We start from the raw sequence: 56,265 nt of genomic DNA on the forward strand, positions 1-56,265 counted from the left end.
GGTCGCCGAACTGTTGTCCACTTCGGGCGCAACCCGGCGCGACGGAGTGCCGGTGCCGCCGGGCCCGGAGTTCGAGCCACTGCGCGAACTGGTCGCCGAACTGTTGTCCACTTCGGGCGCAACCCGGCGCGACGGAGTGCCGGTGCCGCCGGGCCCGGAGTTCGAGCCACTGCGCGAACTGGTCGCTGATTTGCTGTCCACTTCGGACGGGAACCGGCTGCTCAGCGACCGGGTCAGCGCGCAGGGCGTGCGCTACGGCGACGGCCGCGGCCTGGCCGGTCAGTTCCTGCCGAACCTCCCGCTCGGCGAGCGGACGGTGGCCGAGCTGCTGCACACAGGCCGCCCGGTGCTGCTGCTCGGCCCCGGTGCAGTCGGCCTGGCCGACATCGCGGCGCCGTGGAAGGACGGGGTCGATGTGGTCGAGCACCGCGAAGACCTCGGGGAACCGGCGATCCTGCTGCGGCCGGACGGGTACGTCGCCTGGGCGGGCGCAGCAGGATCGCCGGAAGCGCTCACCACCTGGTTCGGCCCCCGCTGACGCCGAGGTGCCGGATCCTTGGCGGTGGCAGGTGATGCACCCCGGCCGCTCGAGCCGAGCGCGGCCCCCGCTGAACGTCAAGCCGGGCGGATCGACTGACGGTGCCGGAACACCTCGGCCGGGTCCCACTGCGCCTTCGCCCGCTGCAGCCGCCGGTAGTTGTCCTTGAAATACAGGTCGTGCCACGGAACTCCGGACGTGTTCCAGGCCGGGTCGGACAGGTCGGCGTCCGGGTAGTTGACGTAACACCCGTCGACGATCTCGCCCGGCACCGGGACGCCGCCGGTGTCCGCGTACATGGACCGGTAGAAGTCGCGCACCCAGCCGATGTTCGCCGCGTCCGCGTCCACTGTGGACCAGAACGCCTGGTACAGCAGCTTGAACGTGCTGTCGCGCTGGGCCACCGCGGTGGCGGCCGGGTCGACCGCCGAAATCGCGCCGCCGTAGGAGAACGCCACCAGCATCGTCTCCGGGTTCGTCACGTCCGGCCGGGTCAGGAACTCGTACGCCGTGCGCAGCTGCGACTCCGGCAGCGTGCTCCGGACGTACGCCGACTTGTGCTCGGCGCGCAGCGTCGGGTCGGTCAGCACCGGGGTGTTGGTGCCGAGGAACCGCGTCGCCCGCAGCCACGGCAGGCGGCGCGGTCGGGCCAGCCCCGGCATCGGGCCGAACTCACCCGCCCCCGCGAACCCGCTGGTCACGAGGTCGTCGAGGACGGCTGCCAGGTGTTCGTCGAGCACGCGGGCCGCACCCGGCGCGGCGGCGTCGATCTGCGCCACCAGGCCGACGGTCCCGTTGCAGCGGTGGTTCAGCATCAGCAGGCTCGACAGCGGCGCGCCCGGCGAGTCCGGCGCGCGGTGCTCGTGGTGCCAGCGCGCGTACCCGCCGAGCAGCCGGGCGAACCGCCGCTCGTCGAGGTCCGCCCACGGCACCGACAACGCCGCGACCAGCACCTCGGCCGGCGGGCGCACCAGCGGCGCCGGGAACAGGAACCGCGTCACCACGCCGAACGAGCCGCCACCACCGCCGGTGTGCGCCCAGAACAGGTCGGCCTCGGCGCCGGTCGAATTGCGGGTGACGACCACCGTCCGGCCGTCGGCGAGCACCACCTCGACGCCGTACAGGTGGTCGACGGTCAGGCCGTCCCGCCGCGACAGCAGGCCGTAACCACCGCCGGTGATGTGCCCGCCCGCGCCGACCGAGTAGCAGATCCCGCCGGGGATCGTCACCCCCCAGCCGCGGTACAGCTGCTCGTAGACGTCCTGCAGCCGCGCCCCGGCGCCGACGGCGAAAACACCATCCGCGTAGTCCACATCGGACAGTCCACTCAGGTCGAGGATCTCGGCCACTTCCCCGTGGTGGACGAAGTCCTCGAAGCAGTGACCGCCGCTGCGGATCGAAAGGCGGCCGGACGCCGCCGAGACGGCCGAAGCGACCTCCGCGGCGGTCCGCGGCAGGTGCACGGACGACGGTTTTGCGGTGTAGCGCTGGTTGATCCCGGCCGTGAAGTCCGCGTAGCGCGGGTCGTCCGGCCCGATGACACGTCCGGTCATGACTCCTCCAGGAAGGAAGAAGGCCGGGACGATCAGACGTCCCGGCCTTCGCTCAGTGGTCTCCGGCGAGCTTCCCGCCGAGACCCCAGTGGTCCTTTTCGACGTCGGTGATGATCACCGTGACGGCCGCTTCGGGGCACTTCGCGAGCCGCGAAACGGTGCCCGTCACCTCTTCGACGAGCTGGCGGCGTTCGGCCTCACCGGCCCCCTTCCACCAGTTCACCTGCACGACCGGCATCGTTGTCCACCTCCTCTCCGGTACGCGTGTCACCACGGCGGTCCAGCCCGACCGCGGCCAGCGCGACGACGAGCGAGGCCACGGCCAGCCCGGCGCCGATCCAGCTCGGCGAGAGCAGGCCGGCCCCGGCGCTGATGCCGATCCCGCCCAGCCACGGGCCGAGCGCGTTGCCGACGTTGAACGCCGAGATGTTGCTCGTGCTCGCCAGCGTCGGCGCACCCTCGGTCTCGTTCATCACCCGCGTCTGCAGTGCCGGGTTGATCAGGAAGCTGCCGATCCCGAACAGGAACAGCGTCACCACCATGGCCGGTTTGCTGTGCGCGGCCAGGGAAAACACACCGAGCATCACCGCGAGCAGGAGCAGCCCGGCGCACAGCGTGCCCATCAGCGACCGGTCGGCGAACCGGCCGCCGAGCACACTGCCGAGGAACGTCCCGATCCCGAACAGCGCCAGCAGCGGCGGCACCAGGCCGGTGGAGAACCCGGTGACGTCGGTCAGCAACGGCGCGATGTAGGTGTAGGCGGTGTAGAGCGCGGCCTGGCTGAGCATGGTCGTGCCCAGCGCCAGCCACACCTTGGGGTTGCGGAACGCGGCCAGTTCGTGGCGCACGCCCAGGTGGCCGGCCCGTGGCTGGTGCGGCACCAGCGCGACGACGCCGACGAGGTCGATCAGGCCGAGGACCGCGACGGCCAGGAACGTCGCGCGCCAGCCGAAGTGCTGGCCGACGAACGTGCCGAGCGGGACACCGGCGATGGTGGCGATGGTCAGGCCGCCGAACATGATCGAGATGGCCCGGGCGCGCTTGGCCGGCTCGACCAGGTTGGCCGCGACCACCGCGCCGATGCCGAAGAACGAGCCGTGCGCGACGGCGGTGACCACCCGGGCGGCCATCAGCACGCCGAACGACGGCGCGGCCGCGGCGATCACCTCGCCGACCACGAACACCACGAGCAGCACGACGAGCGCCGTCTTGCGCGGCACGCGCGTGGTCGCCGCGGTGATCAGCGGCGCGCCGAGGACAACACCGAGCGCGAACAGCGAGATGAGCAGCCCGGCCTGCGGCAGCGAAACACCGAAGGAGCCGGACAGTTCCGGCAGCAGGCCGGCGATCATGAACTCGGTCGTGCCCAGGCTGAACACCGTCAGCCCGAGCACGAACAGGGCGATGGGCATCGTTTCTCCCGGAGTTCGGTTCGGCGAGCGGTCAGGACCCGAGCACGGCCAGGCCGGCCTCGGCGATCTTGACGTCGTCGGTCCAGTGCGCGCCCGAGACGCCGATCGCGCCGACGAGCTCGCCGTCGACCACGATGGGCAGGCCGCCGCCCATGCCGACCAGGCGGTCGATCGCGGTGGGCGCGGCGGTCCGCAGCACCGGGTCCGCTTCCAGCACCTCGGACCACTTCTGCGTCGGCATCGCCGAGGACGCCGCGGTGTAGGCCTTGTCCTGCGCGACCTGGACGGCGTTGAGCTTCGCGCCGTCCTGGCGCAGGAACGCCTTCAGGTGGCCGCCTTCGTCCACCACCGCGACGGCGAACCGCTTGTCGGTCGCCTTCGCGGCCTCGTCGGCCGCGCGGACGATCTGCCAGGCCAGCTCGTCGCTGACGGACGACCGGCGCTGCACGTGAGGCATGAGGAATCTCCTTGTCTGGGGTTGGCGGTGATGAGCTCTGCCGCTGCCCGACCGTAGCAAATCTGGATCGATCGGTAAACATCAGAGCGACCGCAGGGCTACTCTCAGGCACGAACTTCCTGGTAACAGCGCCTAAAATTCGGGCAACTAGGACGTTATTGTTGATCAGTCAGTCCAGATACCGTCCCCTGTTGTTGACCGAGCGTTCCAGCATCCTTAGACTGGAGGCATGCCCCGAGTCCGCGAGTTCAACACCGACGAGGTGGTCCAGAAGGCCATGGAGGTCTTCTGGCGCCAGGGTTACGAAGCCACGTCGATCCAGGACCTCGCCGAGGCGACCGGCCTCGGGCGCGGCTCGCTCTACGCGGCGTTCGGCAGCAAGCACGGCCTCTACGAGCACGCGCTGCAGCGGTACGTCCGGCAGACCACCGACGCCACCCGCGAGTCGCTGATGCAGCGGATGCCGATCCGGCAGGTGATGCGCGACCTGCTGCTCGGCCGGATCGACGACGCACTGAAGGAACCCGGCCGGCCCGGCTGCCTGCTCGTCATGGCGATCACCGAGCGGGTCCCGCACGACGACGTGGCCAACCGGATCGTCTGCGACGCGATCGCCGCCCTGCAGGACTCCTTCCACGGAACCCTGCACCTGGCTCGCAGCATGGGAGAACTGCCGCCGGGAACCGACATCCCCGCGGTGTCGAATTTCCTGGTCACGATGATTCAGGGACTGCGCGTGATGAGCGCGGTCTGCCGCGACAAGGCACTCCTGGAACAGGTCGTCGACACCGCACTGCTCGCCATTCCGCAATAATCCCCCGTTTCCAAGATCGGGCGGCCGCCGTGAAGGTGGCCGCCTTTTTTCGTACGCCGGACGAGCCGGATCGCCGATCGTTAACATTCCGGCCGTTTTCGATTTGATCAAGCGCCATCTCGAAGTCCACGCACGACACCCAGGCAGGCGATTTCTCCTGCGCACCAACAGTTTTGCGCGTGAACCCGGTCGACCGCCCGGTAAACAATTCTCAAATGTGACGACGTTCACACCTTTCCCTCGCGTCGCCTTTTCGGGCGGCTTTGGTCGCACTGGCAGACATCATCGTTCCCTCGTTCGGCGGTATCGGAATTTTACTGAATCGATTCAGTCAATGACTGCTGCTCCATTCGAGCCGATTCACCGTGCCGGTCAACGGCTTTGCCCGGGCCGACCGGGGCTAGTACGGTCGCCACCGGAAGCGATTCGGGATGTATTGATCAATACCGCTTCCCGTCCATCGGCAAATCGTCAAGCAACTGATTGGACCTGGGGATGCTCATCGACCAGATTCAGGGAACGATCATCCGCGCGGCGGACTTCGCCTTTTCGCCGTTCGACTGGGGCCGCGTCGCCGAGCCGGTCGGCCCGGCCACGGGGGCGCGGAAGGTGACCCTCCTCGTTGTCGAAGTCGCGCCCGGCAAGGCGTGGCGGCTCGGTTGGGCCCTCGAAGAGGAAAACGTCGCGGTCGTCTTCGCCGGCTCCGGCCACGGCGACGTCACCGGGCACCGCACCGAGGTCGCGCGCGGGTCCGCCGTGCACTCCCCGACCGGGCGCACGCTCGAGCTCGAAGCCGGCGACGACGGCCTGACCGCTTATGTGTGGCGGACGCGCCTCGAAGGCAACGAACCCACGGGTTCCGCGCCACGGCTGGAAAACGAGCTGTGGAACACCGAAACGCAGCTGCACGGCTTCAGCGGCACCGGCGAAGTCGCCGGGAACGCCAACACCGCCGTGATGAACTTCCTGTTCTGGCCCGGCACCGGCAGCGCGCGGCTGTGCCTGCACTGCGGGATCCAGGAGCCCGGCCAGACCTTCAACGTCCACCAGCACCCCGAGAGCGAAGAGGCCTTCATCGCCTTCGAGGGTGCCGGCCAGATGTACCTGATCGACCGCTGGCACGACGTCTCCCCCGGCGACGTCCTGTTCGCCGCGCCCGGCGTGCCGCACGGCACGCGCAACCCGGACGCGGCCACGCAGCGGTTCGCGACCTGCGGCGGCCCGACGCCGTTCGACCCCGTCCTCTACGCCCGTGCGGGCGTCTCCGCGGAGGTGAAGTAACCGTCATGTGCCGGATCTATGGACACCTGGGCGGGAATCTCGCGCACCACCACCTGCGCGCGGTTTCGGCGTTGCAGCGGCACGGCGGCCCGGATGCCCGGTTCAGCGCGGCCGGGGACGGCTGGGCGCTGGGCAACAACCGGCTCGCCATCATGGACCTCGACGGCGGCGAGCAGCCCTACCGGCTCGGTCGCGACATCAAGGTCGTCTTCAACGGCGAGATCTACAACCACACCGAGCTGCGCCGCGACCTGCACGCGGCCGGGTACGTCTTCCACGACCACTGCGACGGCAACGTGCTCCCGGCGCTGTACCACAAGTACGGCCTGGACTTCGTCGACCACCTCGACGGGATGTACGCCGTTGCGGTGCTGGACCTGCGGGCCGAGCCCAAGCTGGTGCTGGCGACCGACGACGCGGGCATGAAACCGCTGTACTACCACTGGAACCCGGCGCAGGAAGAGCTGTACTTCTCTTCGGAGCTGCCTGCCCTGCTGAGCGTTCCGGGGGTGCAGTGGGAGCAGTGGGCCGAGGGCCTGGACAGCTACCTCACCACCAAAACGCCGTTCGGCGAGCGGACGATGTTCGACCGGATCCGGGTGCTGCCGCGGGCGGCCACCGCCGTCTACACCCGCTCGGCCGGGCTGAAGATCTCGCGGCGTGCCGAAAACCCCTTCCCGGCCGAGGACGACGGCGACCTCGACGGAGCCGGCGGCCGGGTGCGCGACACGCTGCGCGCCGAAACCCACCGGCTGGCGCTGGCCGACGTGCCGATCTCGACGATCACCAGCGGCGGCCTGGATTCCAGCCTGGTGACGGCGCTGCTGGCGGAGAAGGTGCCGCACGTGCACGCGTTCAACATCGCCTACACCGGCGACTGGCCGTTCGACGAAAAGAAGTACGCCCGTGAGGTGGCCGCGCGCAGCGGCGCGACCTACCACCAGATCGAAGCGGACCCGGCGACGTTCCCGGACCTGCTCGACGAGGTCGTCTGGCACCTGGGCCAGCCTAACGCCGACCCGATCACGCTGAGCACGTACCTGTTGTTCCAGGGGGTGCACGACGCGGGGTTCAAGGTGACGCTCTCGGGTGACGCGGCGGACGAGATCTTCGGCGGCTACGGCCGGATCCGCGACGCGCTGCTCGGCACCGAGGACTGGCCGAACGGCTACGTCGAGGCGCTGGCGGCGGTCCCGGCCGCGCTGCGTCAGCGGCTGTACACCGAGGACTACCGGGAGCTGTTGCGGCAGAACGGAACCGAGGCCGATCGCATCGAACGGCGGCTGCGCGGCGCCGGGCCCGACCGGCTCGCCGCGATCACCGAGTTCGAAGTGGACGAGCGGCTGCCCGCCTACCACCTGCGCCGCGTCGACCACCTGAGCATGGCGCACTCGGTCGAGGTGCGGCTGCCGTTCTGCCAGCGGTCGGTCACCCGGCTGGCCCGGCGGCTGCCCGTCGAACACCGCGTGCGGGGCAAGGAAGTCAAGCGTGCGCTGTACGCGGCCGCCGGCGGCCTGGTGCCGGATTCGGTGCTGAACCGGCCGAAGCAGCCGTTCACGCTGCCGATCACCGCGATGCTGGCGGCCGGGCAGCCGTTGCACGCCTACGCCCGTGACGTGCTTTCCGGACCGTCGCTCGCCCACGGCGGGCAGCTCGACCCGAAGGCCGTCACCGGGCTGTTCGACGCGCAGGCCGCCCGACCGAACGACGAATCCGCGCTGGCGATCTGGTCGCTGCTCATCCACCGGATCTGGACCGGGCAGCTCACCCGCGGCAGCGCCGGGGAAAGGAGGGCGGCCTGATGCTCGCCCACATCGCCCACGCCCACGGCAGCCCGAGCTCCACGCTGGTGCTGCCGGCCGAGCGGCTGCCGGAGTCCGAGGAAGCGCTCACCGACGCGCTTTCCGACGGGGTCGCCTGGCTCGCCGAGCACGGCCTCGCCGCGGTCACCAAGGTCGCGCTGGTGTCGGTCTCCGACCATCCGCTGTTCGACCTGGACTATCGGTTCGTGCAGGTCATCCCGGGTGACCCGGTGCGGTTCGACTTCCGCGGCAGCTGCGGGCACTCGGTGCTCTCGTCGGTGGTCGTGGCCAGCAGGCTCGGCTGGATCGGCCGGCTCGCGCCGGAGCACCGCGTCCGGGTGCGCGTGCTCAACAACAACGACCACGTGGTGTGCGAGGTCGACGAGTGCGTCCGCGACCGGACGACGTTCACCGCGCACTTCCTCAACCACCCCGCGGTGCCGCTCGGCGAGCTGCTGCCGTTCGGGGAGACCACCACGGACCTGCCCTACGAGGACGGCACGATCCGGGTCAGCGCGGTCTCGGTCGGGAACCCGTACCTGTTCCTGTCCGGCCACGACCTCGGCGTCGACACCCCGGAAGAGCTCTTCGCCGCCGGGCAGCCGCTGTTCCGCACCATGAGCGCGATCCGGCGCTCGGCCGCGCGGCAGTACGGCTACCCCGTCGAAGGCGCGTTCCCGAAGGTGGCCACGGTGCTGCCGGACGGCGAAGACGGGCTCGCGGTGCGGGCGATCTCCGTGCCGTCGTGGCACCCGACGCTCGCGCTGACCGGCGCCGTCTGCCTCGGCGCGGCCCGGCGGATCCGCGGCACCATCCCGTTCCGGCTCGCCGGCGGCGAGACCCGGCGCACCGCGCCGCTGCGGATCCGCACCGCGGGCGGCTGCACCACCTCGGCCGCCGCGGTCTCCGGCCACGACCGGGACAGCGAGCTGTCCTGGGTGAGCGTCCCGGAGAAGGCGGTGTCGTTCACCGGCGCCGTGTCCATCGACTCGTTCGGTCCCCACGTCCTGAAGGAGGACTCGTGCCTGCTCTCGACCTGACCACCCCCGCGCGCCTCGACGCCGGCGAGCTGCTCGACGTCCTGCGCGAGCACGCGGCCGCGGCCGACGAGGCCGGCCGGCCCGCGCCCGAGGTGCTGACGGCGCTCCGGAACTCACCCCTGCCCGGTCTGGTCGTCCCGAAGCGGTACGGCGGCGCCGGGGCGGACTCGCTGGAGGCGAACCGGGTGATCGCCCGGATCGCGCGGCACGACCCGTCGACGGCGATCATCGCCTTCCAGCACCTGGCGGTGTGCAGCCGGATCGCCGAATGGGGCAGCGACGCCCAGCGTGAAGAGCTGCTGCCGAAGCTCGCCTCCGGCGCTTGGCTGGCCGCCTCGGCGTGGAGCGAGTCCGGCGCGGGCGCCGCGAAGAAGAATCTCGCCACCATCGCCGACGAGCTGCCCGGCGGCGGCTGGACGGTCAGCGGCGGCAAGGCGTTCACCACCGGCGCCGGGATCACCGACGTCTACCTGGTGCTCGCGCAGAGCACCCCGGTGAGCGAGGACGACGAATCCGCGTACGGCTCCGGCGGGCAGAGCTTCTTCCTCGTGCCCGCGACCAACCCCGGCATCGAGCCCGACCTGAGCCTGGACCTGGTCGGCATGCGGGCTTCGGCGACCGGGTTCGTCGAGCTCAAGGACTGCCGGCTCGGCGCTGAGGCGCTGCTCGGGCCGCGTGACACCGCCAGCACGATCATCGCCGGCGTCCGGCAGTCCGGGGCGACGCTCGGCGCGGTGTCGGCCGGCATCGCCGAAGCCGCCTGGGACCTCGGTTTCCAAGCGGCGCAACGGAAGTCGCTGCTCGGCCTGCAGGCCGTCCGGCACCGGCTGGTGGACCTGCGCGGGCAGGTCGAGTCCGCCCGCGCGCTCGTCGAACGGGCCGGGCGGCGCGAAGCCGCCGACCCCGGTGAGGTGACGCTGCACAGCAAGATCCACGCCTCCCAGGTGGCCGAGGACGTCGTCGCCGGCATCGCGCGGCTGCTCGGCAGCGCCGGGTACGTGGTGACGCACCCGATCAACCGGATGGCCCGCGACGCCCGCGCCGTCGCGCTGATGGGCCCGACCAACGACCTGAGCCGAGAGCTGGTGAGCCTGCCATGGGCCGCGTGAAGAGCTGCGACCTCGTCGTCCGGGGCGGCCGGGTGACCGGTCCCGACGGTGTCCGGGTCGCCGACATCGCCGTCACCGGCGGGAAGATCGCCGACGTGCTCCCGGCCGGGAGCACCGTGGCCGGCGCCGAGGAGATCAACGCCGCCGGGCGGTTCGTGCTGCCCGGCCTGATCGACTCGCACGTGCATTTCCGCACGCCGGGCCTGACGCACAAGGAGGACTGGGCGCACGCGTCGCGCGCCGCGGTGGCCGGCGGGGTCACCACGGTGTTCGACATGCCCAACACGCGCCCGGCGACGTTCACCCCGGCCGACGCCCGCGCCAAGGACACGGAGGTCCGCGGCACCAGCCTGGTGGACTACCGCTTCCACGCCGGTGTGAACCCGGACGACGTCTCCTCGCTGGCGGCGTTCGAACCGGCCGAGGCGATGACCGCGAAGGCGTTCCTGACCGGGCACCACACCGCGCCGCACGTGCTGCGCGACCCGGGCCGGCTGGACGAGCTGTTCGCCGTCGCGAAACGCCGTGGCCTGCGGCTGCTCTTCCACGCCGAGGACGACGACGTCTTCGCGCTGCTCGACGAGTGGCAAGGCACGCCGTCGACGTACCGCGACTACGAACGGTTCCGGCCGCGCTCGGGCGGGATCGTCGCGGTGGCCAAGCTGATCGAGCTGGCCCGGCGGCACGGCACCGCGGCGCACGTCCTGCACGTCTCCAGCCGCGAGGAGGCCGACCTGCTCACCGCGGCCGGGGCGACCGGGCTGCCGGTGACCTGGGAGGTCACCGGGCACCACCTGTCGTTCACCGCGGCCGACACCGCGCGGTACGGCTCGCGGATCCGGCTCAGCCCGGCCATCCGCGAGCAGGCCGACCAGGACCGGCTGTGGGACGCGGTGCTCCGCGGTGAAGTGTCCACTGTGGGCAGTGATCACGCGCCGCACGCGTTCGAGGACAAGGTCCTGGACGCACCGGACGCGCCGCCCGGGCTGCCGGGGGTGCAGGAGCTGTTCCCGGCGTTGTACACGGGGCTGCGCCGCCGGGTGCCGGACGCCACGCCGGACGAGCTGCTGCCGATCGTCACCCGCGTCATGGCCGCCGAACCGGCGCGGCTGTTCGGGCTCGCCGGCCGCAAGGGCGCGATCGCGCCCGGTCGGGACGCCGACCTGGTGCTCTTCGACGCGGCGGAGAACTGGTCGCTGCGCCCCGAAGACGTCCAGGCGAAGTGCGGCTGGACGGCGTACGCGGGCTGGCTGTTCACCGGCCGCGTCGAGCGCACGATCCGGCGGGGCCGCACGGTGTTCTCGCGTTCCGGCGGCTTCGGCGCGCCCGAGGGCGAGTGGCTGACGCCGTCGGCCGTGGGGGCCGGGCGATGACCGCGGCGCTGCTCGACGAGTTCAAGGACGCGATGGCCGCGCTGGCCGGCGGGGTGTGCGTGGTGACCGCGCTCGACGGCGACGGCACGCCCCGCGGGTACGCCGCGACGTCGGTGACGTCGGTGTCGATGCGGCCGCCGCTGCTGCTCGTCTGCCAGGCGAAGACGTCGAGCTCCTACGAGGTGTTCTCGCGCTGCTCGCACTTCGGCGTCAACGTGCTGACGGCGGAGCAGGCCGAGCTCGCCGCGTTGTTCGCGACACCGGGCGCCGACCGGTTCGGCGGCACCGGCTTCGAGCCCGCCGAGCACGGCTCGCCCCTGCACCCGGGCGCGCTGGCCGGCGTCGAATGCCGGCGCCGGGACACCGTCGACGCCGGTGACCACGGCCTGCTGCTGGGTGAGGTGTGCGCGGTGCGCACCCGGCCCGGCGACCCCCTCGTCTACCACGGCCGGCGCTACCAGCGCGTCCGGCCGGTCTGACTCTTTCGTTCGGAGGAAACCATGTTCGAGATGCCCGACCGCCCCGGCCCGGCCCCGCGCACCCGCGGCCCGGTCCCGCACGGCCAGCTCAACCAGATCGCGCCGAGCACACTGCAGGAGGAGCTGTGGCAGCGGATGCGCGCGCTGGCCGGGGTCTACCTCGCGCCGACCCACGTGCCGTACCCGGAGGCCAGGGCGATCCACCTGGCGCCGGAGTTCGGCACCGGCCCGGACGACGCGTTCATCAAGCACAGCCGCGAGTTCGCGCACCTGCACCCGCAGCAGGACGGCAGCCTTCACATGACGCTGCCGGCGACCGTGAAGAAGGTCGTCACCGAGGCGGGCTGGGGTGTGCCGCACCCGATCCAGAACACCCAGCTCGTCTACGGCCCGCGTGACCGCGACGAGATCGAGTTGGTGTGGCGCGTGCTGCTGGAGTCCTACACCTACGCCCGCGGCCGGCACGCCGAGTGAGCCCGGGGGCCGTGCCGGTTCGGCTACCATCGGCCGGCATGGCCCCGGTCTGCTCGCCGACACCTCCTCGTTGCTGCGGGCGAACCTCGACCGCTTCGGCCGCGAACACGCCTACGCCGACGACTCCGTCGTGTTCCTGTCGCTGGTGCTGTTCCGGGACGTCCACCTCGACGGCCCGTCGGTGGAGCGCAACCTCGACCGGCTCTCCTGGACGCTGGACATCGACGACGGTGTCCGGATCGTCGAGCTGGACGACGCCGAGACCCGCGCGCTCTACCGGCGCGGGATCGATCTGGCGAAACACGTCGAGCCGGGTGAAGCCGGGTGGAACCGCCACCGGCCGCACGCCCAGCGGGATCTGGTCGCCGAGATCACCGACCGTCACTGGGCGCAGTCGACCTACTGGCGCGACCTCGCCCGGATCATCCCGGACGAGCTGCGGGAGATGAAGGCCGCGCTCGACACCGCGTTCGGTGGGCGGAAGCCGTTCACGGTCAACACCTTCATCGCGTTGTCGCGGCTCTTCTACTACCTGGCCCTGCAAGAGCAGCTCGGTTCGGCCCTGCTGCTTCGCGGTGGCTCGGCGGCCACGAGCCCCGGCTCAAGACGCCGATGCTGTCGCGCTACATCGCGAACCAGGCGGAGGAGAAGGGCTGGAGCTTCGGCCGGACGATCGGATGGCTGCGGGAGTCGGCCGAGGTCGCGCAGTTCCGGAAGGGCATTGACGAGCTCGTCGCCTACCGGGAGGCCGGGGACAACCAGGCCGTCGACGAGGTGCTCGTCATGCTCGACGCCGCCGCGGAGGCGTGGGCGGCTAGGCACGCCGGTGCGCGAGAAGTCGCTGAAGGTGACCGTCGCGTTGCCTTTTGTCGAGCCGGAGTTCACCGTGCCGGTGCCGCGGCTGCGTCCGAAGAAGACCGGCGAGCGGCTCCTCGTGCTGATGGGCGAACTCCTGCGGTGGAGCTGATAGAGTGGAACGCGTTCTAGTTTCCGGGGGCTTTCTGGGGGCGCGATGTCCGAGAGCAAGGCCTTCCCGGTGGTCGACGGCGTGCCGCCCGGGCGCGCACTGCTCGGCGCCCGGATCCGCGAGCTGATCGAAGCGTCGGTGTGCGTGCGCGACGACGAAGCCGACCTCCTCACCGCGGCCTCGCGGGTCGAAGCGGTCACCGCCGCCCTGCGGGCGAGCGGCGGGGCGGCTCCCCTGCTGCTCGCCGCGCTCGAAGGTGGCGGCCACCTGAGCATCAACAACCCGCTCGAAGGTCCGGGGAACCCACTGGCACCACCGCTGTTGTGGGTGGACGTCGGCCCGGAGTCGGTCCGCGCCGACGTCCTCCTCGGCGCGGCGCACGAGGGACCGCCCGGGCGGGTGCACGGCGGCTGGGTGGCGGCGGTCCTGGACCACGTCCTGGGCCGCGCCACGGCGGCGGCCGGGTACCCGGGCATGACGGCGTCCCTGACGGTCGACTACCACCGCGGCACGCCGTACGCGGTGCCGCTCACGGCGGAGGGCCGGCTGGTGCGCCGGGAGGGCCGCAAGCTGCACGCGACGGGAACGTTGCGGGCGGGCGACGTCGTCTGCGCGACGGCCACGGCGATCCTGGTGCACTTCAGCGCGGACCGCTTCCCGGTTCCTGCGAAGGACTGACCGCCGGACCGCTCGGCAACGTCAGCGGAAGTCCGCCTCTCACGAGACCGTCGTTGTGTGGCGGGGCGCCTCCGAGCTCGCCGACGCCATCAGCACCGCACAGATCGGCACCGCCATCGCCAGCGCGGCCAGCACGAAGACCGGGAACAGGAAGTTGAACACCTCGGTCCCGGACGGGTCCGGGGCCGCCGGGTCGAGGTGCAGCCGGACCGCCGCCATGCCCGTGTAGTGCATGCCGCTGACCGCCGCGGCCATCACCAGGCCCGCGGCCAGCCGCGGGAGGAGCTTGTCCAGCCCGGCCGTGAACCACAGCGCCGCCGTGGCCGCGACGACCGCGATGACCACCGAGAGCCCCACCAGGACCGGGTCGTAGCCGATCGTGCCCTTGATCTGGACCGCCCACATGCCCGTGTAGTGCATGACGTTGACCGCCAGCCCGGTCAGCAGGCCGCCGAGCAGCAGCCGCTTCCACGCGAACCGGTTGCGGACGCCGAACACCAGCAGCCCGCAGAACACCGCCACGATCGACAGGAGCGCCGACAGGGCCGTGCGGAGGATGTCGTAGCGCACCGGCAGCCCGGGGGTGGAAAAGCCGAGCATCGCGATGAAGTGCATGACCCAGATGCCGACCCCGCCGATCGACACCGCCGCGAGCGCCAGCCAGACCAGCCGGGTCCGCGGGTGGTCGGTCGAGCGCGCCTGCAGCGTGCAGGCGAGCCCGAGGGCGCAGCCCACCACCGAGGTCAGGTAGGCGAGCACGACGAGCCAGTGCCCCATCGCGAAGTCGTCGTGGTCCATGTGCATTTCCGTGCTCCTGTCAGGCTTTCTGCGCGCGCGGCGCGTGCAGTTCGGCGAGCGCGTGCTCGGCCGCCGCGATGAGCGTCCGTTTTGTCGACTCCGGCGAGCGCGCGTCGCAGGTGACGACCTGCACCGCGGCCGGGATCTTGAGGGCTTCACGCACCTGGTCGGGCGCGTGCGAGCGGGTGTCCTGGAACTGGTTGATGGCCACCAGGAACGGCAGGCCGCGCGACTCGAGGAAGTCGATCGAGGCGAAGCAGTCCGCCAAGCGGCGCGTGTCGACCAGGACGATCGCCGCCACCGCGCCGCAGACCAGGTCGTCCCACATGAACCAGAACCGGTGCTGGCCCGGCGTGCCGAACACGTAGAGCACCAGGTCGTCGGCCAGGGTGAGCCGGCCGAAGTCCATCGCGACCGTGGTCGAGAACTTCCCCGGCACGGCCTCGGTCCGGTCGACGCCGACGGCCGCCGACGTCATCAGGGCTTCGGTCCGCAACGGGTTGATTTCCGAGACGGCGCCGACGAAGGTCGTCTTGCCGGCCCCGAACCCGCCGGCCACGACGATCTTGGCCGAGGTGATCCGTCGTTCAGAGTGCGCGTAGTCCACTGAGGACCCTTTCGAGCAGGTCGTTCCGTTCGTCGAAGGAGGCGTCCGCGGGGAGCGTGTCGCGGATCGACACCTGGCCGGCGATCAGCAGATCGCCGATGAGCACCCTGGCCACGCCGAGCGGCACCCCCAGGTGGGCCCCCACTTCCGCCACGGAGCGCTGCTGCAGGCACAGCTGCGTCACCACGGCCAGGGGGTTGGTCGGGCTGTAGGGGGCGGCCCGGCCCTCCGCGGTCGTCTCGATGAGGGCTTCCACCGCCAGGTCGACCGTCGGCCGGGTGCGCCCGGCGGTCCACGCGTACGGACGGGCCAGCGATGCCGCGTGCCGGCCGCCCTCCCGCCGCCGGCCTTCGGTCACCGGGTTGCTCCCGGCGACGCCGCCGTGGGCCGCGCCGGGGTCTCGACCATCTTCCCGACCCGGTCCACCAGCAGCGTCATCTCGTAGCCCACCAGCCCGATGTCGCAGCCGGGGTTGGCCAGCACCACCAGGTTCGAGCCGTCGCCGACGTTCATCAGCATCAGGAAGCCCTGCTCCATCTCGATCACCGACTGCACGACCCGGCCCGCGGTGAACAGGTCGGCCGTGCCGAGCGCGAGGCTCGAGAGACCGGACGCGATCGCCGAGAGCTGGTCGGCCCGGTCCCGGGGCAGGGTTTCGTTCGCCGCCACGAGCAGCCCGTCGGCGGAGACGAGCGCGGCGTGCGCGACGCCGGGCACCTCCTGGGTGAACGCCGACACCAGCCAGTTCCGGGACTGGTCCACCACATCCGCTCCTTCCTGCCGGGTGTTCACTGCTCCGCCTTCGGTTCGGGCGCGACCCGGTGGCGGGCCGCGCGCATGCCGCTGTAGTGCCGGGAAAGGTTGTTGCGCACCGCGGCGGGATCGCGGAACGACGTGTCCGCCGGCCGGTCCTGGCGCTGGGCGACCGAGCCCGGGGCGAGCTGCGCGCCGGGCTGCCGCGTCGGCAGTCCCGACTCGGTGAACTCGAGGTCGTCGAGCGTGCCGACCGCGGCTTCCGCGGCCTGCCGGACCTCGTCGGCCGGGGTCGCCCAGCCGCCGGGCTGCGCCGGTTTCACCGGGGTGTCGGCGAACCAGTGCGACAGCATCTGGTCGAAGATCGGGGTCGGCATCGGGGTGTGCTCCACGGCGGCGGGGACGGGACCGGGTTCTTCGACGGGCCACCGGGGTTCGAGCTCGTGCCGGGCGGTGCCGTTGGCCGCCGGCGGCAGCGCGGCCTGACCGGGCCGCGGTGGCAGGTCGACCTGGATCAGCACCCCGGGGACGTGCACGCTGGCGGTGACACCGGCGCTTGCGGTGCGGCTGGTGGTCGGCCGCAGCCGCACGGTGATGCCGTGGGACGTGGCCAGCCTGCTCACCACGAACAGGCCCATCCGGCGGGTGGTCTCCGGGCTCACCGAGGTGCCGGCGGCCAGCCGCGCGTTCGCCGCGTCGAGGTCTTCGCGGCTCATGCCGAGCCCGACGTCGACCACCTCGATCAGCACGCCGCCGTCGAAGCCGCGGTCGGCGGTGAGCACCACCTGCTCGTCCGGCGGTGACGACCGGATCGCGTTCTCCAGCAGCTCGGCGAGGATGTGCACGACGTCGGCCGCGGCCTCGGACTGCACCGAGCCGCGGGGGGCGTTGCCGAGCGCGACCCGCTGGTAGTCCTTGACCTCCGATGTCGCCGCCCGCAGCAGCTCGACCGTCGCGACCGGACCGACGTCGCGCCGCACCGGGCGGCCACCGGCCAGGACCTGCAGGTTCTCGCCGTTGCGCCGCAGCCGGGTGGCGATGTGGTCGATCTGGAACAGCTCGGCCAGCCGTTGCGGGTCCTGCTCGTCGGCTTCGAGGTCCTCGATCACCGACAGCTGCAGCTCGACCAGCGACTGGCTGCGCCGCGAGAGCGTCATGAACATCTCGCTGACCTGGATCCGCATCTCGGCCTGCTCGCCGACGGCCAGCCGCACCGCCTGCCGGTGCATGTCGTCGAAGGCCCGGGCGAGCTGGCCGACCTCCTCCTCGGAGTCGACCGGGAGCGGCGGGGTCGCCCGCCAGTCGACCTCTTCGCCCTCGCGGATCCGTTCGATCGTCCCGGGCAGCCGGCGGCGTGCGGTGTCGAGCGCCGCCGCGTGCAGCCGCCGGATCGGGGCGACCACCGACCGCGCCACGGCGAGCGCGATGGCGAGGGCGCCGAGCAGGGCCGCGAGCACCAAGGCGGTGTCACGCAGCGCGTCGGACCGGGCGGTGTTGGTCTGCACGCCGACCGCATCCGAAAGCGCTTTCACCTGCTCGGACAGGATGTTCCCGAGCACCGTGCGCTTGGCGGCGGGGCCGCCGGCGCCGGGACTGGTCGCCGCGGCGAACCGCGCGGCGGCCGCGCCGGCGGGCAGGGCCCGGCGGATCTGCCCGGTCAGCACGGTCTCCTCGGCGGCGGCGACGCCCTCACCCGCCGCCGCCGAGGCGTCCGCGGAGCTTCCCGCCAATGCTTCCCGACCGGCCAGACTGGTCCTCAGCTGCACGAATGCTTTCGTGATGGTGGCCGACGCGTCGAGATCGGCATTCCGGGCCTGGCCGACGACGCCGGGGATCACTTCGCTGAGTGCGACGACGAAGTCGTGGTAAGCGCCGGTTTTCGCGACGGAAGAACCACTCTGCTGGCGCAGTCCGGCCAATTTTCCCAGCTGATCTTCCAGCGTGCGCGACAGCTCCGGGTTGAGCTGCGAAAATGCGGCGTCGCGCCGGATCGAGGCCGCTTTCTCGTCGACCGCGGCGGTCTGCGCGGCTCCGCCGTCGTGGATCATCTCGTCGTCGACGAGACCGCCGAGCTCGGAAATCCCTTGCACGACCGGCATTTGGTCCCGCACGGCGCTGAACGCGCCCGCCTGGGCGAGCTCGGCCTGCACGCGGCCGCCGGCCAGCAGGAGCGCGACCAGCACGGGCAGCAGCAACACGACGGAGATCTTGGTGCGCAGCCGCCAGGTGCCGGGATTCCAGGAGGCGGCACGACGGGATGGGGGTTCGTCTTCTTTCATCGGTGGCGTGGCTCGATTCGTACCGGTGGCCCGAGAACGATTTCCGGGTGCTTTTCTCGCATAATTCAGGTTCGAGACGTAACTCTGCGGGCCGTGGTGTTGTCAAGGAATGCGAGTCGTTTCCCCCGTACGCATCAGCTACACAGGGTGAACTTCGACAGCACGGCGTTTTACCCTTGCGGAGGGTGAAGAAGCACTCAAGATCGACCGGAATTCCCCCTGCGTCCGGTGAATTTCCGGCGGCGGGGCCGGGCCGGGCCGCGCCGGGCCCCCGGCTAGTCTCGGCCGGGAAAGGGGCACACACCGGCGATGTTGAAAATTCACTTCACGGACGCGGACCTGGCGAAGGTGACCATCGCCGAGGACGCCGACCCGATGTGGGAACTGCTGACGAGCAGCTACCGGATCCGGCGGCCGGAAGGGGAGCCGTTCTTCGGCCGGTGGCGCCGGGGGTCACGCGCCGCGGTCCCCGACTCCGGCCGGCTGCTGATGTCCGCCGTCCCGCCGTACGGGTACTGCCCGGACTTCCTCACCCCGGCCGGCGCCGGCACGATCGGCGACGGTGTGTCGGCCGTGCTCGGGACCCCGTCGCCGAAACTGGCCACGGACGTCGCCGAACTCGCCGCGCAGGGCACCCGCGTCCCGCCGTGGCTGCGCCGCCTCGCCGACGGCGAACCACGCGAACTGCGGCGGCTCGGCACGGCCCTGCACGACTACTACCGGCAGTGCCTCGCCCCGGACTGGGCGGCGGTGCGCGGCGCGGTCGCCCGCGACCGCGTCCGGCTGCGGTCGAACCTGGACCGCGGCGGGCCGCAGCTGCTGCTCTCCACCCTGCACCCGGACATCACCTGGTCACCGCCGGTGCTGCGGGTGCGGTTCCCGGTCGAGCAGGAGCTGCACCTGGCCGGGCGTGGGCTCCGGCTGATCCCGGCGTTCTTCGCGCACGGCATGCCGACCACGTACAAGGATCCGGACCTGCCACCGGTGCTGGTGTACTCGATCAGCCACCCCCGCTTCGACAGCGAGGCCGAGCCGGGGGCGTCGCTGTCCGCGCTGCTCGGCGCCACGCGGGCCCGGGTGCTCGTGACGGTCGCGACCACGCCGTGCAACACCAGCGAGCTCGCCGGGCTGGCAGGGATCTCCCTGGCCACGGCGAGCCAGCACGCGTCGATCCTGCGGGCGAGCGGGCTGCTCACCAGCACCCGCTCGGGCAAGTCCCAGATCCACGAGTGCACCCCGCTGGGCCTGGCGGTCATCCGGGCCGGCTGACTCCGCGCCTTGCGCCGCCCGGCCGGCGTCGTGTTAGCCTGACGCCGTGCAGCGCCTGATCAAGTCCTCGCGACTCGTAACCCGGCGCGCCGGCTGAACCAGGTCGCCGGCGCGCAGCGTCGACGACCGTGGATTTCCCGGGACCTGGCCCCGATCCTCTTCCGCACTTCCCCGTGGAGATCAGCCATGTCCAGCCCCGCTTCGTTCGCCCCCATGCTCCTGCGCCGCCGCATCGCGACCTACTTCACCGGCGGCGCGCAAGAGGTCCCCGCCCTCATCGGCGCCCTGGCCCAGGACGGCCGCCTGGCCCACGAACTCTCGATCGACATCCGCGACGGCGTCCGCGAGAGCAGTCTGGTCTGCGCCGTCCTCCTGGCCGGCGACGAGATCGAGCCCCTGCTCGACCGGCTGCGGGAGCTGCCCGCGGTTGTGTCGTCCGAACTCGCCTGACCCCGTTTGTCCGTGCCCCGGCTGGGTGTGCTCGGGTTCGTGCCGGGCATCACCGCCGGGTCCTGCTGTTCGTGTTCGGCCTCGCGATGAACCACGACAGCCCGGCCAACTTCACCCCGGTCGACGACGCCGGAGAAACAGGGACACTAGAGCCGTCCTCAGGTCGGGTTTCCCCGACGGCCACCGCTTCTGCGTGGTGGACCTCAGCAAGGCCTCATCGACCGGCCAGGTGTTATCGTCGAAGGGAAGATCCTTTCGACAGGAGTGCAGTCGTGGCAGGTGACGTCGACATCTCCGGATAACTCCGGAGTGTGCAGGCCCCCGGGTCATCCCGGCGTGGCCGCCGTTGTCGACCACCTTTCCCTCCACACCTCCGAGGTCTTCACCCGTGCCCGAAAACTGCGTCGTCCTGTCCGGCCTGTCCTTCTCCTGGCCCGACGACACCCCCGTCTTCGACCACCTTTCCGCCACCTTCCCCGGCGGCCGCACCGGTCTCGTCGCGCCCAACGGGTCCGGCAAGACGACCCTGCTGAAGCTCGTCGCCGGAGTGCTGAAGCCGTCGACGGGCAGCGTCACCGTCGACGGTCTGCTCGGCTACCTCCCGCAGGACCTGCCGCTGAGCGGGGAGCTGTCCGTCGCCGAAGTCCTCGGTGTCGCCCCGATCCTGCACGCGATCGCCGCCGTCGAGTCCGGTGACGTCGGCGAAGAACACTTCACCACCATCGGAACCGACTGGGACGTCGAGGAACGCACTCGCGCCCAGCTCGACCGGCTCGGCCTCGCCGACGTCGGACTGGACCGCTTGCTGAGCACCCTCAGCGGCGGCCAGATCGTGTCGCTGGGCCTGGCCGCGCAGCTGCTCAAGCGCCCGGACGTGCTGCTGCTGGACGAACCCACCAACAACCTCGACCTCGAGGCCCGGCACCAGCTCTACAGCGTGCTCGACGACTGGTCCGGCTGCCTGCTCGTGGTCAGCCACGACCGCGCGCTGCTCGACCGGATGGACCGGATCGCCGAGCTCGACCGCGGCGAAATCCGGTTCCACGGCGGGAACTTCACCGAGTACGAGCAAGCCGTCGAGGCCGCGCGTGAAGTCGCGGAGAAGAACATCCGCAGCGCCGAACAGGAGGTCAAGCGCGAGAAGCGGGAGATGCAGCAGGCCCGGGAGCGCGCCGCCCGCCGCGCGAGCACGGCGTCGCGCAACCTCGGCAGCGCCGGGCTGCCGAAGATCTTCGCCGGGACGATGAAGCGCAGCGCACAGGAGTCGGCCGGCAAGGCGGACGGCACGCACGCGGCCCGCGTCGGCGCAGCCAAGGCCAAGCTCGACCAGGCCGAACGCTCCCTGCGCACCGAGCAGAAGATCAGCCTGGAGCTGCCGCAAACCGAGGTCCCGGCGGGCCGCACGCTCTTCGCCGGCGAGCAGCTGCGGGTGCGGGACCTGTTCCCCGACGGTGTCGACCTCACGATCCGCGGCCCGGAGCGGATCGCGCTCACCGGCCCCAACGGCGCCGGGAAGTCGACCCTGCTCCGGCTCTTGCACGGCGACCTCGCGCCCGAAGGCGGTTCGGTGTCCCGCGCCGACGGCCGGATCGCGTTCCTGTCCCAGCGGTTGGATCTCCTCGACGACAACCGCACGGTGGCCGAGAACCTCGCGGCGGCCGCCCCGGCGATGCCGCCCGCGCAACGGATGAACCTGCTGGCCCGCTTCCTGTTCCGCGGCGCGCGGGTGCACCTGCCGGTCGGCGTCCTCTCCGGCGGCGAACGGCTGCGGGCGACGCTCGCCTGCGTCCTGTTCGCCGAACCGGCGCCGCAGCTGCTGTTGCTGGACGAGCCCACGAACAACCTCGACCTGGTCAGCACCGCGCAGCTGGAGAGCGCGCTGACCGCGTTCCGCGGGGCGTTCGTGGTTGTCAGCCACGACGAACGCTTCCTCGCGGAGATCGGGGTCGAGCGCCGGCTCCGCCTGGAAGACGGGCGGCTGCGGTGACGTACACCGATGACGTCGCACGACGGTCGCCGCGGGCACCCCCGGATTCCTAGCGTGGTGGCATCATCCGCTGAAAGGAAGACCATGTCCGAAGTGACCTACACCGCCGTCGCCACCTCCACCGAGGAGGGCCGCAACGGCGGCCGCGCGACCTCCGACGACGGCGCGCTCGCCGTCACGCTCGCCGTGCCCAAGGCCTTCGGCGGCGCGGGCGACGGGACGAACCCGGAGCAGCTGTTCGCGGCGGGCTGGGCGTCCTGCTTCGTCGGCGCCGTGCGCCGGGTCGCGGGTGCGAAGAAGGTGCCGCTGAACGACCTCGCCGTGGTCGCGGAGGTCACGCTGCACCACGACGTCGACGCGGGCGAGTTCGAGCTGAGCGCGGTGCTGCACCTGGAGGCGTCGGGCATCGACCAGGCCACGGCCGACGACCTGGTCGCCGGCGCGCACCAGGTCTGCCCGTACTCGAAGGCGACGCGCGGCAACATCGAGGTCACCCTCGACGCCACGGTCGCCTGACCCCAAGCCGTGAATGGCCCATCGAGGGACGCTGAGTCCTCGATGGGCCATTCACGGCTCGGTCACATCCGGTCGGCGTCGATGATCGCCTGGGCGAACGGCCTCGGCGCTTCCTGCGGCACGTTGTGGCCGATGCCGTCGAGGATCCGGTGCTCGTACTTGCCGGTGAACTTCGCGCGGTACGGCTTGCCGTCCTTCGCCGCGGCGTCGAAGTCGCTGCCGATCGTGATGGCCGGGACGGTGATCGCCGGGCCGGCGGCCAGTTTTTGTTCGTACGCCTCGTAGTGTGGCTCGCCCGGGGCGAGGCTGAGCCGCCAGCGGTAGTTGTGGACGACGATGTCGACGTGGTCGGGGTTGTCGAACGCCGCCGCGCTGCGGTTGTACGTGGCGTCGTCGAAGTGCCACGCCGGGGAGGCGGTCTTCCAGATCAGCTTGTTGAAGTCGTGGCGGTTCGCCGCGTACCCGGCGCGGCCGCGCTCGGTCGCGAAGTAGTACTGGTACCACCAGCCGAGTTCGGCCTGCGGGGCCAGCGGTTTCTGGTTCGCCACCAGGTTCGTGACGATGTACCCGCTCACCGCGACGACCGCCTTGCAGCGTTCGGGGAAGAGCGCGGCGATGATGTCGACGGTCCGCGCGCCCCAGTCGTAGCCGCCGAGCACCGCCTTGCCGATCTTGAGCGCGTCCATCAGGGCGACGACGTCGAGCGCCACCGCGGCCTGCTGTCCGTTTCGGACGGTCTGGGCGGACTTGAACGTCGTCGGGCCGTACCCGCGCAGGAAGGGGACGATCACCCGGTACCCGGCGGCGGCCAGGATCGGCGCGACGTCGACGTAGCTGTACGGGTCGTACGGCCAGCCGTGCAGCAGCACCACCGGCTGCCCGGTGGCCGGCCCGAACTCGGCGTAGGCCATGTTCAGCACCCCGGCGTCGACGTGCTTGAGCTCGCCGAGCGAGGTGTGCTCGCCGGACCCGGCCCGCAGGTCCGGCCCGGGCGACGGCGGGGCCGGCGGGGCCGCGGCACCGGGAGCGTCCGCCGAGCAGGCCGCCAGTGAAGTTGCCGCCAGTCCCGCCGCGAACGCCTGCCCGAACCTTCTCCTGCTGATCATCTGAGCTCCTGTGCGAAAGACCGTGGGACTTTCACGACGTTAGGGAGCTTCGGGTGATCTTCGCGCCCGTCGGATGACGCAGCCGGTGTAAGTCACCCGTCCAGGGTCTTCAGCTTCCCGGCGAGGTCGGCGCGGGAGCTCACGCCCAGCTTGGGGAAGATCCGGTGCAGGTGGGTGCCGACGGTCCGGTGCGAAAGGTACAGCCGCTGCCCGATCTCCCGGTTCGTCAGCCCGTCGGCCGCCAGCTGGGCGATGCTCAGCTCGTGCGGAGTCAGCTTCTCCCCCGCGTCCGGGTCCCGGTTCGGGCTCGACTCGCCCGCGCTGCGCAGCTCCCGCCGCGCCCGCTCGGCCCACGCCGTCATGCCCAGCGCGTCGAAGGTCTCGCGGGCCGTGCGCAGGTGCGTCCGCGATTCGACAACCCGCCGCTGCCGCCGCAGCCACTCGCCGAACGCCAGGTGGACGCGCCCGCGTTCGGCGGGCCAGCCGGCCAGGTCGGCTTGCAGCGCTTCCGCAAACCGCTCGTCGGTCGGGTCGAGCACGGCGCGCGCGTACCGAAGGCCGATGTGCAGGGCGGGTGACGGCGTCCGCCCGGCGAGGGGTTCCAGCTCGGTGAGGATGTCGCGCATGGCGTCGGTCTGCCCGGCCCGCACCGCGGCCTCGGTCAGCTCGGCGACGCAGTAGGTGCGCAGGGCCAGCTGGTAGGCGGGGTCGGCCGGGTCGTGGAGCCGGCGCAGGTCGGCGAAGGCGTCCTCGAACCGGCCCTCGCTGAGGTGGGTGAGCCCGCGCGTGAGCTGCACGGTGGCGAGCACGGGCCGGGCGCCGGCCGCGAGCCCGGTGCGTTCGGCCTCGTCGGCCAGCGTTTTTGCCTGTTTGTGGTCCCCGCGCAGGGCGGCGATCTCGGCCTGGACCGCGGTGGCCAGACCGTCCATGAAGGGCTGGCCGGTCTCCCGGGCGAACCGGGCGGCTTCCGCCGCGACCGGCACCGCGGCCGCCAGGTCACCGAGCCGGACCCGGCTCCAAGCCTGGACGGCGAGCGCCCGCGGCAGCAGCCCGAGCCGCCCCTGGGCGCGCAGGCCCGGCGCGGCGGCCGCGGAGAACCGCGCGGCCAGGTCGAAGGCGCCGACCTGCAGCGCGGCGCTGCCGAGGTAGCGGTCGACCTCGGGATCGGCGCCGGTCGCGCCGACCAGCTCCCGCAGCCGTTTCAGCACGACGTCGCCGCGTTCGAACGGCGCGACGTAAGCGGTGATCGCCACGATGCGCGGATCGTCGTCCGGCACCGGCAGCCGATCGGCGACGTCCAGAAGAGCCTGCCGGGCTTGCTGACCGGGCTCGATCCAGAAGCAGCGCATGGCGGCGCTCCAGAGGATCCTGGTCGCGGCGCCGATTTCGCCGTCTTGCGCGACCTTCGCAGCGAGCGCGGCGAGTTCGGCGACGCGGGCGGGATCCTCCCGGACGCCGTCCTCGAACTCACTGAGCAGCCGGCTCGCGGTGGCGTTCTGCCGCGAACCGGCGGGCTTCGCGGCGAACACCAGCTGTTCGGCGGTCTCCCGGCGCCCGGATTCGACGGCCAGCTCGGCCGCCCGCAGCAGCCGATCGGCCCGGCAGCCGGGCTCACAGCTCAGCCGCGCCGCCTGCTCCAGCGCAGCAATCGCGGCGGCCGCACCACCTCGGTAGCGGGCCCGATCGGCGGTCCGCTCCAGCTCGGCGGCGATGTGTTCATCGGGCCCGGCGGCCGCGGCGGCCTGGTGCCAGGCCCGGCGGTCGGGCTGGTCGTGCAGGGCTTCGACAAGGGCGAGGTGAGCGCGGCGCCGGTCGGCGGGTGAAGCAGCGGCGGGGATGGCCGAGCGCATCAGCGGGTGGCGGAAGGTCACGGCCCCGGCCGAGAGGGTGACGAGCCGAGCTTCGACGGCAGGCGCAAGGACGTCCGGTTCGAGCGCGCCGGGCTGCAGTTGAGCGCCGGAGTGACCATCATCGGAACAAAAGGATCCATCGCCGGGAGCCTCGGCCGCGAGGAGCGCGCCCGCCGCGGTGAGCGTCTCGGCCAGCGAAGTCGCCTCGTTCAGCGCCGCGACCAGCAACGCCGTCCGAGCCGCGGCCGGAAGCCCGGCGACCCGGGCGGTGAACGTGCGTTCCAGCCGCTCCGTCAACGGCAGCACCGGATCGAGCCCGTCAAGATCGGCCACGGCCGACGGCAGCTCCGTCAGCGCCAGCGGGTGACCCGCGGCCTCCGCCAGCAAGCGGGTCCGGACCGCCGGCGCGAGCCGGGGCGCGACCGCGTCCAGCAGGTTCGCGGCCGCGTCGGCCGGCAGGCGGTCGAGCACCATCGGCGCCAGGCCGGCGTCGCGCAGCGAGGTCTCCGCGCCGTCCCGGACCGTCGCGACCAGGATGATCGGCTCGGTCTCGATGCGCCGCGCGACAAACGCGAGGACGTCCGCACTCGCGCGGTCGAGCCAGTGCACGTCCTCGGCGACGAGCAGCAACGGCTTGGCCGCCGCCTCCTCGGCCAGCAGCGTCAGCGCTGCGAGCCCCACCAGGTAGGCGCTCGGCTCGGCACCGCCGGCCAGGCCCAGCGCCGTCCGCAGGGCGTCCCGCTGCGGCGCGGGCAGGTCCGCCACCCCCGCCCGGACGGGGTGGAGCAGCTGGTGCAGCCCGGCGTAGGCGAGGTGGAGCTCGGCCTCGGCCCCGGTCGTCCGCAGCACGCGCAGCCCGGCGACCGACGCCGCGGCAGCCGTCTCGGTCACGAGCGCGGACTTGCCGATGCCGGCTTCACCGCGGATGAGGACGCCACTGCGGTCTTCGGGACCGTCGACGAGCTCGCGCAGCTCCTTCAGCTCGGTTTCCCGTCCGTGCAGCACCATGGAAACGACCTTACCCAAAGCACGTTTCCGCAGCTCAGCGCGGAGTGACGTACGGCGACAGCGTCATCCGACAGGCGCGGGCGCCCCCACCGCGGCCCTAGCTTCACCACACGTCCACATCGGACGGAAACCAGCACAGAGGAAAGCGATGAGACGCATCCCCAAGTTCCTGGCGGCCGCCGTGCCGCTCCTGCTGACCGGCCTGGTCCCGCTCGCCCCGACGGCGGCGGCCGCGGCACCGGCCTGCGCCGCGGTGTCGGTGCCCGCGCCGGCCGGCGCGAAGATCGAGTCGGTGCAGGCCGAGCGCAAGACCGACGCCGGCACGCCGGCCTACTGCCGGATCACCGTGACGCTGACCCACTCCGGAAGCGACCACGTGAAGGTCGTCGTCGCCCTCCCGGAGACCGGCTGGACCGGACGGCTCCAGGCCGTCGGCGGCAGCGCCTACGCCGCCGGCAACTTCGGCGAGCCGCTCCTCCAGGCGGTCAGGGACGGCTACAGCGGCGTGACGACCGACGCCGGCGTGTCCTCGGACGCGCTCGACACGTCGTGGGCGGTGACCGCCGACGGCAAGGTCGACAAAACGCTTCTGACCAACTTCGCCACCCGATCGGTGCACGAAGAAGCCCAGATCGGCAAGGACGTCACGCAGCGGCACTACCACCGGCCGATCACGTACTCCTACTGGAACGGCTGCTCGACCGGCGGCCGTCAGGGTTACTCCGAGGCGCAGAACTTCGCCGACGACTTCGACGGCATCCTCGCCAACGCGCCGGCGGTCCAGTGGACGCAGTTCGCCGTCGCGACGCTGTGGCCGCAGATCGTGATGAACCAGGATCACGACATCCTGAGCAACTGCGTGCTGACCGCGTTCCGGCAGGCGGCGATCCAAGCATGTGACGCACGCGACGGCGTCACCAACGGCATCGTCGACCGGCCGGACGAGTGCAGTTACGACCCGCGCAGCCTGGTCGGCACGAAGATCCTCTGCGAAGGCAAGGAAGTCACCGTCACGGCGACGGACGCCGAAGTCATGCGCAAGATCTGGGCCGGCCCGACCGACGAGCGCGGGCGCAAGCTGTGGGACGGCCTCCCGAAGGGCGCGGACTTCGCTTACCTGGCCGGCACCGAGCCGAACCCCGCCGACGGCACGCTGACCGCGCCGGGCTTCAAGGTGGCCGTTCTCTGGGTGCAGTCGTTCCTGGAGAAGCAGCCCGGTTTCGACACCTCGAAGCTCACGTACGGCCAGTTCGCCGACCTGTTCCGGCAGTCGGTCCGGGAGTACGACAACGTCATCGGCACGGCCGACCCCGACCTGTCGGCGTTCCGCCGGTCCGGCGGCAAGCTGCTCACCTTCGTCGGCGCGGACGACCAGCTGATCCCGCCCGGCGGCACGCTGCAGTACCGCGAGCGGGTGGAGCGCACGATGGGCGGTTCGCAGCGGGTGAACGACTTCTACCGGCTGTTCCTCGCCCCGGGGGTCGAGCACTGCGGCGGCGGCGCCGGTGCGCAGCCTGCGAACGCGCTCGGCGCGCTGGTCGACTGGGTCGAGCACGGCAAGGCGCCGGCCACGCTCGCAGCGGCGACGCTCGACGGGAAGGCGACCCGCGACCTGTGCGCGTACCCGAAGGTGTCGCGCTACACCGGTCACGGTGACCCCGCGGTGGCGTCGAGCTACCGCTGCCGCTGAGGTGACGCCGTGTGGGCCGGAGCCGCTTCCGGCCCCACGGCTCACCTCGACTGGACTTGCGGGTCCAAAATTCGGCAGGCACGCTGAGAGGGTCCGCTGCTTTTCCGTTCCCCAGGAGCACTTTCCATGTCTCTCGACCAGTACTACCTGCTCGGCCGCTCCGGGCTGCGCGTCAGCCGGCTCGCGCTCGGCACCATGAACTTCGGCACCGGCGGGTTCCACGCCGCCTACGGGAAGACCGAGGACGAGGTCCGCCCGATCTTCCGCCGTTACCTCGACGAAGGCGGCAACTTCGTCGACACCGCGGACTTCTACACCGTGGGCGAGAGCGAGACGATCCTCGGCAAGCTGATCACCGAGGCCGGCGTCCGCGACCGCGTGGTGCTGACCACCAAGTTCACCAACAGCGTCGACCCGGCCGACCCCAACGCGGGCGGCAACGGGCGCAAGCACATGATCCGCGCCCTCGAAGCCTCCCTGCGCCGGCTCGGCACCGACTACGTCGACCTGTTCCTGCTGCACACGTGGGACCGGCTCACCCCGGTGGAGGAGGTCGTGCGCACGCTCGACGACCTCGTCCGCGCGGGCAAGATCCGTTACGCGGGCCTGTCCGACGTGCCCGCCTGGTACGCCGCCAAGGCGCAGACGTACGCCGAAGCGCACTCCCTCACGCCGATGATCAACCTGCAGCTGCCGTATTCCCTGGTACAGCGCGAAATCGAGACCGAACACGTCCCGATGGGACAGCACCTCGGCCTCGGCATCACGGCCTGGAGCCCCCTGGCGGGCGGCTTCCTCACGGGCAAGTACCGCAACGGCGGTTCAGGCCGCCTCAGCGCGGCCGACACGTGGTCCGAGCGCGAATGGCAGCTGCTCAAGCCCCTGGAGGAGGTGGCGGGCAAGCTCGGCGTCTCGATGGCCCAGGTGGCGATCAACTGGGTCGCAACCCAGCCAGGCATCGCATCGGCGATCGTAGGGGCGAGCAGCGCCGACCAGCTCGGCAAGAGCATGGCCGCACTGGACTTCGAGATCCCCGCGGAGCTGCGGGTACTGCTCGACGAGGCGAGCGCGGTGGCGCCGGCTTCGGTGTACCGGATGTTTACTCCGGAGTACCAGAACTGGATCGTGGCGCCGGGTCTCAAGGTCGGGGACAAGCCGGAGGGTTACGCACCCGCGGTGCGGAACTGGTAGCCGGAGCGGGTTCGCGGAGCGACTCTCGCCGCGAACCCGCTCACCCGTTGGGGTTTCCGAAGTCCCGACTGTCCAGTGAATGACAAGAATCACGTTGTGGGATTCCCAGACCGAGGTAAGGACAAGCCGACTTCGCCGGCTCGAATACCGCGCCGACCATGCGAATCATGTCCGCCGAACGAGATCCCGCACCACAACCCGATCCAGGGCTTTTGTCGTCCGGCAAGAACGGCAAAACTGGGACGCATGCACTTGGAGCGTGCAGATGCACACGAAGTTCACCATCTTCGATTTCACCTGACCGGCATCCTCTGGTCCGCCCGGCGCGATGAGACAATCAACAGCCGACCACGCCGCCAGCGACCGCCTCGGGAGCACGCGCATGGACATGCCGGAACACGGTGATCCGGAAGCCGCCCGGCGCACCGACCGTAATCGCCGCATGGTGCAGGACTGGCAGAACGGTGCCAGCATCACCCAAATCGCGCAAAAGTACGGCTTGTCGCTCAACTGGACCGGAGCCTTGCTCCGGCAGAACGGCGCCGACCTTCCCACCATCGGACGCGGCATCAAACGTGACCTCGACAGCGAAGAAGTCGTGGATTCCTACCTCGACGGCGCCACAGTCCGAGAAATCGCCGACGCTCACGAAGTGTCGTACGGGAAGATCTATCGCTTACTGCAACAGCACCGCGTTCCCATGCGCCCACGTGGGGGAAGGCAAACGCGCTGAGTCAGCAATCCCGCCAATCCCGGTCGACGCACAGTGATAGTCTACAATGGACTCTTCCGGTCAGGTGTGCAAATTTTCACATTGATGCCCCAACGCACGCGACAAACCGGTAGACCGGAGGGTCGGGGTTGCCGCGGGAGGGGGACTCATGACGCACCCTCAGCCGGGGCAGCACGCCGCACGGACAGCACGGCCGGGTCCGGTTCAGCTGCCGCCGCCGGCACCCGGAATCGTCGGCCGGGAGCCGGAGCTCGAACAGCTCGACACCCTGCGCGAACATCTGCGAGAACACCCCCGGATCGTCGTGCTGACCGGCGTCGGAGGGGTCGGGAAGACCGCGCTCGCCGTGCACTGGCTCACCACGCGCCGGGACGCATTTCCCGACGGTGTGCTCTACACGAGCTTCGCTTCGGGAGCCGACGACGACGGTCCCGATTCGCCCGGCATCGCGCTCCACGGCTTCCTCGCCGCGCTCGGCATCCCGGCGTCCGACATCCCGGCCCGGACGGCCGAACGCGTCGCGTTGTTCCGCGCCCACACCACCGGCTACACGTTTGCTTTGCTGCTCGACAACGCCGCTTTCGCCGCTCAGGTCCGCACCCTGCTACCGGCCGCGTCCACCGCGTTCGTCCTCGTCACCAGCCGCTCCCAGCTCAGCGGGCTCGGCCTGGACGGCGCCGACATCGTTCCGGTCGACCCGCTCGGGGAGGACGCTGCGCGCACCCTGCTGGCTTCGCGCGTCGGCGCCGGACGGCTCGACGCGGATCCCGCCGCCGCCCGGCGGCTCCTCCGCGCGTGCGGTGGCCTTCCCTTGACGATCGCGGTCGTCGGCGCCCGCCTGCGAGCCCGTCCCGAGCGGAACATCGCCAGGGAGGTCCGCGGCCGCGGGGCGCCCGCCGGAGGACCGCACAAGGCGGTGTTCGACGCGTCGTACGACGCACTCACCCCGGCCGCGGCGCAGATCTACCGCCTCTGCGGGGTGCTCCCCGGGACCCACATCGCGCTCGACGCGCTGGCCCACGTCCTCGCCACGCCGGTCGACAGCATCGACGACCAGATCGACGAGCTGGTCGAGGCCAACTTGCTGAGCGATCACGGAGAGGTCGTCAGCCGGCACGACGTGGTCCGCGACGATGCCCGGACCCGGTACGAGCGCGAGATGACGCCGGAAGAGCACTCGGCGACGCTCCTGGCGTTCACCCGCTGGCACCTCGACCGGGTCCTGGCCGCGGACGAGCTCATCCACCCGTTCCGGCCACGCTTCGCCATCCTCGGCGAGCCGGCCACGCGGATCTTCGCCGACCGGGATCTCGCGATCCGGTGGTGGCGCCGGGACCACCAGGTCATCCGAGCCGTCACGCGGGAAGCGGCCGCGCAGGGCTGGGATTCCGAGGTGTGGCAACTGTGCGAAGGGTCTTGGGGCTTCTTCCTCCACAACCGCGACTACGAACCCTTCCTCGCCCTCACCACCCTGGGCATCGGCTCCGCTCGACGATGCAGCCTGCCACTCGTCGAGGCGCGGTTGCGCAGTCAGCTCGGTTTTGCGCTGGACCAGCTGGGCAGGCTCGAGGAGGCCGATGCCCAGCACGCCGTCGCGTTGGAGATCGGCGAGCGCGAGAACGACGGACCCACACGCGCGACCGCCGTTTCCCGGCTGGCCAGAGCGGCCCGCCGGCGGGGCGACCTCGAGCAGGCGCTCCAGCTGTACCGGCGCAGCGCCGAACTGCACGCCGAGATCGACCGCCCCCGCGGTGTCGCGCTCGCTCGCCGTCGCCGGGGCGAGCTCCTGATCGAGCTGAACCGGGATCAGGAGGCCGAGGCCGAGCTCACCGCGGCCGCCGACATCATGGCCGAGGCCGGCGACGCCAACCAGCACGCCCGGGCGGTCACGGCCCTGGCCCGGCTGCACGACCGCCACGGCCGGTACGACCACGCGAGAAGCCGGCTAATCGATGCGCTGCGTGTTGTCCGGGCACTCGACTCGCCGTACTACACCGCCGAGATCCTCGCCGTCCTGGCCGACCTCGAGACCCGTCACGACGACCTCGATCAGGCGCATGAGCACCGCGCGGAAGCTCGGCTCCTGTACGCCGAGCTCGGGGATCCGCGGGCAGCCGAACTCGCTGCCCAGGAAGACTGACCGAGAGGCCGCCCGGCACGTCCGCCTCCGGTTACGCCAAGCGAAGACCGACGCCGTTTCCCGGTGCCAGGCCAGGACCGCCACCGCACCGGGACGCTCGCCGGACACCCGGCGAGCCGCGGCCGACGCGGCGCACGGTGACCCGTGACCGCCCGCCAGGACGACGTCAGCACACTCCGGCCAGGTTCCGGCCGCGAGGTCCGCGTCGACCACGACGAGCGTGGCGCCCTTGCCCGGCGCGCACCGGATCCGTATCCGCCACACTCCCGGGGCCAGTTCGGTGGCGAGCGGCCCGGTCACGCCGCCCACCCCGGCAACGGCCGCGGAACGGGCAGCAGTGGCAGGACTGCCGGCGCAGCCGGGGCCGAGAGCTCCAGCAACCGGTACATCTGGGCCCGCAGGAGCTCCGCCGAGCGGTCCGGACGGGACGTGATCGCCTCCGTCACCGCGACCGCGAGCCCACCCACCCGGCTCCAGGCCGCTTCGGCCTGTCCGGGCAGCGGACGCGCCCAGTCCAGCGGCAGCGTGTGGGCGCGGACGACGCCGGCGACACTCCCCTCCTGCGGCTGCCCGCACAGGGACGCGAGCGTCACCGGACATCCCGTCGCGGCCGCGTAGCCGGTGGTCGAACCGTGGTCGCCGATCACCCAGTCCGCGGCGAGCATCGTCGCCTGCCACCCGGACCCGGGCGGGATGAGCAGCAGGCCGTCGGCCACCGCGCCGGCCAGCCAGGCGGTGATCTGCCGGCGTCCGTGCACCGCCCAGACGTTCGGGTGCAGCACGGCCGCGACGGCAAAGCGCTGGGCGGGCAACGCGTTGACGACCGCCCGGTGGAGCTCGGGCAGCCGGCCGAACGCGGAATCGGTGAACCACGTCGTGCTGACCACGACCAGCCGCCGCTCCGGTGTCACCCCCAGCGCCCGCCGGTACACCTCGCGCAGGTGCCGGCTCGCCCGCATCCGGTCGAGACAGATGTCGCCGGCCACCACAGCGTTCGGGACCGCCTCGGGACACCGCTCCCGCAGCAGGTCCACCTCGCCCTCCGTGGCGAGCCCGAGCACCGCGGGCAGCACGCGCCCGCGGAAGGTCAGCAGTTCCCGGTCGACGCCGGTCGTGCGCTCGCTCGCCCCACCGGCTTTCCGGCTGTGCCGGCGCGGCTTGACCCGCCCGGCGCCGTGCCCGACGAGGAGGATGGGGCCGTGCACCTCGGCGAGGTGGCGGTGGCTCGCCGCGAGCACGAGGTCGAACCGGTGCGAGACCGCCTGGTGCCACGGCATGACCAGACCGTGCAGGCCACGCACGAACTCCTCGACACCGTGCCACTGTTCCGTCGTGTGCGGCACCGTGAACACCAGCTGGACCCGCAGATCGGTTTCCAGGAGGGAAATCACGTCGAGCAACCGGGTCCCCGCGGTCACGGTGGGGACCACCACCAGCACGGCGCGACACCGCGGCCGGGTGACCCGGGTGCCGGCGTCGAGCCCGACCGGACCTCGTACCCACAAATCCGTCGTCATTTTCCGTCCCCCTCGACGTGGTTCCTGACATCAGCGGACGGAGCATGCGGGGCGCGACTGCCGAACGCCTTCCCGGCGGCCGGACAAACCTCGGACATCTCGTGGCCTGTTCGTGGACACAAACGATCGTTACCGCGCCGTCGTCGTCGTTTCACCAAAACGATGCGAAGCTGGCGATATGGGAGAGGGGAAGGAACCGCGAAATGGAGATCGCGTACGGAATTCTCGGGCAGACAACAGTGCGGATGCACGGGAAGATGACCGAGGAGTGGGGGTCCCGGCAAGCCCGTCACCTTCTGGCGGCCTTGCTGACCCGCCCCGGAAAGCGTTTCTCCCAGGACAGCCTGATCGCCTGGGCGTGGACCGAGTCAGCTCCCCCTGGTAACCCGAAAGACGCGCTCTACAAAGCGATGACCCGGCTGCGCCAAGCGCTGGAGGCCGCCGACCACACCCCGGTCATCCGCACCGTCAACGGCGGCTACCAGCTCGACATCCGTCCCGATCTCGTGGATATCCACGTCTTCGACGACGAAATGCGCAAGGCTCGGCAATTGAGCGCTTCCGGAGACCATGAAAGCGCATGCGAGGTCGCGCGTGCCGCTCTGGCGCTCTGGCGGGACGAACCACTCGCCGGAATGACCAGTGAACCGGCCCGGAATTGGCGACGTGCCAGTTCGGCCGCGGACTGGGCACCTGCGCACAGTTTCTTCGCGACCGAATTGCTGGCCGCCGGCCGCCCCGAAGAGGCGCTCAGGCACCTGACCGCCGTTCCCCACCAGTACGCCACCGAACCCACGTTCGTGAAACTCCGCATCACCGCCCTCTATGCGCTGAGGCAGTCACACGAAGCCCACGCTTGCTTCCTGACGGCGCTCAAGTCCTACGAGCAGGACGGCGACGCCGAGGCGGCTGCCGATCTGCAGGCGCACCACGCCCGGGTGCGGGCGCGGCATCCGGAGTCCGGTGCGAAGCCGGAAGTGGCACCGCGACCTAAACCGGCCTCGCCGGTCGGCCCGATCCGCGTCGGCCTGCCTCGCAACCTTCGCGGGTTCCTCGGCCGTGCCGACGCGCTGCGCAGGCTCGACGAAGACCTGCTCGCCCCCGGCGCCGGGCACGCCCCCGCGGCCATCGTGTGCGGTCCGCCCGGCATCGGGAAGACGAGCCTCGCCGTCCACTGGGCGCACCGTGCCGCGGACCGGTTCCCCGGCGGCATCGTCTGCGTCGACATGCAGGGATTCGGGCCGGCCCCGGCGCGGACGACCGGCGAAGTGGTCGACCTCGTCCTCACTGCACTCGACTACCCGATCGACCACCTGGTCAGCGCCCCGGCCCGGGCCGCGCGGCTGCGTTCCCTGCTCGAGCGCGGCCGGCCGCTGCTCGTCATCTTCGACAACGTCGGCAGCTCCGAGCAGATCGACGAGGTCATCGACATCGTCGAATCGTGCACGGTGCTGCTCACCTCGCGAAGTTCCCTTCACGCGCTGTCCCGCCGCCACGACATACCCGCGATCAAACTCGGGCACCTCGACGAGCAGAGCTCGCTCGCGCTCCTGAGCAAGCGGATGCGAGGACGGGCCGAAGAAGAACCCGAAGCAGCGCGCGCTCTCGCCGTGCTCGGCGACGGCCTTCCGCTCGCCCTCACCTTGCTGGCCCAGCGAGCCGCCAGCCGTCCCGGGATCAGCCTCGACACCATGCTCGGGGAGCTACGGGATCCCGAGACGCTGCTGAGCATCGGCGACGACGGGGACGACAACGGCCTGCGCACCACGTTCTCCGGCTCCTACCAGGCGCTCGACTCCACGGCGCAGGACGTCTTCCGGCTCTTCGGCCACCACCCCGGCGCGGAGATCCAGGCCGAGACGCTGCTTTCGGCGAGCGGTCACCCCCGGGAAGCCACCCGTCGCGCCCTCGAGAACCTCGTCGCCTGGCACCTCATCGACCAGCCCGGCGAGCCCGACCGCTACCGCATTCCCGACATCTTTCACCGCTACTCACGCACGTTGACCGCGGACGACGACCCGCTGCCCCTGCGCCGGCTGCTGTCGCACTACCTGCAGACCGCCCTCCGCGCCCACCTGATCGCGCACCCGTACCGCAACCGGCCTCCGATGATCCCGGCCGAGCCCGGCATCGTCCCCCTCACGTTCGACTCGGCCACGTCCGCCGCGAACTGGGCTCTCGTGGAGCGGGACAACCTCTCGGCCCTGATCGGCGAAGCCGAACACCGGCAGCTGTTTTCCTACGCCATCGGACTGCCGCACCTGCTCAACGACAGCTGGGAACGCCACGGCTGCCACTCGGCCATGACACACGGGCTCGTGGTCGCCGTCCGGGCGGCCCGGGAAGCGAAGGACATCATCGCCGAGGCGTCCTCCCTCAACGACCTCGGCGAACTCCACCTGATCCTCGGCGACGACACGAAGGCGCGCCACTACCTCCACCGAGCGCTGGAGCTGGCCACCGAGCACGAGGAGACCGTCGGGATCCTCACCGTGAAGATCAACCTCGCCCGCCTCCACCGGCACAGCGGCGACCACACCGCGGCGATCGGCCTCTACCTGCGGTGCATCGACCAGGCCCGGCAGGCTCCCGACCCGATCAGGGAAGGCCTCGCCGAGCACTACCTGGCGGACACTTTCGCCGACCTCGACCAGCACGCCCAGGCCCTGCCGCACTATCACCGCGCCCTCCACCTCCGCACGGTCCTCGGCGACACGATGGGGCAGATCGCGACCCAGACGGCCCTGGCCGCGCTGCACACGCACGAGCAACGGCTGGAACTCGCCCACATGCACTGCCGGCAGGCGCTGGCCAATCTCGAGGGCCGCGACGACCTCACGGCGACCATGAAGCTCTGCACCGTCCGTGCCCGGCTCGCGTACGCCGATGGCAACGCCCGCGAAGCACTCAGGCTGGCTTGGGACGCGGTGGAAATCTCGCGGCAGGCCCACAACGCCACCGGACAGGCGCGCGCGCTCGAAGCACTCGGCGACATCCTGCGCAGACTGCACAACCCCGGCGGCGCGATCGAGGCGTGGACCGAGGCCGTCGCGTTCTACCGCGGTCGCGGCCGGGACGCCAAAGCTGACCGGCTGCTGGCACGTCTCGACGAGATCTCTGTCCACGTCGACGGGCTCATTCCGGACGCGCGCCGAGGCGACGACACGGTTGCAATGCCGAGCCCGCCTCGGCAACATCGGACGCGCCAACACTAACGGGTGACATTGGTGTCGCATGCTTGCGACACCAACCCGGACGTGGGCAAGATCTGCCCCGCCAGGTGAACACATATCAGCATGCTCTTACTCAGCGTAGAACCGGAGCTGTCTCCGCCAGGGCCTTGTGCCCGCCTTTGAAGCCCCTTAATCTCCCCGCAGTATCTTGATCCATGTTCTGCCTCCAAGCGAGCACGGATCGAATCCGCCACGATTCAGGAGTTGAAAGTTGCACTACCCCCTGTCCCTCTCCGATCTCGCCGACGAACTCCTCGCGGAGAGCAACTGGTGGCGCTGCTGACGCAGCCACGACGGTGATGCTCCGGGACGCACATCCCGGGGCACACCACCCTCGTCCAGCTGTCAGATCAAATCGCCACCCTGGATGATGTGCCGGAAGTGCTTCGGCTCGGCCAAAACCCCGATGTCCGCCAACGGATCCCCGTCCACCACCAGAAGGTCCGCATACGCGCCCACGCTCAAAGTGCCGATCTCACCAGGCAAGTTCAGCAACTCCGCGGCCGTCGACGTAGCCGAGCGAATCACCTCCAGCGGAGACTGGACTTCGGCGCGCAGACGGAACTCGTGGTTCTGATGGCGGTGCATCCCGCCCAGCAGGTCCGTCCCGTAAACCAGCTTCACGCCGCCGCGGGCTGCTCGCTCCAATGCCGTCAGGCCCGCGCCTAGCACGTCGTCGACCTTGCGCCAGCTCGACTCCGGCAGGCCGTGTTCGCGGCCTTCCTCCTTCAACGCCCAGTACGTCACCAGCGTCGGCACCAGGAACGCCTCTTGCGAGAGGAACAGCGAAACGCTCCGGTCGTCGAGGAGGTTGCCGTGCTCGATCGAACGGACGCCCAGCTCCAGGGCCCGGTTCACCGCGCGGGCCGTGTAAGCGTGCGCCGCCACGTAGCGGTTGGCCGCCGATGCCTCCTCGACGATTGCGCATAGTTCGTCGGCCGAGTACTGGGTCGAGTCGATGCGGTCGGTCGGGGATGCGACGCCGCCGGAGGCCATCACCTTGATGTGGTGGGCGCCCTTGCGCAGCTCGTCGCGGGCGGCGGCGCGGACCGCGTCGACACCGTCGGCCACGCGCCCCAGGCCCGCGCAGCACGGGTGGTCGTCACGGGCGTTGGCGCCGCGGGTGCGGCTGTCGCCGTGGCCGCCGGTCTGGCTCAGCGCGCGCCCGCAGAACAACAGGCGCGGGCCGCGGAACAGCCCCTCCGCCTGCGCGTCGGCGAGGCCGAAGTCGGCGCCCGAGGCGTCGCGGACCGTGGTGAACCCGCGGTCGAGCATCCGGCTCATCGTGCGGGCGCTGTGGGCGGCCACATAGGACGGTGACGACGACGGCAGCGACCCCAGGTCCGCCGTCGACGCCGTGACGTGCACGTGCGCGTCGACCAGCCCGGGCATGACCACCGCGCCCCGGACGTCCACCGAACGCACTTCAGCCGCCACGAGGTTCGGCCCCACCTCCACGATGCGGCCGTCAGCAGTCCGCAGGTCGCCTTCGGTGTACTCCCCGGACAGCGGGTCGAGCAGGCGGGCGTTGCGCAGCAGCAGGGATCCGGTCACCGGTTCTCCTTCTCGAGGTCGAGCAGTGCGGACACCGCCAGCGGCGCGAGGGATTCGGCCACCACGACCGAATCCTCGTCGTAGTTGCCTTCCGCGTCGAGGATGTTGAGCACCCCGAGCGTCCGGCCGTCGACGACCACCGGCACGTTGATCACCGCGCCGCAGCCGAGGCCCTCGATCAGCTCGTGGTCGGCGAAGATCTCCCGCACGGCCGCGCGGTCCGGCCCGAGGTAGGGCTCCTGCCGTGTGATGCACTTCGCGAGCCAGCCCGCGGCGACCTCGACGGTCTTCTCCCCGCCCACCGGGTACTGCTCGGGGTGACTGCTGTGCACCCGCCGCAGCGCCTGCCGCTCCGGCACCCAGGCGAGCACCGTGAACAGCCGCACGCCGATGGTGTCGCGCATCCGTTCTTCCACAGTGGACAGACTCACTTCGTCATCTCCTTCGCGGCGGCCTTCGGCGCACCGTGTTCGGTCAGTTCTTCCAGCGAACGGCCGGCGGTCGACAGGCCGAACACGAGCACGCAGAGCACCCCGGCCGCCAGGACCGCCGTCGTCAGGCCGAACACGCCGGCAAACCCGAGGCTCGCCGCGGACAGGCCGATGATCGTCGGCGCGAGGATGCTGCCGACCCGGCCGAACGCGCTGGACAGGCCGGTGCCGCTGGCGCGGATCCAGGTCGGGAACACTTCGGGTGTGTAGGAGTACACCCCGGCGTAGGTGCCGTTGAGGAAGAACGAAAGCACCGCGCCGGCGAGCGTGATCGACCACGGTGCGCTCGTCTGGCTCAGCCAGAACGCGCTCACCGCCGAACCGGCCAGGTACAGCGCGATCGTGTGCTTGCGGTCCAGCCGCTCGGACAGCCACGCGGCGGAGAAGTACCCGGGCACCTGGGCCAGGTAGATGATGATCGAGAACTCGAAGCTCTTCGTCACCGTGATGCCGCGTTCGACCAGCAGCGTCGGGATCCACGAGAAGAAGCCGTAGTAGGAGAACGTGATCACGAACCAGACGGTCCAGATCACCGCCGTCCGGCGCCGCATCGCGGGACTCCACAGGAACTTCAGCGCGCTCAGCAGGTTGACCTTCGGCGTCTCCGTCGCGGGCCGGGCGTCGGCCGGGGGCACCGGCGGGAGCGCGGTTGCGGTGGCCTTCTCGACGTCGCGCTCCAGCTTGACCACGACGGCTTCGGCCTCGGCGGCCCGGCCCTGGGCGAGCAGGAACCGCGGTGACTCGGGCAGGGATCGCCGCCACCACAGCAGCATGACGATCGGGAGCGCGGTGACGAGCTGCGCGATCCGCCAGCCTTCGTCGAACGACGGCACGATGAACCGCCCGATCAGCGCCGCCGCGACGAAGCCGAAGGAGAAGAACCCGGCGAGCGCGCCGACGAACCAGCCGCGCCGCTTGGCCGGGACGAACTCGGACAGGAACGGCGCGATGATCGCGCTTTCGGCGCCGGCGCCCGCCCCGGCCAGCACCCGGGCGCCGAGGAAGATCTCGTAGTTGGGCGAGAAGGACGCGATGACGGAGAACAGCGCGTAGAAGGCCAGCGCGTACATCATGACCTTCTTGCGGCCGATGCGGTCGCCGAGCAGGCCGGCGGCGACGGCGCCGAAGAGGAAGCCGAACGGGGTTGCGGAGCCGATCAGCCCGAGCTGGCCGTTGTCGAGCCCCCACGCCGCCTTCGCGCTGGGCAGCAGGAACGCGACGACCGCGGAGTCCATGCCGTCGAAGGTGTAACCGAGCCCGCCGATGAGCAGCAGTTTGTAGTGGGGCCGGCTCAGCGGGAGCCGATCCAGTCGAGCCAGCAGCGTCATGGGGAACGCCTTCCGTGTCCGGGCATCGAGGGGGTCGAAGAGTGCGGACAACGTATACTGCACTTTCCCAGTTTTGCAACGTTCATTGCAGGACGACACCACTGCGTTACGGTCTACGCGATCGAGGGAGGGGCCGAGGTGGCGGAGACCGACGACGGTTTCGAAGGCTGGCTGCGGGACCGGCTGCCGGAGCGCGGGCTGCGGCCGAAGTCGGCCGCGGTGCTGGAAGTGCTGGTCTCCCAGCCCAGGCGGGCGTCCTTCGGCTCGACGGCCGAGCTGGCGCAGCTCGCCGGTGTCAACGTCGCGACGGTGACCCGCACGGCGCAGGCGCTCGGTTTTGCCGGCTGGCCGGCGTTGCAGCAGGAGTTGCGGGCGCGCTACATGTCGTCACTGAGCGCGCCGCAGGTCGCTGAAGAACACCGTGGGGTCGACTCGCCGGGTTCGGCGTCACTGCGCCGTGACCTCGACAGTCTCGCCCTGCTGAACCGGCGGTTCGACGAAGGGGTGCTTCGCGAGGTCGCCCGCGCGATCGCCGCGGCCCGCCGCACGCTGGTGATCGCCGACGGCAGTTACGCGGCGGTCGGCATCGCGCTGGCGCACAACGCGCGGCTCGCGGGCTACGACGTCCACGCGGTGACGGCGGGCGACGCCGAACTCGCCAACCAGACGGCGAAGCTCACGGCCGACGACGCGCTGGTGGCGATCAGTTTCTGGCGCCTGTACGAGAGCACGGTCCAGGCGGCGAACGAGGCGAAGAGCCGCGGCGCGCGGGTCTTCGCCATCACGGACGCGGCCAGCCCGGCGCTGGCGAGCGCGGCGGAGCACGTGCTGATGGTGCCGGCGGAGGGCGTGACGTTCTTCCCGTCCCTAACCGCAGGCATGGCACTGGCGCAGGCGATCGTCGCTCAGCTGGCCGCGGTCGACCCGGCGCGCACGAGCGAATCGATCGAGGCGGCGGAGGCCATGTGGTCGCGGTTCGACCTGTTGCACCGGCGGCCGTCGGGCAAGTCCGCTCGCGAGTGAGGAACGGTGCCGGCCTCCCCGGGCCACTCAAGAACGTGTGACCTGAGTCACTCAGCGACGGATTCCTCCTCCGAGACTGGTCTTGATCCGGTCCGCACCGAATCGACCACTCCGGAGAGCCCGATGCCCGAACCCACCACCACCGCCGTTGTCACCGGGGCCGGCCGCGGCTTCGGCCGGGCGATCGCCGCCGCGCTGGTAACCGCCGGATACACCGTTGTCGGCATCGCGCGCAGCGAGCGGGACCTCGAAGCCGTGCGTGACGAGCTCGGCGCGCGGTTCCTGCCGGTCGCCGCCGACGTCACCGAGGACGCCCTCGCCGAGGACGTGCTCCGCGAACACCGGCCCGGCCTGCTCGTCCTCAACGCCGGCGCCGTGCCGCACATGGCGCCGGTGCACGAGCAGACCTGGGAAACCTTCAGCCGCAACTGGCACGTCGACACCCGGCACGTCTTCGGCTGGACGCGCGCCGCGCTGCGGCAGCCCCTCGAAAAGGGCGGTGTGGTCGTCTCGATGTCCAGTGGCGCGGCCATCGGCGGCTCGCCGCTCAGCGGTGGGTACGCCAGCGCGAAGGCGGCGATCCGGTACCTGCGCGCGTACGCCGCCGACGAGTCGGAACGCGCCGGACTCGGCCTGCGCTTCGCGACGCTCCTGCCGCAGCTGACCCCGGCCACCCGCCTCGGCACGACCGGCGTTGACGGTTACGCCGCGCGCAACGGGGTCGATCACAACACCTTCGTCCAGAACATGGAGTCGGTCCTGACACCGGAGCAGGTGGCCAAGGCCGTCCTCGAGGTGGCCGGCGGCAGCGCCGCGGAATATCAGGTCAGCGGCACCGGGCTGCGTACGCTCTGACTGCCATGCCCGACTTCGCCACGCAGGCCGAACCGTTCCGGCCCGAGCTGCTCGCGCACTGCTACCGGCTGCTCGGCTCGATCCACGACGCCGAGGACCTGGTGCAGGAGACGTACCTGCGGGCGTGGCGGGCGTTCGACCGCTTCGAGGGACGCTCTTCGGTGCGGCGCTGGCTGTACAAGATCGCCACCACGGCCTGCCTGACCGCGCTGGAAACCCGGGCCCGGCGGCCGCTGCCGTCGGGGCTGGGCGCACCGGCCGAGGACCACCGGGTGGCGGTCGCGGCCGCCGACCCCACGGTGCCGTGGCTCCAGCCGGCCCCCGACGCGCTGCTCGACCCGGCGGCGGTCGTGGCCGGGCGCGCCGGGGTGCGGCTGGCGTTCGTCGCCGCGCTGCAGCTGCTGCCGGCCCGGCAGCGGGCGGTGCTGACCTTGCGGGACGTCCTGGCGTTCCGGACGGCGGAGGTCGCCGAGATGCTCGGCACAACACCCGCGGCGGTCGACAGCGCGCTGCGCCGGGCCCGCGACCGGCTGGCCGACACGGGTCCGGTCGAGGCGGACCTGACGGAGCCGGCCGAGCACGGCCCCTTGCTCGACCGCTACGTCGACGCGTTCGTCCGGGCCGACGCGGGTGCGCTGGTGGCGCTGCTGCGTGCCGACGTCGAGCTGGAGATGCCGCCGATCCCGACGTGGTTCACCGGGCGGGACGCGGTGGCCGGCTTCCTGACCCGCCGGGTGCTGCGCCCGGGGAACTGGCGGCTGGTGCCGACCCGGGCGAACGGCCAGCCCGCTCTACTCGAATACGCGGCCACCGGTGACGGCCGGTTCGAAGCCCACGGCGTCCAGGTGCTGACGCTGTCCGGCGCCCGCATCGCGCGCATCACGGCGTTCAACGACCCGGCGCTGGTCCCGGTGTTCGCGGCGCCCGCCATGATGGGGCCATGACCCGCATCGGCCTCCTCTACCCGACGCGCGACTGCGGCGAAGACGACTTCGCCGAGCTGTGCCGCCGGCTCGACCCGGGCCTCGCGCTCGACTTCGCCTACGTCGAGTGGGGTGCGGGCATCACCCGCGTCGACGACCTCGACGCCGAGGAGCAGGAAGCCGCGGTACGCGAGCTCGGGGCGCCCGAAGGCCTGACGAAGGCGGCGGACGAGTTCGCCACGGCCCCGGACGTCGTCAGCTGGGCGTGCTCCAGCTGCAGTTTCACCCGCGGTCTCGACGGCGCCCTCGAGCAGGCCGGCACCCTGGCCTCACACCTCGGCGTCCCGGCGAGCAGCACCTCCCTCGCCTACCTGACGGCCCTGGACCGGCTGGAGATCACCCGCGTCGCGCTGGCGTCGGTCTACCACCCGGACCTGACCGCCGCCTTCTCCCGCTTCCTCGCCGAAGCGGGGGTGACCACGGTGCACGCCGTCTCGGCCGATGCGGCCTCCGACCGGGCGCTCGCCGCGTGGGACACGCGGCAGATCACCGACCTGGTGGCCGCGGCCGACCACGGCGAGGCGCAGGCAGTGCTCGTGCCGGAGACCGCGTTGCACACGACGCCGTTGCTCGCCGAGCTGGAAGAGCGGCTCCGGAAGCCCGTGCTGACCGCCACCGCCGTCACGCTCTGGGACGTGCTGGACCGGACCGGCATGGCGCCGGAGCGGGCCGGCCTGGGGACGCTGTTCGCCCCGGCGGGACAGCTCCCTACTGGCGGCTCATCCGCTTCGTGAAGCGCGCGGCGACGTCGCGGAGCTTGGTGTTCGTGTGCTGCGACTCGACGATCAGGCGCTGCATCGCCGAATCCTCGCTCACCCGGTGGATCAGCATCAGCATGCCCTTGGCCTGCTCGATCACCGCGCGTGTCTCCATCGCGTTGTGCAGTTCTTCGGCGAGGCGGCGGGCCTCGCGGTAGCGGCGGGTCAGGCGCAGGACGGTCTCCACGCAGAGCGTGAACAGCCGCAGCACCTTCGTGTCGAACTCGTGGTAACCGTGGGCCCCGAAACCGAACAGCGTGACCGCGCCGACGAGCGTGTCGTCCACGCGCAGCGGCACCGCGAGGTAACTGCCGACGCCGAGGTCCTTCGCCGCGGCGACGAACTCGGGCCACTGGTCACCCGTCTCGCCGACCGCGACCCGCACGACCTCGCCGGTCAGCGCGGCGAGCAGGCCGGGGCCGTCGCCGGCCGCGTACTGCACGTCGTCGATGCGCCGGGCGCGTTCGTCGGTGAAGGCCGCGGTCTGCGTCCGGCCGTCGCGGACGACGAGGATGCTGGCCAGGTCCGCGTCGGGCACCACCCGGACCGCTTCGCCGCAGACGGCGTCGAGCAGCCCCGGGGTGTCGGACACCGATTCGAGGACCCCGACGAGATCGGCCAGGACGGCGTTCAGCTCGTCGACCCGCTCCGCCATGCCGTCGCCGGTGGTCGGCACAGCCCCACCCCTCCCATGCGTCAAGCGGCGAGCACGGGAAAGAGCTCGCCAGCAGCGTCAACCGAGACCACCGCTGGCGTTTCAACGGGTCCGGGAAGACTCTACCGGCCGCCGCGGTCCGGTTTGTCGGCACGCCCGGCGGGTCTGCGCACCGGTGCGCGCTGCTAGACCTTCTGCCGCGCCCGGAACTCGGCCACCTTCGCCCGGTTCCCGCAGGAGCGCATGTCACACCAGCGCCGCGCCTGCTTGCGGGAGTTGTCGACGTACAGCCGCGTGCACTGCGGGTCCGAGCACTCCTTGACCGTCGCCGGGCCGCCCAGCAGCTCCACCGCCGCGCGGGCGACCTCCGTCAGCACCTCGCCGAGGCCGCCGCTCCGGCGTACCGACCCGTCCTCCGCGAGACCGATCTCCACCACCGGGCCCGCCGCCGCCTCGTTCAGCACCCGCCGATCGGCCGGCCGGTGACCAGTGCCGTTGATGGCCGCCAAGGCCAGGTGGTATACGGCCTCGCGCAGCCGCACGGCGTCGGCCAAGCCCTCTTCGGACACCGTCACCAGGCGGTCGACCAGGCCCGTGCCCGCGACCCAGCGGGCCAGGTCGGCCGGGGTGGGGAGCAGCTCCTGGACGTCGCTGCGGCGGTGCCCGACCGTGCCGACCAGGTCCAGGGCGAGGTTGCCGGTGCCGTACTTGAAGTCCACAACCGTGAGCGTAACCGCATGGACAGGTTACCGCCACGGCTGCTAGCGTCCCGGTAACCACTTCGACCGGTTACCGGAGGATCCGATGAGGGCAGAGCTCGCCGTGCGCCCGCTGTTCGTGGTGCTGTGGAGCAGCGCCTTCATCGCCGCCGTGTTCGGCACTGCCGCGGTCCCGCCGCTGCTGCTGACGTTCTCGCGCTTCGCCATCGCCGGGGTGCTGCTCGCCGGGATCGCCCTGGTCGCCCGCGCGCCGTGGCCGCGCGGACGGCAGCTGCTGCACGTCGCGGTCACCGGGCTGCTCATGCAGGCCGTGCAGTTCGGCGCGTTCTACCTGGCGATCGCGCGCGGCCTGCCCGGCGGGGTGGTCGCCCTCGTGCAGGGGCTCAACCCGGTGGTCATCGCCCTGCTCGCGGGCGGGGTGCTCGGCGAGCGGATCACCCGCGCGCAGTGGCTCGGTTTTGCGATCGGCGGCGCCGGGGTCGCGCTGGCCGTGGCCGACCAGCTGCACGTCTCCGCGTCCGGCATCGTCCTGTGCTTCGTCGGCCTCCTGGGCTTGAGTTTCGGGACGGTGTACCAGAAGCGCTTCGCCACCGGCACCGACGTCCGCAGCAGCACGGCGGTGCACTTCCTGGTGAGCGCGCCGTTCGTCGGCCTCGCGTCGCTGCTGCTGGAGACGCCGCACGTCGGCGACTGGACGGCGTTCGGCCTGTCGCTGACGTGGATCGTGCTGGTCAACTCGGTCGGCACGTTCCTGCTGCTCAACCTGATGCTGCGCCGCGAGGCCGCGAGCCGGGTCGGCACGCTGTTCTTCCTGACCCCGGCCGTCACGGCGCTGCTGGCCTGGCTGATCAACGGCCAGACCCTCGACGCCGTGACGATCCTGGGCCTGGCCCTCGGCGGCGCGGGTGTCCTGCTCGCCGGCTCGGCTAGCGCGCGACCGCCTGCCAGCGCTGGTTCGCCCCGTTCGTCGGCCGGTACAGCCCCACCCGTGCCCCGTCCTCCCGTGCCTCACCGGTGACGTCGAGCAGCTGCCCGTCCGCCGCGTTGACGAAGGTCCAGGTGCCGTCGCCGGTGGTCGACAGCGTCCACAGCGCCGCGTTGCCGGTCGTGCCCGGCGGGGCCAGGGTCACCGCGCCGCCGGACGTGCTGAGGACCTGGCCCGTTCCCACGTTGGTCAGCGTGAACCGGTCGCGGTTGCCGTAGCGGCCCGTGCGGTCGGTGAGCGTCCAGCGCTGTGCGGCCGCCGAAGCGTCCGTCGTGCGCTGGAGCAGCGTGCCGTTCTCCGCCGACAGCGACTTGCCGCTCTGCACGCCGGTGAAGGTGAACGGCTTGCCCGAGCCGAGGCCCGTCCCGGCGGCCGTCGAACAGACGCCGTCGACCACGAACGTCGTCACCGACCGCGCCGGAACCCGCAGCGTGGCGTGCGCCGACGTCACCCGCACCGGCTTGCCCCGGCGAAGCGCACCGGTGACGTCGGTGACGACCGGCGTCACCGTGGCACCCGGCCGGATCGACCCGAAGCCGGACAGGTCCAGCGTGACGTCCTGCTCGGTGGTCCCCGAGTTGGTGTGGACCACGGAAGACAGAGCTTCCCCGCGCATCGCGGCCGTCGACGCGGTGTCGTTCACCGCGACCAGCCGGTCACCCGGGCGGATGTAGTGGGTGAAGTTCCGCATCGTGTCGAACTTCGTGTTCGTCCTGATCGGACAGTCCGAAGTGGTGCAGTCGAACGGGACCTGGATCTCGCCCCAGTTCATCCCGGCGGCGGTCTCCCCGCCCGGCTTCATGTTGTTGTAGTCCTCGATCGGCTGCCAGCTCACCCACGCGCCCGGCTCGAGCAGCCGCAGGTCGTCGCCGATCTGGGTGGCCATGCCGAGGCCCGGGTCCATGCTGGTGAAGTCCTGCCGGTCCAGCCAGCTGCCGCCGACCTCGCTCATCCACAACGGCTTGGCCGCGCCCTTGGCGATGTCGCGCGGGATCGGCCGGTTGCCGGTGCCGTAGGTGTGCACGTTCAGCCGCCCGGCCGCCGCGCGGGCCGACGCCGACCAGCCGTTCCAGTCGGCGGCGAAGATGTCCGGGTTGGTCTCGTCGGGCGCGGAGACCTGGGTCCCCGGCAGCGCCGCGGCCATCGCCGGGATCAGCTGGGACTGCACCGACGGCCCGATGTGCGCCCCCTCCTGCCGTCCGCCCGTGGGGTTGCCATCGGCGCCGAGGGTCGTCTTCCAGTAGTTCGTGTTCGGCTCGTTCAGCGGGTTCACCGACGCGAACTTGATGCCGTGCGCGCGTTCCAGGGTGCGCACCACCTGCGCCAGGTACGCGGTGAAGTCACCGATCTTGTCGGGACGCAGCTGCTCGTCGGTCGCGGTGAACCCACCCGAGACATAACCCGACACGGTCTGGAAGTACGGCGGTGAGTTGCTGAACGCCTCCCACTTCGTGACGCGGTTCTTGATCCGGTCGACCCACCAGCGCTGGTTCGGATCGGCGGCGGCGTTGAACTCGGCCGGGTCGCCGGGGGTCCACCAGTCCTTGTCGGCACGGGTGGTACCGGCCGGCGCCTTCCACCAGCCCGGCACCGCGCCACCCGCACGCAGGTACGGCGGGACGTCGGGGGCGTTGCCACCGCCGATGTTGAACCGGGCGATGTTCAGGTTCAGCCCGTCGGCGCCGAAGACCAGGTCGGCCAGCCGGTTCCGGACCGCGTCCGGGTAACCGCCGGTCGCCTCGGCCATCCACGCGAGGCTGGCGCCCCAGCCTTCGAACGGCTGCTGCCGGTAGGCCGGATCGGGTTTCACCGTGACGGCGGTGGCCGCTTCAGCCGGTGCTGCAACCACCGCCGTGACGGTGAGTGGTACCCAAAGGATGGTCAGGAAACGCCGCAGGTTCATCGTCGAACTGCCCTTCGTTCCGGTGGGGGACTTCTCAAGCCTCCGTGTGACCCAGCAGCGGCCGCGGCACGAACCGGGCCGCCGGGTCGAGCATCGTGTCCAGTTCCAGCACCACGAGTTCGTTGGCCCCGGCCCGGACCACCGGGCGTGGCACGTACAACGTCCGCTGCGGCCCGCGCCGCCAGTACCGGCCGAGCGGGAACCCGTTGAGCCAGGCGATTCCCTTGCCCCACTCCCCGGTGTCGAGGAAGAGGTCCGCGGGTGCGTCGAGGACGACGTCGGCGCGCAGCAGCACCGGCCCGGCCAGCGGTCCCTCCACAGTGGACGAGACCAGCGGCCCCGGCAGGGCGGTCAGGTCGAGGGGCAGCACGTCCCAGCCGGCCAGCGGCTCGCCGTGCAGCGAAGCGCCGCCGATGATGCCCTTCGCCTCGCCGATCCGCGGGCCGTAGTCGACGCGGCCCTGGTCCTCGACCAGCACGAGCAGCTCGCCCTGTGCTCGCGGCAAGGCGAGCGCGCGGTCGTGGTGCTCGCGCAGCAGAGTTCCGACGTGAGCGCCGTCGAAGAACACCGTCGCCCGGTCGCGGACCTCGCCGAAGGTCAGCACCCCGGGCCGGTCCCCTGTCACCGAAGTGCGCAGCAACGCCAGCCGCGGCATCGGCGTCAGATCGTCGAACGCAGGCAGCTCCTCGTGGAACTCCCAGGCGCCCCAGCGCTCCGGGGCGTCCAGCAGCCGGACCGGGTCGCGCAGCACCGCACTCGGTGTCGGCGCGGGCCGCGCCGGGGGCGGGACGGTGTCGGGCACCTTGTGGTAGCGGGCGATGACGTCGCGGAACGCGTGGTACTTCGGGGTCGGGTCGCCGGCTTCGTCCAGCGGCGCGTCGTAGTCGTAGGACGTGACCAGCGGCTGGTAGACACCCTTGTCGTTCGCGCCGTTGGTCAGCCCGAAGTTGGTGCCGCCGTGGAACATGTACAGGTTGACCGACGCGCCCGCGGCGAGCAGCGCGTCGAGCTCGGCCGCCGCGTCCGCCGCCGGCGTCGTGTGGTGGTGGGCGCCCCAGTGGTCGAACCAGCCGTTCCAGAATTCGCTGCACATCAGCGGCCCGGTCGGCTGATGCGCGCGCAGGATGGCGAGCCGGGCCTCGGCGTTCGAGCCGAAGGACGCGGTGCGGTGCAGCCCGTCGAGGCTGCCCGCTTCGAGCATGTCCGGCTGGTCCACTGTGGTCAGTGGCACGGTGACCCCGCACGAACGTGTGTGCTCGGCCAGCGCCTTCAGGTACCGCTTGTCGTCGCCGAACGCGCCGTACTCGTTCTCGACCTGGACGAGCAGCACCGGACCGCCCCGGTCGACCTGGTGCGGCACGACGACTTCGTAGACACTCGTGAGATAGGAGCGCACGGCGTCGAGGTAGCGTGGCTCGAACCGGCGAACCCCGACCGAAGGGTCGCGGAACAACCACGCCGGCAGCCCGCCGTTGTCCCATTCCGCGCAGATGTACGGGCCGGGCCGGACGATCGCGTACATCCCCGCGTCGGCGATGAGCCGCAGGAACCGGTCGAGGTCGAGCCCGCCGGAGAGGTCGAACTCCCCCGGTGAGGGGGCGTGCGCGTTCCACGGCACGTACGTCTCGATGGTGTTGAGCCCCATCCGCCGCGCCTTGTCGATCCGGTCGGCCCACAGGTCCGGGTGCACCCGGAAGTAGTGCAGGGCGCCGGACAGGATGCGGAACGGGCGGCCGTCGAGCAGGAAGTCGGTCTCCCCGATGGCGAACTCAGGCATGCGGGCCCGCCTCGGGGGACAGCTGGAGCACGGTCCAGGACAGGGGCGGCAGCGTCACGGTGATCGTGGTCCCTCCAGCGTCGGACGTCGCGGCGGCGCCGGGTAGCGGCACCGGCCGGACCGGTTGGGCGTCGGCGGTGTTGACGGCGTGCCTCGACTCGCCGTCGGGCGCGGTGAGGGTCTCGGCGGAGTAGACGCCGAACCGCGCGCCGCGCAGGCGAAGCCGGACCTCGGTCGGCGACGCCGTGGCGCGGTTGGTGAGGAACACCGCGCCACGCCCGCTTTCCTCGGCTGTCGCGGCGACGTCGACGAGGTCGACTTCGCCGTGTTGCGCGGTGCGCAGGCGCTCACCTTCGACGGTCAGGCGCAGGCTGACCCCGCTCGCCAGCGCGGCGACCTGCCGGAACGGGTGGAACGTCGCCTGCCGCCAGGCCGGACCGCCCGGCTCGGTGCGGATCGGCGCGATGACGTTCACCAGCTGGGCCTGGTTCGCCATGGTGACGCGGTCGACGTTGCGCAGCAGCGAGCTCAGCAGCGAGCCGACGACCACCGCGTCGGTGACCGTGTAGGTGTCCTCGATGATCCGCGGGTGTTCCCGCCAGCCGCCCTCGGCGAGCCGCGCCTGGTCGACCTCGTTCCAGCGGCGCAGGTCCCAGACGTTCCACTCGTCGACGCTGATCCCGATCCGCTTGTCGAGCCCCAGTTCGGCGAGGGTCTCGTCGATGATCCCCGCGGTGGTCTCGATGTACCGGTCGAGGGCGGCCGAGCTGGCCAGGTAGCTGTCGGTGTCACCGTGCAGCTCCTGGTAGTAGGCGTGCAGCGAGATGTGGTCGACGAGCTCCGCGGTGTGCCGCAGCACCGTGCGTTCCCACGAGCCGAATGTCGGCATGTCGGCGTGGGAGCTGCCCGCGACGACCAGCTCGACACCCGGGTCGATCATCCGCATGACCCGCGCGGTCTCCGCGGCCAGGCGGCCGTACTCGTCGGCGGTCTTGTGGCCGATCTGCCACGGGCCGTCCATCTCGTTGCCGAGGCACCACAACTTGAAGCCGAACGGGCGGTCAGCGCCGTTCGCGCGCCGCCGCTCGCTCAGCTCCGTGCCGCTCGTGTGGTTGCAGTACTCGAGGACGTCGGCGGCCTCCTGGATGCCGCGGGTGCCGAGGTTGACCGCGTACATCACCTCGACGCCCGCCGCGTCGGCCCATTCGGCGAACTCGTGCAGCCCGAAGCGGTTGGATTCGACGCTGTGCCAGGCCGGGTCGAGCCGGGCCGGCCGATCCGGCCCGACACCGTCCTCCCAGCGGTAGGCGGAGACGAAGTTGCCGCCGGGGTACCGGACCACGGTCGGGCCCAGTTCCCGCACCAGCTCCAGCACGTCCCCGCGGAACCCGCGTTCGTCCGATGTGGCGTGCCCGGGCTCGTACAGTCCCGTGTAGACGGACCGGCCCATGTGCTCGGCGAACGAGCCGAAGAGGCGACGCGGGACCGGGCCGATGACCTCACCCGCGTCGCCTTCGATGTGGACCGTCATCCGGCGCTGACCGTGAAGCCCTGCTGGTTGCCGTAGTCGACGATGGCCTGCTGCCAGGCCGCCAGCCCGGCGTCGAGCCCGGTGGCGTTCAGGTAGGCCTTGCCCGCGGTGTCGCTGAAGACGCTGTTGGCGTAGGTCTGGTACGGCAGGTAGGTCCAGCCCGGCGCGACGTCCTTCGACGCCTGGGTCAGCACCTGGTTGACCTTCTGGCCGCCGAAGTACGGCACGGCCTGGTCGACGAACGCGGGCGAGGTCAGGTCGGCCGTGGTGGACGGGAAGCCGCCGCTCTTGATGAACGGCTGGACACCGCCGTCGTGGTTGAGCCAGCGCACGAACGCCGCGGCCAGCGCCGGGTTCTTGCTCTGCTTGAGCACCGACTGCGTGCTGCCGCCGTTTTCCGCGGTGACCGCCTTCTGCCCGTCGTAGGTCGGCATCGGCGCGACCGCCCACTTGCCGCTGCCCCCGGGCACCGACGAGATGAAGTTGCCCGGCATCCAGGCGCCGGTGACCAGGGAGGAGATGGTGCCGTCACCGAGGGCGCGGAACCAGTCGTCGGACCACTCCTTGACCGGGGCGAGCAGCTTCCCCTGGATCAGCTGGTCCCACATGGCGGTCCACTTCTTGGTGCCCGCGTCGGCGAAGTTCACCTTCACGTTCCGGCCGTCGACGCTGACCGGGTGCCCACCGGCCTGCCAGATCATGCTCAGCGCGAACCCGGGGTCACCGGTGTCCGAGGTGATGTACTTGGTGGGATCGGCCGCGTGCAGCTTCTTGGCCGCGGCGATGTACTCCTCCCACGTCTTCGGCACGGCAATGGCGTTCTTGTCGAAGACTTCCTTGTTGTAGAACAGCGCCATCGGGCCGGAGTCCTGCGGCAGGCCGTAGACCCCGTTGCCGTTCTTGACCTGGGCCCACGTCGAGGCGCTGTAGTCCTTTTCGAACGACCCGAAGCCGTACTGATTCAGGTCGGCCAGTGAATCGGTCAGCGCGAACTGCGGGAGGGCGTAGTACTCGATCTGCGCGACGTCCGGCGCGCCGGAGCCGGCCTTGATCGCGTTCTGCAGCTTGGTGTACTCCTCCTTGTTCGTCCCGGCGTTGACGTAGTTCACCTTGACGTTCGGAAATTCCTTCTCGAACGCGGCGACCTGGTCCTTGGCCGAGGGCGTCCAGCTCCAGTACGTGATCGACCCGCCCGCCTTGAGCGCGGCGTCGACGGAGTCCTGGGTGCCGGTGGCGGCCGCGGGCCCGGCCGTGGACCCTCCGGACGAACAGCCGACCGCGAGAGCGGCGGCGAGCGCCACGGCGGCGAACGCCTTGGCGCGACTGCGGATGCGTGACATCGAGTGTCCCTTCACGACGGTGTGACGGCTCATTGCTTGACGCTCCCCGCGCTCAGTCCCGATTGCCAGAACCGTTGCATGAACAGGAAAGCGATGACGAGGGGGATGATGGTGAGCAGCGACCCGGTGAGCACCAGGTTGAAGATCGGCTGCGCGCCGGCGCCGTTCGCCTGCGCGCTCCACTGGTTGAGCCCGACGGTCAGCGGGTACCACTTCGGCTCGCTGAGCATGATCAGCGGCAGGAAGTAGTTGTTCCAGGTCTGCACCATCGTGAACAGCGCGACCGTGACGATCCCGGGCACCAGCTGGCGCAGGGTCACCGTGAGGAAGATCCGGAACTCTCCCGCGCCGTCGATCCGCGCCGCCTCCATCAGCTCGTCCGGGATGGCGTCGGCGGCGTAGACCCAGATCAGGTAGAGGCCGAACGGGCTGATCAGCGACGGGATGATGACGGCCAGCGGGGTGTTCGTCAGCCCGAGCTTGCTGAACATCAGGAACGTCGGCACGGCGAGCGCCGTCGTGGGGACGGCCACGGCGCCGAGGACGATCGCGAACACCGCCCGGCGGCCGGGGAAGCGGTACTTGGCCAGGCCGTAGCCCGCCGCGGTGGCGAGGATCGTCGCGCCGCCGGCGCCGACCACGACGTAGAGCAGGGTGTTCCCCAGCCAGCGGAAGAAGATGCCGTCGTTGTAGGAGAACGTCTGCCCGATGTTGTCGAAGAGGGCGAACGGGCCGCCGAAGGACAGACCCGACGTCGAGAACAACGCGGGCTGGCTCTTGGAAGCGTTGATCACCAGCCACACCAGCGGAATGAGGGTGTAGACCAGGTACAGCGCCATGACGGCCGTGAGCGTGCGCGACTTGCGGGGGCGCGTCACCGAGAGCGTTTTCATCGGAACAGCGGCCACGTCACATCCCCTTCCGGGAACCGCGCAGCTGCACGACGTAGGCGATGATCGCGGTGATCACGCCCATCACGATCGCGACCGTGGCGGAGTAGTTGTACTGCTGGCCGGCGAAGGAGAGGTTGTAGGCGTACATGTTGGGTGTGTAGAAGGTGCCGATGATGTTCGGCACCAGGTTGCGCATGATGTTCGGCTCGTTGAACAGCTGGAAGCTGCCGATGATCGAGAAGATCGTGGCGATCACGATGGCGCCGCGGATCGCGGGGAGCTTGACCGACCGGATCACCCGGAACGTGCCGGCGCCGTCGATCGCGGCCGCCTCGAACAGCTCCGTGGGGATCACCTTGAGCGCGGAGTAGAAGATCAGCATGTTGTAGCCGACGAACTCCCAGGTGACGACGTTGCCGATCGAGGTGAGCAGCCAGTTCTGCGACAGCGGTTTCACCGCGTCGGTGCCGAGCAGGTGGTTGAGGTCGGCGGCGAGTCCGAAGTGGTCGCCGTAGATGAAGCCCCACATCAGCGTCGCGACCACGGCGGGCACCGCGTACGGCAGGAAGATCACGATCCGGAAGAACCCGGCGGCGTGCAGCCGGGCGCTGTCGATCGCCAGCGCCGCGACCAGCGCGAGCAGCAGCATGATCGGCACCTGCACGGCGAGGAACACCAGCACCCGCTGGAAGGACTCCCAGAACTTCGGGTCGCCGAGCACCTGCGTGTAGTTGGCGGCGCCGACGAACACCGTGCCGCCGAAGAAGGCCTGGTCGCGGAAGAGGCTGAGCACGAACGCGTAGACGACCGGCGCGATGAACGTCAGCGCGAACACCAGCATGAAGGGAGCGACGAAGAGCCAGCCTCGCCACTTCCGCCGCGGCCGGCGGGCCGGCGGCGCCGGGCGGGCGGGCACCGTGACGGGCGGAGCCGCTGTGGACGTCATCGTCTTCTCCGGTGTTGCAGATGTTTACGTCAACATGGACGGCCGAAGGGTAACGTGTTGACGTAAACATGTCCAGGAAGCCCGAGGAGTCACCCGTGCCGGCAGTTTCCCCGCGTCGTGGACCGTCGATGGCGGACGTGGCCCGCGAGGCCGGTGTGTCGGGCCAGACGGTGTCCCGCGTGGCGAACGGGAAGACGAACGTCGACGACGCCACCCGCGAACGGGTCCTCGCCGCGATGCGCCGGATCGGCTACCGGCCCAACAGCGCGGCCCGCGCGCTGCGCAACGGCAAGTTCCGCAGCATCGGCGTGATCATCTCGGCGCTGCCGACGTTCGGCAACAGCCGCACGCTCGACGCCATCGCGGCGGCGGTGGTGCCCGAGGGCTTCTCGATCATCCTGATGCCGGTGACGCGGCCGACGCAGGGCGAGGTCACCGGGGCGTTCAGCACGCTGAACGAGCAGGCCGTCGACGGCGTCATCATCCTCATCGAGCAGCACCAGCTCGACCAGAGCGAAATCGAGCTGCCGCACGGGCTTCCGGTCGTCGTCATCGACTCCAGCGCGCGCTACGACTACCCCGTCGTCGACACCGACCAGGCCGACGGCGCCGCCACGGCGACCCGGCACCTGCTGGAGCTGGGGCACACCACGGTCTGGCACATCGCGGGCCCGCCGCAGTCCTACTCCGCCGAGCGGCGCCGGAAGTCGTGGCGGGCCACTTTGGAGCTCGCGGGCGCGTTCGTCCCACCGGTGCTGACCGGCGACTGGTCTCCCGCGTCGGGCTATGAGGCGGGGCTGACGCTGGCCGCCGACCCGGCGGTGACCGCGGTGTTCGTCGCGAACGACCAGATGGCACTGGGCCTGCTGCGCGCACTGCACGAGGCGGGCCGGTCGGTGCCGGGCGACGTCAGCGTGGTCGGGTTCGACGACATGGAGGAGTCGGCGCACTTCTGGCCCCCGCTCACGACGATCCGCCAGTCGTTCGAAGCGGTCGGCCGGCACGCGGTGGAGGCACTGCTGGCGGAGATCGAAACCGGCGCGGAGGTCGGTGAACCGGTGACCGTCCCGACCGAACTGGTGCTCCGGTCCAGCACGGCGCCGCCACCGCCGCGCTGAAACGGAGACCGGGCATCGCGGCTCCGCGCCGGAACTGTCGGTGCCTGCCGGGCCGGCGATGCGCCGCATCGCCGCCGCCCGCTCGCTGCCACCCGCATCCGAGGCTTGCTCACCGGCACCCCACGCCGCGCTGGAGCGGGCGGTCGGACCGAAGGGTCAGCCACCCGGCTGTCCTGGAGATCCTCTCCCGTTGCGGCGGCCCGGCAGGCATTACCAAGGCCGGGCGCCGCAAGCTCAAACACGCGTTCTTCCCAGCTGCGTTCGCCGCCTTGCACGACGGGGCGCCCCCGCGCGCCGAGATT

At 71.1% G+C, this 56,265-nt stretch carries 48 protein-coding genes and 2 pseudogenes; 27 read left to right on the plus strand and 23 right to left on the minus strand.

Translation table 11 applies throughout. The annotated features are described in order from the left end of the window. Window positions 1–538 (plus strand): annotated as a pseudogene (locus ACIA5G_RS20100) (hypothetical protein); the annotation flags it as partial. A gap of 77 nt (window positions 539–615) precedes the next feature. Here the strand turns inward: ACIA5G_RS20100 and ACIA5G_RS20105 are convergent. The 4 genes from ACIA5G_RS20105 to ACIA5G_RS20120 are packed head-to-tail and all read right to left on the minus strand — an operon-like array spanning window position 616 to window position 3,960. Further along, entirely contained in the window at window positions 616–2,091 is a 1,476-nt protein-coding gene (locus ACIA5G_RS20105; protein WP_395925221.1) for an FAD-binding protein, read from the minus strand. A 52-nt stretch (window positions 2,092–2,143) separates the two neighbouring features. Further along, on the minus strand, window positions 2,144–2,329 hold the full coding sequence (locus ACIA5G_RS20110; protein ID WP_395925223.1) for a 2-hydroxymuconate tautomerase family protein: 186 nt from the start codon (window positions 2,327–2,329) through the stop codon (window positions 2,144–2,146). Further along, complete coding sequence (locus ACIA5G_RS20115; RefSeq protein WP_395925225.1) at window positions 2,289–3,503, minus strand: Cmx/CmrA family chloramphenicol efflux MFS transporter; 1,215 nt, start codon at window positions 3,501–3,503, stop codon at window positions 2,289–2,291. Before ACIA5G_RS20115 ends, ACIA5G_RS20110 begins: the two co-directional genes overlap by 41 nt. Before the next feature lie 31 nt (window positions 3,504–3,534). Continuing rightward, on the minus strand, window positions 3,535–3,960 hold the full coding sequence (locus ACIA5G_RS20120) for a heme-binding protein (protein ID WP_395925228.1): 426 nt from the start codon (window positions 3,958–3,960) through the stop codon (window positions 3,535–3,537). A 229-nt stretch (window positions 3,961–4,189) separates the two neighbouring features. Here ACIA5G_RS20120 and ACIA5G_RS20125 point away from each other — a divergent pair, with 229 nt between their 5' ends. The 10 genes from ACIA5G_RS20125 (at window position 4,190) to ACIA5G_RS20170 (ending at window position 13,977) form a co-directional block, all read left to right on the plus strand. Next, a complete protein-coding gene (locus ACIA5G_RS20125; protein WP_395925230.1) occupies window positions 4,190–4,774 on the plus strand; it encodes a TetR/AcrR family transcriptional regulator in 585 nt (194 codons plus the stop codon). 495 nt (window positions 4,775–5,269) lie between these two features. Continuing rightward, window positions 5,270–6,055: a cupin domain-containing protein gene (locus tag ACIA5G_RS20130; RefSeq protein ID WP_395925232.1), complete on the plus strand. Its 786-nt coding sequence runs from the start codon at window positions 5,270–5,272 to the stop codon at window positions 6,053–6,055. Between the two features lie 5 nt (window positions 6,056–6,060). After that, window positions 6,061–7,857, plus strand: a complete 1,797-nt coding sequence (asnB, locus tag ACIA5G_RS20135) for an asparagine synthase (glutamine-hydrolyzing) (RefSeq protein ID WP_395925234.1) — start codon at window positions 6,061–6,063, stop codon at window positions 7,855–7,857. Beyond that, window positions 7,857–8,897: a PrpF domain-containing protein gene (locus ACIA5G_RS20140; RefSeq protein ID WP_395925236.1), complete on the plus strand. Its 1,041-nt coding sequence runs from the start codon at window positions 7,857–7,859 to the stop codon at window positions 8,895–8,897. The genes asnB and ACIA5G_RS20140 overlap by 1 nt, the downstream gene beginning before the upstream one ends. Continuing rightward, window positions 8,879–10,006, plus strand: coding sequence for an acyl-CoA dehydrogenase family protein (locus ACIA5G_RS20145; protein ID WP_395925238.1), 1,128 nt, complete (start codon window positions 8,879–8,881; stop codon window positions 10,004–10,006). Before ACIA5G_RS20140 ends, ACIA5G_RS20145 begins: the two co-directional genes overlap by 19 nt. After that, entirely contained in the window at window positions 9,994–11,379 is a 1,386-nt protein-coding gene (locus tag ACIA5G_RS20150; RefSeq protein ID WP_395925240.1) for a dihydroorotase family protein, read from the plus strand. The genes ACIA5G_RS20145 and ACIA5G_RS20150 overlap by 13 nt, the downstream gene beginning before the upstream one ends. Next, entirely contained in the window at window positions 11,376–11,858 is a 483-nt protein-coding gene (locus ACIA5G_RS20155; RefSeq protein ID WP_395925242.1) for a flavin reductase family protein, read from the plus strand. The genes ACIA5G_RS20150 and ACIA5G_RS20155 overlap by 4 nt, the downstream gene beginning before the upstream one ends. Before the next feature lie 21 nt (window positions 11,859–11,879). After that, complete coding sequence (locus ACIA5G_RS20160) at window positions 11,880–12,332, plus strand: luciferase family protein (protein WP_395925244.1); 453 nt, start codon at window positions 11,880–11,882, stop codon at window positions 12,330–12,332. 70 nt (window positions 12,333–12,402) lie between these two features. Continuing rightward, on the plus strand, window positions 12,403–13,299 hold the full coding sequence (locus tag ACIA5G_RS20165) for a hypothetical protein (RefSeq protein ID WP_395925246.1): 897 nt from the start codon (window positions 12,403–12,405) through the stop codon (window positions 13,297–13,299). Window positions 13,300–13,344: 45 nt separating this feature from the next. Then, window positions 13,345–13,977, plus strand: coding sequence for a PaaI family thioesterase (locus ACIA5G_RS20170; RefSeq protein ID WP_395925248.1), 633 nt, complete (start codon window positions 13,345–13,347; stop codon window positions 13,975–13,977). Window positions 13,978–14,016: 39 nt separating this feature from the next. Here the strand turns inward: ACIA5G_RS20170 and ACIA5G_RS20175 are convergent, their stop codons facing one another. Genes ACIA5G_RS20175 through ACIA5G_RS20195 form a run of 5 tightly spaced genes read right to left on the minus strand, consistent with a single transcriptional unit; the run spans window position 14,017 to window position 18,414 of the window. Then, a complete protein-coding gene (locus tag ACIA5G_RS20175; protein ID WP_395926461.1) occupies window positions 14,017–14,775 on the minus strand; it encodes an MHYT domain-containing protein in 759 nt (252 codons plus the stop codon). Window positions 14,776–14,794: 19 nt separating this feature from the next. Continuing rightward, on the minus strand, window positions 14,795–15,382 hold the full coding sequence (locus ACIA5G_RS20180) for a GTP-binding protein (RefSeq protein ID WP_395925250.1): 588 nt from the start codon (window positions 15,380–15,382) through the stop codon (window positions 14,795–14,797). Next, on the minus strand, window positions 15,363–15,740 hold the full coding sequence (locus tag ACIA5G_RS20185) for a DUF742 domain-containing protein (protein ID WP_395925252.1): 378 nt from the start codon (window positions 15,738–15,740) through the stop codon (window positions 15,363–15,365). The genes ACIA5G_RS20180 and ACIA5G_RS20185 overlap by 20 nt, the downstream gene beginning before the upstream one ends. Continuing rightward, the gene (locus tag ACIA5G_RS20190) at window positions 15,737–16,147 is read right to left on the minus strand and encodes a roadblock/LC7 domain-containing protein (protein ID WP_395925254.1); all 411 of its coding nucleotides are present in this window, start codon (window positions 16,145–16,147) and stop codon (window positions 15,737–15,739) included. The genes ACIA5G_RS20185 and ACIA5G_RS20190 overlap by 4 nt, the downstream gene beginning before the upstream one ends. Window positions 16,148–16,170: 23 nt before the next feature. Next, window positions 16,171–18,414 carry an ATP-binding protein gene (locus ACIA5G_RS20195; protein WP_395925256.1) on the minus strand — a complete coding sequence of 748 codons (2,244 nt, stop codon included), beginning with the start codon at window positions 18,412–18,414 and terminating at the stop codon, window positions 16,171–16,173. Between the two features lie 309 nt (window positions 18,415–18,723). Between ACIA5G_RS20195 and ACIA5G_RS20200 the strand changes: the two genes are divergently transcribed. The 4 genes from ACIA5G_RS20200 to ACIA5G_RS20215 all read left to right on the plus strand — a co-directional run bounded on the left by ACIA5G_RS20200 (window position 18,724) and on the right by ACIA5G_RS20215 (window position 22,636). Next, the gene (locus ACIA5G_RS20200; RefSeq protein ID WP_395925258.1) at window positions 18,724–19,683 is read left to right on the plus strand and encodes an ArsR/SmtB family transcription factor; all 960 of its coding nucleotides are present in this window, start codon (window positions 18,724–18,726) and stop codon (window positions 19,681–19,683) included. 186 nt (window positions 19,684–19,869) lie between these two features. Next, window positions 19,870–20,133, plus strand: a complete 264-nt coding sequence (locus tag ACIA5G_RS20205; RefSeq protein ID WP_395925260.1) for a hypothetical protein — start codon at window positions 19,870–19,872, stop codon at window positions 20,131–20,133. Window positions 20,134–20,521: 388 nt separating this feature from the next. Then, entirely contained in the window at window positions 20,522–22,120 is a 1,599-nt protein-coding gene (locus tag ACIA5G_RS20210; protein WP_395925262.1) for an ABC-F family ATP-binding cassette domain-containing protein, read from the plus strand. Window positions 22,121–22,204: 84 nt separating this feature from the next. Continuing rightward, window positions 22,205–22,636: an organic hydroperoxide resistance protein gene (locus ACIA5G_RS20215; protein ID WP_395925264.1), complete on the plus strand. Its 432-nt coding sequence runs from the start codon at window positions 22,205–22,207 to the stop codon at window positions 22,634–22,636. A gap of 62 nt (window positions 22,637–22,698) precedes the next feature. Here the strand turns inward: ACIA5G_RS20215 and ACIA5G_RS20220 are convergent, their stop codons facing one another. Together ACIA5G_RS20220 and ACIA5G_RS20225 are read right to left on the minus strand one after the other, a co-directional pair. Next, window positions 22,699–23,742, minus strand: coding sequence for an alpha/beta fold hydrolase (locus ACIA5G_RS20220; protein ID WP_395925266.1), 1,044 nt, complete (start codon window positions 23,740–23,742; stop codon window positions 22,699–22,701). Window positions 23,743–23,834: 92 nt separating this feature from the next. Next, window positions 23,835–26,600, minus strand: coding sequence for an AAA family ATPase (locus ACIA5G_RS20225; protein WP_395925268.1), 2,766 nt, complete (start codon window positions 26,598–26,600; stop codon window positions 23,835–23,837). Window positions 26,601–26,748: 148 nt separating this feature from the next. Here ACIA5G_RS20225 and ACIA5G_RS20230 point away from each other — a divergent pair, with 148 nt between their 5' ends. The 4 genes from ACIA5G_RS20230 to ACIA5G_RS20245 all read left to right on the plus strand — a co-directional run bounded on the left by ACIA5G_RS20230 (window position 26,749) and on the right by ACIA5G_RS20245 (window position 32,354). Then, window positions 26,749–28,290 (plus strand): tannase/feruloyl esterase family alpha/beta hydrolase, encoded by a 1,542-nt coding sequence (locus tag ACIA5G_RS20230; RefSeq protein ID WP_395925270.1) that lies wholly within the window; start codon window positions 26,749–26,751, stop codon window positions 28,288–28,290. A gap of 126 nt (window positions 28,291–28,416) precedes the next feature. Beyond that, a complete protein-coding gene (locus ACIA5G_RS20235; protein WP_395925272.1) occupies window positions 28,417–29,481 on the plus strand; it encodes an aldo/keto reductase in 1,065 nt (354 codons plus the stop codon). A gap of 382 nt (window positions 29,482–29,863) precedes the next feature. Then, window positions 29,864–30,214 (plus strand): helix-turn-helix domain-containing protein, encoded by a 351-nt coding sequence (locus tag ACIA5G_RS20240; RefSeq protein ID WP_395925274.1) that lies wholly within the window; start codon window positions 29,864–29,866, stop codon window positions 30,212–30,214. Between the two features lie 148 nt (window positions 30,215–30,362). Next, entirely contained in the window at window positions 30,363–32,354 is a 1,992-nt protein-coding gene (locus tag ACIA5G_RS20245) for a tetratricopeptide repeat protein (protein WP_395925276.1), read from the plus strand. A 296-nt stretch (window positions 32,355–32,650) separates the two neighbouring features. Here ACIA5G_RS20245 and ACIA5G_RS20250 read toward each other — a convergent pair whose 3' ends face one another. Continuing rightward, the gene (locus tag ACIA5G_RS20250) at window positions 32,651–33,871 is read right to left on the minus strand and encodes a hypothetical protein (protein WP_395925278.1); all 1,221 of its coding nucleotides are present in this window, start codon (window positions 33,869–33,871) and stop codon (window positions 32,651–32,653) included. Window positions 33,872–34,074: 203 nt separating this feature from the next. Here ACIA5G_RS20250 and ACIA5G_RS20255 point away from each other — a divergent pair, with 203 nt between their 5' ends. Next, on the plus strand, window positions 34,075–37,086 hold the full coding sequence (locus ACIA5G_RS20255) for an AfsR/SARP family transcriptional regulator (RefSeq protein WP_395925281.1): 3,012 nt from the start codon (window positions 34,075–34,077) through the stop codon (window positions 37,084–37,086). Between the two features lie 363 nt (window positions 37,087–37,449). Here the strand turns inward: ACIA5G_RS20255 and ACIA5G_RS20260 are convergent, their stop codons facing one another. Genes ACIA5G_RS20260 through ACIA5G_RS20270 form a run of 3 tightly spaced genes read right to left on the minus strand, consistent with a single transcriptional unit; the run spans window position 37,450 to window position 40,477 of the window. Further along, window positions 37,450–38,658 carry an amidohydrolase family protein gene (locus ACIA5G_RS20260; RefSeq protein WP_395925283.1) on the minus strand — a complete coding sequence of 403 codons (1,209 nt, stop codon included), beginning with the start codon at window positions 38,656–38,658 and terminating at the stop codon, window positions 37,450–37,452. Continuing rightward, a complete protein-coding gene (locus ACIA5G_RS20265; protein WP_395926463.1) occupies window positions 38,655–39,062 on the minus strand; it encodes a GAF domain-containing protein in 408 nt (135 codons plus the stop codon). The genes ACIA5G_RS20260 and ACIA5G_RS20265 overlap by 4 nt, the downstream gene beginning before the upstream one ends. A 23-nt stretch (window positions 39,063–39,085) precedes the next feature. After that, complete coding sequence (locus ACIA5G_RS20270) at window positions 39,086–40,477, minus strand: MFS transporter (RefSeq protein ID WP_395925285.1); 1,392 nt, start codon at window positions 40,475–40,477, stop codon at window positions 39,086–39,088. Window positions 40,478–40,615: 138 nt separating this feature from the next. On the opposite strand from ACIA5G_RS20270, the gene ACIA5G_RS20275 reads away from it, so the two are divergent. From ACIA5G_RS20275 to ACIA5G_RS20290, 4 genes are all read left to right on the plus strand, one after another. Next, a complete protein-coding gene (locus ACIA5G_RS20275; RefSeq protein WP_395925287.1) occupies window positions 40,616–41,500 on the plus strand; it encodes a MurR/RpiR family transcriptional regulator in 885 nt (294 codons plus the stop codon). Window positions 41,501–41,623: 123 nt separating this feature from the next. Further along, entirely contained in the window at window positions 41,624–42,355 is a 732-nt protein-coding gene (locus ACIA5G_RS20280) for an SDR family oxidoreductase (RefSeq protein WP_395925290.1), read from the plus strand. Between the two features lie 5 nt (window positions 42,356–42,360). Next, the gene (locus ACIA5G_RS20285; RefSeq protein ID WP_395925292.1) at window positions 42,361–43,299 is read left to right on the plus strand and encodes an RNA polymerase subunit sigma-70; all 939 of its coding nucleotides are present in this window, start codon (window positions 42,361–42,363) and stop codon (window positions 43,297–43,299) included. Beyond that, window positions 43,296–44,072, plus strand: coding sequence for a decarboxylase (locus tag ACIA5G_RS20290; protein ID WP_395925294.1), 777 nt, complete (start codon window positions 43,296–43,298; stop codon window positions 44,070–44,072). The genes ACIA5G_RS20285 and ACIA5G_RS20290 overlap by 4 nt, the downstream gene beginning before the upstream one ends. On the opposite strand, the gene ACIA5G_RS20295 is transcribed toward ACIA5G_RS20290, so the two are convergent. Then, window positions 44,047–44,751, minus strand: coding sequence for an ANTAR domain-containing response regulator (locus ACIA5G_RS20295; protein WP_395926465.1), 705 nt, complete (start codon window positions 44,749–44,751; stop codon window positions 44,047–44,049). The two genes, ACIA5G_RS20290 and ACIA5G_RS20295, sit on opposite strands and share 26 nt — an antisense overlap. Before the next feature lie 185 nt (window positions 44,752–44,936). Next, on the minus strand, window positions 44,937–45,470 hold the full coding sequence (locus ACIA5G_RS20300; protein WP_395925296.1) for a CGNR zinc finger domain-containing protein: 534 nt from the start codon (window positions 45,468–45,470) through the stop codon (window positions 44,937–44,939). An 85-nt stretch (window positions 45,471–45,555) separates the two neighbouring features. On the opposite strand from ACIA5G_RS20300, the gene ACIA5G_RS20305 reads away from it, so the two are divergent. After that, a complete protein-coding gene (locus tag ACIA5G_RS20305) occupies window positions 45,556–46,488 on the plus strand; it encodes a DMT family transporter (protein WP_395925298.1) in 933 nt (310 codons plus the stop codon). Here the strand turns inward: ACIA5G_RS20305 and ACIA5G_RS20310 are convergent. From ACIA5G_RS20310 to ACIA5G_RS20335, 6 genes are all read right to left on the minus strand, one after another. Beyond that, on the minus strand, window positions 46,397–48,304 hold the full coding sequence (locus ACIA5G_RS20310; RefSeq protein ID WP_395925300.1) for an RICIN domain-containing protein: 1,908 nt from the start codon (window positions 48,302–48,304) through the stop codon (window positions 46,397–46,399). The genes ACIA5G_RS20305 and ACIA5G_RS20310 overlap by 92 nt on opposite strands. Window positions 48,305–48,392: 88 nt before the next feature. Beyond that, entirely contained in the window at window positions 48,393–50,135 is a 1,743-nt protein-coding gene (locus ACIA5G_RS20315; RefSeq protein WP_395925302.1) for a beta-galactosidase family protein, read from the minus strand. Next, on the minus strand, window positions 50,128–51,666 hold the full coding sequence (locus ACIA5G_RS20320) for an alpha-N-arabinofuranosidase (protein WP_395925304.1): 1,539 nt from the start codon (window positions 51,664–51,666) through the stop codon (window positions 50,128–50,130). Before ACIA5G_RS20320 ends, ACIA5G_RS20315 begins: the two co-directional genes overlap by 8 nt. After that, window positions 51,663–53,006 carry an ABC transporter substrate-binding protein gene (locus tag ACIA5G_RS20325; RefSeq protein WP_395925306.1) on the minus strand — a complete coding sequence of 448 codons (1,344 nt, stop codon included), beginning with the start codon at window positions 53,004–53,006 and terminating at the stop codon, window positions 51,663–51,665. Before ACIA5G_RS20325 ends, ACIA5G_RS20320 begins: the two co-directional genes overlap by 4 nt. 29 nt (window positions 53,007–53,035) lie before the next feature. Next, window positions 53,036–53,899, minus strand: a complete 864-nt coding sequence (locus tag ACIA5G_RS20330; RefSeq protein ID WP_395926468.1) for a carbohydrate ABC transporter permease — start codon at window positions 53,897–53,899, stop codon at window positions 53,036–53,038. A 16-nt stretch (window positions 53,900–53,915) separates the two neighbouring features. Beyond that, window positions 53,916–54,845, minus strand: coding sequence for a carbohydrate ABC transporter permease (locus ACIA5G_RS20335; RefSeq protein ID WP_395925308.1), 930 nt, complete (start codon window positions 54,843–54,845; stop codon window positions 53,916–53,918). A 128-nt stretch (window positions 54,846–54,973) separates the two neighbouring features. On the opposite strand from ACIA5G_RS20335, the gene ACIA5G_RS20340 reads away from it, so the two are divergent. Both ACIA5G_RS20340 and ACIA5G_RS20345 read left to right on the plus strand, forming a co-directional pair. After that, a complete protein-coding gene (locus tag ACIA5G_RS20340; protein ID WP_395926470.1) occupies window positions 54,974–55,963 on the plus strand; it encodes a LacI family DNA-binding transcriptional regulator in 990 nt (329 codons plus the stop codon). 87 nt (window positions 55,964–56,050) lie between these two features. Beyond that, window positions 56,051–56,208 (plus strand): annotated as a pseudogene (locus ACIA5G_RS20345) (IS110 family transposase); the annotation flags it as partial. Window positions 56,209–56,265: the final 57 nt, after the last annotated feature.

The sequence above is a fragment of the Amycolatopsis sp. NPDC051758 genome (assembly GCF_044453095.1).
Classification (GTDB): domain Bacteria; phylum Actinomycetota; class Actinomycetes; order Mycobacteriales; family Pseudonocardiaceae; genus Amycolatopsis.

Coding starts and splice junctions, on each gene's coding strand:
- ACIA5G_RS20265 (WP_395926463.1), bottom strand. CDS start 39,062: ATGCGCGACACCATCGGCGTGCGGCTGTTCACGGTGCTCGCCTGGGTG.
- ACIA5G_RS20330 (WP_395926468.1), bottom strand. CDS start 53,899: ATGAAAACGCTCTCGGTGACGCGCCCCCGCAAGTCGCGCACGCTCACG.
- ACIA5G_RS20130 (WP_395925232.1), top strand. CDS start 5,270: ATGCTCATCGACCAGATTCAGGGAACGATCATCCGCGCGGCGGACTTC.
- ACIA5G_RS20200 (WP_395925258.1), top strand. CDS start 18,724: ATGTTGAAAATTCACTTCACGGACGCGGACCTGGCGAAGGTGACCATC.
- ACIA5G_RS20340 (WP_395926470.1), top strand. CDS start 54,974: ATGGCGGACGTGGCCCGCGAGGCCGGTGTGTCGGGCCAGACGGTGTCC.
- ACIA5G_RS20280 (WP_395925290.1), top strand. CDS start 41,624: ATGCCCGAACCCACCACCACCGCCGTTGTCACCGGGGCCGGCCGCGGC.
- ACIA5G_RS20305 (WP_395925298.1), top strand. CDS start 45,556: ATGAGGGCAGAGCTCGCCGTGCGCCCGCTGTTCGTGGTGCTGTGGAGC.
- ACIA5G_RS20215 (WP_395925264.1), top strand. CDS start 22,205: ATGTCCGAAGTGACCTACACCGCCGTCGCCACCTCCACCGAGGAGGGC.
- asnB (WP_395925234.1), top strand. CDS start 6,061: ATGTGCCGGATCTATGGACACCTGGGCGGGAATCTCGCGCACCACCAC.
- ACIA5G_RS20325 (WP_395925306.1), bottom strand. CDS start 53,006: ATGTCACGCATCCGCAGTCGCGCCAAGGCGTTCGCCGCCGTGGCGCTC.
- ACIA5G_RS20115 (WP_395925225.1), bottom strand. CDS start 3,503: ATGCCCATCGCCCTGTTCGTGCTCGGGCTGACGGTGTTCAGCCTGGGC.
- ACIA5G_RS20250 (WP_395925278.1), bottom strand. CDS start 33,871: ATGACGACGGATTTGTGGGTACGAGGTCCGGTCGGGCTCGACGCCGGC.
- ACIA5G_RS20320 (WP_395925304.1), bottom strand. CDS start 51,666: ATGACGGTCCACATCGAAGGCGACGCGGGTGAGGTCATCGGCCCGGTC.
- ACIA5G_RS20195 (WP_395925256.1), bottom strand. CDS start 18,414: ATGAAAGAAGACGAACCCCCATCCCGTCGTGCCGCCTCCTGGAATCCC.
- ACIA5G_RS20255 (WP_395925281.1), top strand. CDS start 34,075: ATGGAGATCGCGTACGGAATTCTCGGGCAGACAACAGTGCGGATGCAC.
- ACIA5G_RS20170 (WP_395925248.1), top strand. CDS start 13,345: ATGTCCGAGAGCAAGGCCTTCCCGGTGGTCGACGGCGTGCCGCCCGGG.
- ACIA5G_RS20110 (WP_395925223.1), bottom strand. CDS start 2,329: ATGCCGGTCGTGCAGGTGAACTGGTGGAAGGGGGCCGGTGAGGCCGAA.
- ACIA5G_RS20235 (WP_395925272.1), top strand. CDS start 28,417: ATGTCTCTCGACCAGTACTACCTGCTCGGCCGCTCCGGGCTGCGCGTC.
- ACIA5G_RS20150 (WP_395925240.1), top strand. CDS start 9,994: ATGGGCCGCGTGAAGAGCTGCGACCTCGTCGTCCGGGGCGGCCGGGTG.
- ACIA5G_RS20295 (WP_395926465.1), bottom strand. CDS start 44,751: ATGGCGGAGCGGGTCGACGAGCTGAACGCCGTCCTGGCCGATCTCGTC.
- ACIA5G_RS20315 (WP_395925302.1), bottom strand. CDS start 50,135: ATGCCTGAGTTCGCCATCGGGGAGACCGACTTCCTGCTCGACGGCCGC.
- ACIA5G_RS20120 (WP_395925228.1), bottom strand. CDS start 3,960: ATGCCTCACGTGCAGCGCCGGTCGTCCGTCAGCGACGAGCTGGCCTGG.
- ACIA5G_RS20140 (WP_395925236.1), top strand. CDS start 7,857: ATGCTCGCCCACATCGCCCACGCCCACGGCAGCCCGAGCTCCACGCTG.
- ACIA5G_RS20290 (WP_395925294.1), top strand. CDS start 43,296: ATGACCCGCATCGGCCTCCTCTACCCGACGCGCGACTGCGGCGAAGAC.
- ACIA5G_RS20125 (WP_395925230.1), top strand. CDS start 4,190: ATGCCCCGAGTCCGCGAGTTCAACACCGACGAGGTGGTCCAGAAGGCC.
- ACIA5G_RS20240 (WP_395925274.1), top strand. CDS start 29,864: ATGGACATGCCGGAACACGGTGATCCGGAAGCCGCCCGGCGCACCGAC.
- ACIA5G_RS20105 (WP_395925221.1), bottom strand. CDS start 2,091: ATGACCGGACGTGTCATCGGGCCGGACGACCCGCGCTACGCGGACTTC.
- ACIA5G_RS20285 (WP_395925292.1), top strand. CDS start 42,361: ATGCCCGACTTCGCCACGCAGGCCGAACCGTTCCGGCCCGAGCTGCTC.
- ACIA5G_RS20245 (WP_395925276.1), top strand. CDS start 30,363: ATGACGCACCCTCAGCCGGGGCAGCACGCCGCACGGACAGCACGGCCG.
- ACIA5G_RS20155 (WP_395925242.1), top strand. CDS start 11,376: ATGACCGCGGCGCTGCTCGACGAGTTCAAGGACGCGATGGCCGCGCTG.
- ACIA5G_RS20205 (WP_395925260.1), top strand. CDS start 19,870: ATGTCCAGCCCCGCTTCGTTCGCCCCCATGCTCCTGCGCCGCCGCATC.
- ACIA5G_RS20175 (WP_395926461.1), bottom strand. CDS start 14,775: ATGGACCACGACGACTTCGCGATGGGGCACTGGCTCGTCGTGCTCGCC.
- ACIA5G_RS20160 (WP_395925244.1), top strand. CDS start 11,880: ATGTTCGAGATGCCCGACCGCCCCGGCCCGGCCCCGCGCACCCGCGGC.
- ACIA5G_RS20230 (WP_395925270.1), top strand. CDS start 26,749: ATGAGACGCATCCCCAAGTTCCTGGCGGCCGCCGTGCCGCTCCTGCTG.
- ACIA5G_RS20225 (WP_395925268.1), bottom strand. CDS start 26,600: ATGGTGCTGCACGGACGGGAAACCGAGCTGAAGGAGCTGCGCGAGCTC.
- ACIA5G_RS20220 (WP_395925266.1), bottom strand. CDS start 23,742: ATGATCAGCAGGAGAAGGTTCGGGCAGGCGTTCGCGGCGGGACTGGCG.
- ACIA5G_RS20335 (WP_395925308.1), bottom strand. CDS start 54,845: ATGACGTCCACAGCGGCTCCGCCCGTCACGGTGCCCGCCCGCCCGGCG.
- ACIA5G_RS20270 (WP_395925285.1), bottom strand. CDS start 40,477: ATGACGCTGCTGGCTCGACTGGATCGGCTCCCGCTGAGCCGGCCCCAC.